At 67.9% G+C, this 43,316-nt stretch carries 34 protein-coding genes (1 of these 34 cut by a window edge); 12 read left to right on the forward strand and 22 right to left on the reverse strand.

What is annotated here, in order from left to right; genetic code table 11:
* Both KBW95_RS12060 and KBW95_RS12065 read right to left on the reverse strand, forming a co-directional pair.
* Positions 1 to 2,421: the 5' portion of a translocation/assembly module TamB domain-containing protein gene (locus KBW95_RS12060; RefSeq protein WP_211528351.1), read on the reverse strand. The gene continues 2,031 nt to the left of window position 1, outside the view; 2,421 of the gene's 4,452 nt are visible here — the first part of the coding sequence; its start codon is at positions 2,419 to 2,421; its stop codon lies off the left edge, out of view.
* Positions 2,421 to 4,259 (reverse strand): autotransporter assembly complex family protein, encoded by a 1,839-nt coding sequence (locus KBW95_RS12065; RefSeq protein ID WP_211524900.1) that lies wholly within the window; start codon positions 4,257 to 4,259, stop codon positions 2,421 to 2,423. Before KBW95_RS12065 ends, KBW95_RS12060 begins: the two co-directional genes overlap by 1 nt.
* A 162-nt stretch (positions 4,260 to 4,421) precedes the next feature.
* Here KBW95_RS12065 and queC point away from each other — a divergent pair, with 162 nt between their 5' ends.
* Both queC and KBW95_RS12075 read left to right on the forward strand, forming a co-directional pair.
* Complete coding sequence (gene queC / locus KBW95_RS12070; RefSeq protein WP_211524901.1) at positions 4,422 to 5,132, forward strand: 7-cyano-7-deazaguanine synthase QueC; 711 nt, start codon at positions 4,422 to 4,424, stop codon at positions 5,130 to 5,132.
* Positions 5,133 to 5,146: 14 nt separating this feature from the next.
* Complete coding sequence (locus tag KBW95_RS12075; protein ID WP_211524902.1) at positions 5,147 to 5,890, forward strand: metallophosphoesterase; 744 nt, start codon at positions 5,147 to 5,149, stop codon at positions 5,888 to 5,890.
* Here the strand turns inward: KBW95_RS12075 and KBW95_RS12080 are convergent.
* Positions 5,887 to 8,547, reverse strand: coding sequence for an EAL domain-containing protein (locus KBW95_RS12080; protein WP_211524903.1), 2,661 nt, complete (start codon positions 8,545 to 8,547; stop codon positions 5,887 to 5,889). The genes KBW95_RS12075 and KBW95_RS12080 overlap by 4 nt on opposite strands.
* Positions 8,548 to 8,714: 167 nt before the next feature.
* Complete coding sequence (locus KBW95_RS12085; RefSeq protein WP_211524904.1) at positions 8,715 to 9,086, reverse strand: hypothetical protein; 372 nt, start codon at positions 9,084 to 9,086, stop codon at positions 8,715 to 8,717.
* 576 nt (positions 9,087 to 9,662) lie between these two features.
* On the opposite strand from KBW95_RS12085, the gene KBW95_RS12090 reads away from it, so the two are divergent.
* Together KBW95_RS12090 and KBW95_RS12095 are read left to right on the forward strand one after the other, a co-directional pair.
* Positions 9,663 to 10,163, forward strand: coding sequence for a hypothetical protein (locus KBW95_RS12090; RefSeq protein WP_211524905.1), 501 nt, complete (start codon positions 9,663 to 9,665; stop codon positions 10,161 to 10,163).
* A gap of 108 nt (positions 10,164 to 10,271) precedes the next feature.
* Entirely contained in the window at positions 10,272 to 12,203 is a 1,932-nt protein-coding gene (locus tag KBW95_RS12095; RefSeq protein WP_211524906.1) for a GAF domain-containing sensor histidine kinase, read from the forward strand.
* 165 nt (positions 12,204 to 12,368) lie between these two features.
* Here KBW95_RS12095 and KBW95_RS12100 read toward each other — a convergent pair whose 3' ends face one another.
* Positions 12,369 to 13,880 (reverse strand): DUF3369 domain-containing protein, encoded by a 1,512-nt coding sequence (locus KBW95_RS12100; RefSeq protein WP_211524907.1) that lies wholly within the window; start codon positions 13,878 to 13,880, stop codon positions 12,369 to 12,371.
* A gap of 216 nt (positions 13,881 to 14,096) precedes the next feature.
* Entirely contained in the window at positions 14,097 to 14,858 is a 762-nt protein-coding gene (locus KBW95_RS12105; protein ID WP_229429704.1) for a DNA-formamidopyrimidine glycosylase family protein, read from the reverse strand.
* Between the two features lie 148 nt (positions 14,859 to 15,006).
* Between KBW95_RS12105 and KBW95_RS12110 the strand changes: the two genes are divergently transcribed.
* Positions 15,007 to 15,498 carry a DUF3016 domain-containing protein gene (locus KBW95_RS12110; protein WP_211524909.1) on the forward strand — a complete coding sequence of 164 codons (492 nt, stop codon included), beginning with the start codon at positions 15,007 to 15,009 and terminating at the stop codon, positions 15,496 to 15,498.
* A gap of 69 nt (positions 15,499 to 15,567) precedes the next feature.
* On the opposite strand, the gene KBW95_RS12115 is transcribed toward KBW95_RS12110, so the two are convergent.
* The 9 genes from KBW95_RS12115 to KBW95_RS12155 form a co-directional block, all read right to left on the reverse strand.
* Positions 15,568 to 16,668, reverse strand: a complete 1,101-nt coding sequence (locus KBW95_RS12115) for a hypothetical protein (protein WP_229429705.1) — start codon at positions 16,666 to 16,668, stop codon at positions 15,568 to 15,570.
* Between the two features lie 21 nt (positions 16,669 to 16,689).
* Positions 16,690 to 17,193, reverse strand: a complete 504-nt coding sequence (locus KBW95_RS12120; protein ID WP_229429706.1) for a hypothetical protein — start codon at positions 17,191 to 17,193, stop codon at positions 16,690 to 16,692.
* A 16-nt stretch (positions 17,194 to 17,209) separates the two neighbouring features.
* Positions 17,210 to 17,809 (reverse strand): RNA polymerase sigma factor, encoded by a 600-nt coding sequence (locus KBW95_RS12125; protein ID WP_229429707.1) that lies wholly within the window; start codon positions 17,807 to 17,809, stop codon positions 17,210 to 17,212.
* A gap of 162 nt (positions 17,810 to 17,971) precedes the next feature.
* The gene (locus tag KBW95_RS12130) at positions 17,972 to 18,415 is read right to left on the reverse strand and encodes a thioesterase family protein (protein WP_211524911.1); all 444 of its coding nucleotides are present in this window, start codon (positions 18,413 to 18,415) and stop codon (positions 17,972 to 17,974) included.
* Positions 18,416 to 18,430: 15 nt separating this feature from the next.
* On the reverse strand, positions 18,431 to 19,921 hold the full coding sequence (locus KBW95_RS12135) for a sorbosone dehydrogenase family protein (protein WP_211528353.1): 1,491 nt from the start codon (positions 19,919 to 19,921) through the stop codon (positions 18,431 to 18,433).
* Positions 19,922 to 20,082: 161 nt separating this feature from the next.
* On the reverse strand, positions 20,083 to 21,387 hold the full coding sequence (locus KBW95_RS12140) for a M20/M25/M40 family metallo-hydrolase (RefSeq protein ID WP_211528354.1): 1,305 nt from the start codon (positions 21,385 to 21,387) through the stop codon (positions 20,083 to 20,085).
* 57 nt (positions 21,388 to 21,444) lie between these two features.
* Positions 21,445 to 21,744 carry a hypothetical protein gene (locus KBW95_RS12145; protein ID WP_211528355.1) on the reverse strand — a complete coding sequence of 100 codons (300 nt, stop codon included), beginning with the start codon at positions 21,742 to 21,744 and terminating at the stop codon, positions 21,445 to 21,447.
* Positions 21,741 to 22,550 (reverse strand): hypothetical protein, encoded by an 810-nt coding sequence (locus KBW95_RS12150; RefSeq protein ID WP_211524915.1) that lies wholly within the window; start codon positions 22,548 to 22,550, stop codon positions 21,741 to 21,743. The genes KBW95_RS12145 and KBW95_RS12150 overlap by 4 nt, the downstream gene beginning before the upstream one ends.
* 5 nt (positions 22,551 to 22,555) lie before the next feature.
* Positions 22,556 to 23,098 carry a DUF882 domain-containing protein gene (locus tag KBW95_RS12155; RefSeq protein ID WP_211528356.1) on the reverse strand — a complete coding sequence of 181 codons (543 nt, stop codon included), beginning with the start codon at positions 23,096 to 23,098 and terminating at the stop codon, positions 22,556 to 22,558.
* Positions 23,099 to 23,234: 136 nt separating this feature from the next.
* On the opposite strand from KBW95_RS12155, the gene KBW95_RS12160 reads away from it, so the two are divergent.
* Positions 23,235 to 24,407: a PQQ-dependent sugar dehydrogenase gene (locus tag KBW95_RS12160; RefSeq protein ID WP_211528357.1), complete on the forward strand. Its 1,173-nt coding sequence runs from the start codon at positions 23,235 to 23,237 to the stop codon at positions 24,405 to 24,407.
* A gap of 146 nt (positions 24,408 to 24,553) precedes the next feature.
* On the forward strand, positions 24,554 to 27,331 hold the full coding sequence (locus tag KBW95_RS12165; protein ID WP_211528358.1) for a pitrilysin family protein: 2,778 nt from the start codon (positions 24,554 to 24,556) through the stop codon (positions 27,329 to 27,331).
* A gap of 12 nt (positions 27,332 to 27,343) precedes the next feature.
* On the opposite strand, the gene KBW95_RS12170 is transcribed toward KBW95_RS12165, so the two are convergent.
* A complete protein-coding gene (locus KBW95_RS12170; RefSeq protein WP_211528359.1) occupies positions 27,344 to 28,426 on the reverse strand; it encodes a serine hydrolase in 1,083 nt (360 codons plus the stop codon).
* A 105-nt stretch (positions 28,427 to 28,531) separates the two neighbouring features.
* Here KBW95_RS12170 and KBW95_RS12175 point away from each other — a divergent pair, with 105 nt between their 5' ends.
* Complete coding sequence (locus tag KBW95_RS12175; RefSeq protein ID WP_211528360.1) at positions 28,532 to 29,122, forward strand: isochorismatase family protein; 591 nt, start codon at positions 28,532 to 28,534, stop codon at positions 29,120 to 29,122.
* Here KBW95_RS12175 and KBW95_RS12180 read toward each other — a convergent pair.
* Positions 29,119 to 30,105 (reverse strand): LLM class flavin-dependent oxidoreductase, encoded by a 987-nt coding sequence (locus KBW95_RS12180; protein ID WP_211528361.1) that lies wholly within the window; start codon positions 30,103 to 30,105, stop codon positions 29,119 to 29,121. The two genes, KBW95_RS12175 and KBW95_RS12180, sit on opposite strands and share 4 nt — an antisense overlap.
* A gap of 166 nt (positions 30,106 to 30,271) precedes the next feature.
* On the opposite strand from KBW95_RS12180, the gene KBW95_RS12185 reads away from it, so the two are divergent.
* Together KBW95_RS12185 and KBW95_RS12190 are read left to right on the forward strand one after the other, a co-directional pair.
* Positions 30,272 to 31,495, forward strand: a complete 1,224-nt coding sequence (locus KBW95_RS12185; RefSeq protein WP_229429708.1) for a serine hydrolase — start codon at positions 30,272 to 30,274, stop codon at positions 31,493 to 31,495.
* Positions 31,496 to 31,623: 128 nt separating this feature from the next.
* Entirely contained in the window at positions 31,624 to 32,439 is an 816-nt protein-coding gene (locus KBW95_RS12190) for a hypothetical protein (RefSeq protein WP_211528362.1), read from the forward strand.
* An 88-nt stretch (positions 32,440 to 32,527) separates the two neighbouring features.
* Here KBW95_RS12190 and KBW95_RS24795 read toward each other — a convergent pair whose 3' ends face one another.
* Entirely contained in the window at positions 32,528 to 34,141 is a 1,614-nt protein-coding gene (locus tag KBW95_RS24795) for a methyl-accepting chemotaxis protein (protein ID WP_307727649.1), read from the reverse strand.
* 231 nt (positions 34,142 to 34,372) lie between these two features.
* On the reverse strand, positions 34,373 to 35,971 hold the full coding sequence (locus tag KBW95_RS12200; protein WP_211528363.1) for an FAD-dependent oxidoreductase: 1,599 nt from the start codon (positions 35,969 to 35,971) through the stop codon (positions 34,373 to 34,375).
* Positions 35,972 to 36,140: 169 nt separating this feature from the next.
* On the opposite strand from KBW95_RS12200, the gene KBW95_RS12205 reads away from it, so the two are divergent.
* Complete coding sequence (locus KBW95_RS12205) at positions 36,141 to 37,517, forward strand: HD-GYP domain-containing protein (protein ID WP_211524924.1); 1,377 nt, start codon at positions 36,141 to 36,143, stop codon at positions 37,515 to 37,517.
* 9 nt (positions 37,518 to 37,526) lie between these two features.
* Here KBW95_RS12205 and KBW95_RS24800 read toward each other — a convergent pair whose 3' ends face one another.
* The 3 genes from KBW95_RS24800 to KBW95_RS12220 are packed head-to-tail and all read right to left on the reverse strand — an operon-like array spanning position 37,527 to position 40,109.
* Positions 37,527 to 39,002, reverse strand: a complete 1,476-nt coding sequence (locus KBW95_RS24800) for a PA domain-containing protein (RefSeq protein WP_307727650.1) — start codon at positions 39,000 to 39,002, stop codon at positions 37,527 to 37,529.
* 2 nt (positions 39,003 to 39,004) lie between these two features.
* Positions 39,005 to 39,412, reverse strand: a complete 408-nt coding sequence (locus KBW95_RS12215) for a post-PEP-CTERM-1 domain-containing protein (RefSeq protein ID WP_211524925.1) — start codon at positions 39,410 to 39,412, stop codon at positions 39,005 to 39,007.
* Between the two features lie 58 nt (positions 39,413 to 39,470).
* On the reverse strand, positions 39,471 to 40,109 hold the full coding sequence (locus tag KBW95_RS12220) for a choice-of-anchor J family PEP-CTERM protein (protein WP_211524926.1): 639 nt from the start codon (positions 40,107 to 40,109) through the stop codon (positions 39,471 to 39,473).
* Between the two features lie 381 nt (positions 40,110 to 40,490).
* On the opposite strand from KBW95_RS12220, the gene KBW95_RS12225 reads away from it, so the two are divergent.
* Entirely contained in the window at positions 40,491 to 43,130 is a 2,640-nt protein-coding gene (locus KBW95_RS12225) for a TonB-dependent receptor (protein ID WP_229429709.1), read from the forward strand.
* Positions 43,131 to 43,316 lie beyond the last annotated feature (186 nt).

Consider the following 43,316-nt stretch of genomic DNA (forward strand, 5'->3'; position numbering starts at 1 on the left):
TTGCACGTCGGTGACGAAAGGATCGCGTGCGCCGCGGCCCGAACCCAGGTTGGCGCTGGCGCGCAGCGAGCGCACCGTGTGCTTGCCGAGCAGCTTGAGGTTCTCGCCGTTCAGGCTGGCGTTCAGCGAAGGCGTCTCCATGGTGCCGGAGACCGTGCCCGCGCCGCGCAGCGCGCCGCCGTAGTCGGGGCCGAGGGCGGCCAGCTGGGGCGCGTCGACACGCCAGTCGAGGCGGTCGCTCCCTGCGCCGAAGCTGCCCTTCGCCGCCACGATATTAGGACCGACATGCAGCTCGACGTCGGCGTTCGATACGTGGCGCCGGTCGGCGGCCAGCTTCGCATGGCCCCAGAAGGGCGACTTGGCCAGGGTCGAGTCCTGCACGCGCAGGTCGAGCGCGCCGCGCCAGTCCTTGCCGGCGCGGCCGCTGGCGTCGAATACGGCGTTGATGTCGCCCGCCAGCGGCGAGCCGAAGGCGGCCGGGTTGAAGCGCTGGGCCGTGCCGCTGGCCTTGACTTCGACCGCCTTGGCGCCTTCCGGCCCGGCCAGCCAGGCCTCGCCGGTGGCGCGCAGGCTGCCCGCATTGTTCTGGCGCTGCTTCGCCACCCAGCCCAGGCCCTGGGCATTCACTTCGAAAGTGGTACGCGGCGCCGCCATGGTGCCGGTGGCGACGCCGCTGGCCGTCACCGCGCCATACAGGTCGCTGCGCACGGCGGCCAGTTCGCGGCCGTCGACGCGCCATTGCAGGCGGTCGCCCTTGCCGCCGAAGGCGCCGTTCAGGGCGACCGTGTTCCGGCCCAGGGCCAGGTCGGCGTCGATGCCGCTGATGCGTTTGGCGTCCGCGTGCAGCTTGCCGCTGCCGGCGAGCGGCTGGCCGAACAGGCGGCTGCGGCGCACGGCGAAGTCGGCGTCCACGCGCCAGGCGGGCGCCAGGGCGCCGGCCGCGTTGACGCTGGCGTTGATGTCCGCTTCCGGATAGTCGCCCAGCGCGGACGGATCGAAGCGGCTGGCGTTCAGCACGCCCTTGAAAGCCTTGTTGCCGGTCAGGTCCAGGTTGCCGCTGGCATCGATGCTGCCGGCGCCGGCCGCCAGGCGCGCCTCGCGCAGGGTCAGCACATTGTTCTCCAGGGTCGCCAGGGCCGCCAGGCGCATGCCCTTGTCGGCCAGGTTGGCTTGCAGGGTCTGGCGCGTCGCCTCGTTGGTCACCTGGATGCCGCCGCGGATCGCGGTCGGCTTCATGCTGCCGTGGATGCCCTTCAGGTCGAAGCGGTCGGTATGCAGGGTGAAGCGGGCCGTGCCCAGGCCTTTCTCGTCCTTCCCGCGCTGCACGCCGCCCACGCCGGTGAAGCGGCCGGCGGCGCCGAAGTCCATCAGCACGTCGGATACTTGCAGCGCATCCAGGCTGCCGCCCAGCTGCCCGCGCATGGCGCGCAGCGGCAGGCGTTGCTGGTCGATGGTGCCGGCCGGGCCGTCATTGGTGAGATTCACGCTGCCGCCGATTGTATATTGTCCATTGCGCTTGTCGTCCAGCCGGCCATTGACGGCCAGGGTCAGGTCGGCGGTCGGCAGGGCCGGGTTGAAGAAACCCGGATCGATGTTGCGGGCGTTGATGCGCACGGCGCGCAAGGGGATGGGTGCGAAGGGCGAAAGCTCCAGGCGGCCGTCGCCGACGGCGCGCCCGGCCTGGCCGCTGGCGTCCACCAGCGTCGTATTCAGGTCGCCGCCGACCTTCAGCTTGAGCTGGGCGGCGCGCGCCCCCGCTTGCGCTTCCGACTGCGTCAGGCTGGCGGCGCCATCGAGCTTGAACGGACGCTGCGAGCCGATGCTGGCATTGGCCGCCACCAGGCCCCAGGGCGTGGAAGCGCTGGCGTCGCGCAGCACCCAGCTCTGCTTGTCGCCCTTGAGCTTGAGGCGGATGTTGTCGATGCGGGTCTCGGCGCCCTGGTTCACGAAGGTCGCCTGGGCCAGGCGCGCGTCGTTGACGGCGATCGGGAAGGGCGGGGCGAGCGAAGCCGGCATCGTCGTGGGCTCGTCGCTTTCCTTCAAGGTCTCCATGCGCAGGCTGGCGGCGTGCAGGCTGTCGACCAGCACGCCGCTGGAGACGATCTGGCGCGGCGACCATTGCAGGTCGATCTTGTTGGCGATTACCAGCTGCTCGTCGGTGCGCCACACCATGCGCTCGATGTGCATGGCGCCGTACAGCGAGCCGGACACGCCGCTCAGGGTCAGCTTGCCGCCGCTGGCCTTGGCCACGCGCTGGGCGATCATCTGCAGGGTGGTCTCGCGTCCGAGATACCACAGCGTGCCGCCGACCAGCACGCCGGTGACGGCGACGCCGATCGCCACGCGGCGCGGCCACTTGCGCTTGCGCGGCGCGGGAGCATGCGCCTGGGCCTGGTCAGGAGGAGTGTCCTTGGTATCCATCAGAACGTGAACCCGAGTGAGAAGTGCAGGCGCGCCTTGCGCAATGCGTGGCCATAGGCCAGGTCGACGTTGATCGGGCCGACCGGGCTGCGCCAGCGCGCGCCGACGCCGTAGCCCGACTTGGGCTTGAGGTCGCCGACCTTGTCGGCGGCGTTGCCGGCGTCGTAGAACACGGCCACGCCCCAGGGCGGGCGGAACCAGTACTGGTATTCGGCGCTGGCCGTGGCCAGGTATTTGCCGCCGACGATGGCGCCGTTCTCGCGCACGCCCAGCTCGCGGTAGCCGTAGCCGCGCACCGACTGGTCGCCGCCGGCGCGGAACAGGAAGACCGAGGGCACGCCCAGCTTTTCCTTGGCCGCCACCGCGCCGAACTCGCCGCGCAGCACCAGGGTGCCGCTTTCGCCCATGGGCTTGAACGCCTGGCCGCGCAGGTAGAGGCGCAGGAATTTTTCGTCGGTCAGGATCGGCAGCGCCGCGCCGCCCAGCTGGCCGCTGATCACATAGCCGTTGGTCGGCTGGATCAGGCTGTCGAGCTTGCGCTTGGTGATGGTGTAGGTGAGCGGTATGCTGCGCGTGCGGGTCTTGGGCTGTGGCGGCACCTGGCGTTCCTCGAACAGGGCTTCCAGGACCAGGCTGCGCTCCAGCAGCGGCGAGCCCCAGCTGCGGCGCGCCGCCACGGTGGCCGTGGTGGTGATCTCGCCGCGCACGTCGTTGCGCTCGATGCCGGCGCCGACACTGTCGTTGTAGCCCTTCGGCTTGGTGGGCCAGAAGAAGTCGACCCGCGCCGTCTGGCGCTTCTGCTCGTACAGCAGGTCGCTCTTCATGCGCTTGCCCAGCACGTTCAGGTCGTCGTAGCTGAGCTGGGCGCGGGCGCCGGTGTCGGTCGAGAAGCCGACGCCGACCTCGACGTTCTTGCGCTTGTTCTCGGTCACGCGCACCAGCACCGGCAGCACCGTGGGGCCGACCGGGGTCTGGGGGCTGGAGGCGCCGTCCTCGTCGCCGTCCTTGAGGTCTTCCAGCTCGGCGTTGAGCACGGCGCGCATGTCGGCGCTCACCTCGACGCTGCTGAAGTAGCCGGTGTCCTGCAGGCGCGACTGCAAGGCCTGCAGCGCGGCTTCGCTGTATTCGTCGCCCGGCTTGATCTGGTTCAGGTTGGTGATGACGTTGCGCGGATAACGCTTCAGGCCGCGGATGCGCAGCTCGCCGAAGCGCATCTCGGGACCGCTGTCGATCACCACGCGCAGCAGGGCGCGGCGCTCGTCCGGATCGACGGTGGCGCTGGTCTCGACCAGCTGGGCGCGCGGGAAGCGGGTCTGCGCCACCGCGCGCAGCAGGTCGCGCTTGGCGCCCTCCCAGTCGCCCTGGACGAAGCGCGCGCCCACCGGCAGGCTCCAGCGCTGGCGCAGGGCGTTCGCATCGAAAGGCGCCGCGCCCTTGTCGAAGGGGACGAAGCCGCGCAGCACCAGGTCGACGTCGCCCACCAGCACCGGCTCGCCCGGATCGACGATCACGCGCGCCACCGGGCGGCCGCCGCTGGTGTCGAGCCCGGCCGAGACCTTGGGCGAGTAATAGCCTTCGGTGGCGATCAGGGTCTTGACCTGCTCGGGCGCTTCCTTGACCAGGCGCTGCAGCTGCTCCAGGTCCACGCGCGCATTCCCGCGCCAGCGCACCAGGTCCAGGTTGTCTTCCAGCAGCTCTTCGAGCTGACGCGGCGCGTCGATGCGCACCGTGTAATCGATCCCCTGCGCCGCTGCGGCCGACGCGCATAATAGAGCGCCGACGCCGAGCACTAAGCGGGGCGCCGGGCATGGGCGGATGATCGATCTTTCGGGAAACATATTCCTCCAATGTGAATGCTTCTGCAATCTTAATGGATTGGCAAAATTGATGGCGAACGCTAAACGGTGCAGTGCGCCTGCCGGAGCACACGGTACGCCCGTTTTGTGCCAGAATCCGTGGTTTTCCGCGCCCGTTCGGGCTACTTTCTCCAGAGATCGATCATGCTTTCCCAAGACACCGCACTCGTCCTGTTCAGCGGCGGCCAGGACTCCACCACCTGCCTCGCCTGGGCCCTGCAACGCTATGCCCGCGTGGAAACGATCGGCTTCGACTATGGCCAGCGCCATGCGATCGAACTGGAGGTGCGCCCCGACCTGCTCACCAAGATGCGCGCCCTGGACCCGGCATGGGATGCGCGCCTGGGCGAGGACCACATGATCGACCTGTCCTTGATCTCGAAGATCTCGGACACCGCGCTCACCAGCAATGTGGCGATCGCGATGCAGGAAAACGGCTTGCCGAACACCTTCGTCCCTGGCCGCAACCTGCTGTTCATGACGGTGGCCGCCACGGTCGCCTACCGCCGCGGCCTGAACGTTCTGGTGGGCGGCATGTGCGAGACCGATTTCTCGGGCTACCCGGACTGCCGCGACGACACCATGAAGGCGCTGCAGGTGGCCCTGAACCTGGGCATGGCCACGCGCCTGAAGGTCGAGACGCCGCTGATGTGGATCGACAAGGCCCAGACCTGGGAGCTGGCCGAGCAGGAAGGCGGCGAAGCCCTGGTCGACCTGGTCCGCTTCGATACCCACACCTGCTACCTGGGCGAGCGCGGCGCCGCGCACGACTGGGGCCACGGCTGCGGCGCCTGCCCGGCCTGCGAACTGCGCGCGCGCGGCTACGCCCAGTACAAGGCGCGCAAAGCAGCCTGACACGGGGCCGCCCGATGCGCCTGGCCATCCTCACCGACCTGCACGCCAATCGCGAGGCGGTCGAGGCCTGCCTGGCGCACGCCCAGCGCCAGCGCGCCGACCAGTATGCCTTCCTGGGCGACCTGGTGGGCTACGGGGCCAATCCCGGCTGGGTGGTCGATACCGTGATGGACTACGTCGCGCGGGGCGCGCTGGCGATCCAGGGCAACCACGACTACGCCGCCACCCACAGCGAACGCCCCGGCATGCATCCGGAAGCGCTGCACGTGCTGGAATGGACGCGCGCCCAGCTCTCTCCCGAACAGGCCGGCTTCCTGGCCGGCCTGCCGCTGATGCAGCAGCATGGCCACGCGCTGTTCGTGCACGCCAGCGCCTGGCAGCCTGAAAAATGGGAATACGTGACCGGTTCCGCCCAGGCGATGCGCAGCCTGGGCGCGACGTCCTGCCGCCTGGTGTTCTCGGGCCACGTGCACGTGCCGGCCCTGTACCGGCTGGCCGACGACGGCCGCCTCGGCACCCTGGTGCCGGAAGCCGGCAGCTGCATCGCGCTGGATCCCCGCTACCGCTATCTGGCGATCGTCGGGGCCGCGGGGCAGCCGCGCGACGCCAACAATGCCGCCTGCTACGCCATCTACGACGACAGTACGCGCGAGCTGTGCTTCTTCCGGGTGCCCTACGACCACGGCGCGGCCGCGCGCCGCGTGATCGCGGCCGGCTTGCCGCTGGTGTTCGCGATGCGGCTGATCGAAGGTATCTAGCAGTAGCGCCGGACCAGCTCCGGCACCGCATCGCGCTCCACCGGAGGGCTGAACAGGAAGCCCTGGTATTCGTCGCAGGCCATGCCGCGCAGGATCGCCAGCTGCCCGGCCGTCTCCACGCCCTCGGCCACCACCTTGAGCTTGAGGCCGCGCGCCAGGTTGACGATCGACAGGGCGATGGCCGCGCTGTCGCCGTCGCGGTCGAGGTCGCGCACGAAGGCGCGGTCCACCTTCAGGCGCGCCACCGGGAAGCGCTTCAGGTAGGCCAGGCTCGAATAGCCGGTGCCGAAGTCGTCGATCGACAGCTCCACGCCCAGGGCGCGGATCTCGTGCATCAGCACGTCCACTTCTTCCTCGCGGCTCATGAGGGCGGTCTCGGTGATCTCCAGCTCCAGGCAGCCGCCGCCGACGCCGTACTCGGCGATGCAGCGGCGGATCGTGTCCAGCAGGGTTTTCTGGTACAGCTGGCGCGGCGACAGGTTCACCGCCACCTTCACCGGGCGTCCCAGCTGCGTGGCCCAGTCGCGCATCCGGCGGCAGGTTTCCTCCAGCGCCCAGGCGCCGATCGGGATGATCAGGCCGGTGCGCTCGGCGATCGGGATGAACTGGGCCGGCGACACCTCGCCCAGTTCGGCGCTGTTCCAGCGCATCAGGGCCTCGAAGCCGACGATCCGTTCGCCGTCGATGGTGACCTTGGGCTGAAACACCAGGCGCAGTTCGCGCCGCTCCAGCGCGCGCCGCAAATGCGCTTCCACGGTCAGGCGCTGGTCCAGGCTGCTGTGCATGCTGGCCGAGAAGAAGTGCACCGCCTCGCCGACCTCCACGCCATGGCCGCTGCAGGCGTTCTGGGCGGCGCGGTACAGTTCGTCGGCGCTGTGGCCGTCCTGGGGGAACATGGCCACGCCCAGCACCGGCTCCAGGTAGAAGTCGCGTCCGTCGAGGGAGAAGGGCGCGGACAGCAGGTCGTGCACCTGCATGGCGAAGCGCTCCACCGCGCCGCGGCTGGCGGCGGCGTCGAGCAGGAAGGCGAATTCGGCGCCGCGAATCCGGGCCACTATACCCGCAACCGCGCCGGCTTCGCCGCAGGCCGCGCGCAGCTGGTCGCCGATGCGGCGCAGCGCGCGGTCGCCGGCGTCGCGTCCCAGTAGGTCGACGATCTCGTGCAGGCGCTGGAACACCAGCACCATGGCGGCCAGGCTGCGTTCGCCCGTGGCCGCGGCGGGCAGGCGCGTCTCGAGCAGGCGCCAGAACTGGCTCTGGTTCGGCAGTCCGGTGAGCACGTCGAATTCGGCCAGGTAGGCCAGGCGCGCCTCGGCCCGTTCGCGCTCGGTGATGTCGGTCAGGACCGTGACCAGCTGCGCGTCGCCCCCTTCGCCAGTGAGGCGGGCGGTGAGCTCGATCACGGTGCGCGCTTCGCCGCCGCCGTCGCGCATGGTGCTGATCGACTCGGCGCTGCTGCCTTGTTCCAGCACCGCCTGGTAGCGCCGTTCGCGCTGCGCGTCCTCGCCGAGCACGGCGCGCTCCTCCATCTCCATCAGGTCTTCCGGGCGCCGTCCGACCAGGCGCCCGAAGGCTTCATTGGCCAGCACGATGCGGCGAGCGCTGTCCAGCACCCAGATCGGGGCGCCGACCGCGTTGATCAGGGAGGCCAGGTAATCGAAGCGGCGCGCCAGCCGCGATTCGCTGGCCGACAGCAGTTCGATCAGGCGGAACTGGCGGCGGGTGTCGCTGCCCACGCGCCAGGCCAGTACCGACAGCACGGCCGACAGCAGCAGGTAGAAGGCCAGCGCCGTCCACAGGCGGCCGTACCAGGATTCGAGCGCGGCCTCGCGGTTCAGGCCCGTGATGATCACCAGCGGGAAGCCTTCCACCGTATCGTAGCCGTACAGGCGGGGGATGCCGTCGAGCGGGCTGAGCGTCTCGATGCTGCCGCGCGGCGCCTGCGGCAAATAGCTCTTGAACAGCGGCGTATCCAGGAAGGAGCGGCCTATCCCTTCCGGAAAGCTCGGGCCCCGGATCAGCATGGTGCCGTCGCGGTGGAACAGGGTGACCGAGCCGCCCGGCCCCAGGTCGATCAGGCGGTAGATCCGTTCGAAGTGGGCGGAGTCCACCTGCGCCACCACGGTGCCAATGTGGCGGCTGGCGTTGTCGAACACATGGCGCGTGAAGTTGATGACCCCGCGGCCGCTCATGCGGTCGACCGCGTGGATGGCGATTTGCGGACTCGGTCCGCCCGGCGGCGGGGCGCTGAGCGCGGGCAGGGCGCGGGCGGCGCTGTGGTCCGCGCGCGAGCTGGCCAGCAGCTTGCCGGAGGCGTCGAAAGCGGCGATGCGCAGCAGGTAGGCATGGGCCGGGCCAGCGCTTTCCTCGGCCAGCAGGGGCGCCAGCGCAGCCGGGTCGCCGCGCCGCACGGCGCTCGCGGCGCGCTGCAGCGCGCTGTCGACGGCTTGCGCGACGCCGGTGGTCTGGGCGGCGAAGATGATGGCGATGTTGCGCAGGTTGGTCTTCTGGTCGCGCAGCGTGTCCTCGTAGCTGGCGTACAGCATCGAGGCCGTGACCATGCCCAGCGCTGCGATGAGCCCGGAGGCGATGATGACCAGCCTGGCCATCGGATAGGGGCGGGTTCGTGATCGTGCTGGATGGTCCGGTGTGTGCATGCCTGTCCGCCGAGTGGTCGATCGACCGGTGTGTCGATTTTACATCGGCGCTTGCTTTGGAGGCACGCGGGATGCCTGGCGGCAGGGGGCGAAAAAAACGGCCGGGATGAACCCGGCCGTGAAGGAGGAGGTAAGCGAGGAAATCGGTGAAGCGATCAGTAAGTCGGTCAGGCGGCGACAGGCTTGGCCAGGCGCGCCTTGCGCGAGCGGCTGGCCAGGTACCAGACCAGGGCGACCGGCAGCAGCAGGGGCAGCAGCAGCGGCGAGATCAGGACCGCCAGCGAGACCGCGCCCAGGCCCAGCGCGCCCAGCAGGATCACGCCGACGCCGGCGAACACCACTGCCAGCACTACGCCGACCACCGTCATCACCAGCAGGCCGAGGAGGGTGCCGCCGCCCGCCAGCAGCATGCCGAGCAGCGCGCCGAAAGGACCGTCGAATTCTTCGCCATCGAGATGGAAGTGCATGCCGGTGTCGAACATGTCCCACAGCAGTACGGCAAACAGGGCGATCAGGATATACGGGGCATACTTTTTCATGGCGGTCCTCTTGAGGTTAGGGCATCGCAGCGGTTTCGGACAGTGCGCTTTGCATGGTTCTACTGTAGGCCCGGGCGCCGCGGCGAACCATCGGTATGCGACAAAATGCATTTTTTGCGGGGCGAGCGGCCAGCCCGCGCGACAGGCCGAGCAGGCGCCGATTTTTCCTTGTAATGCGCAGATTGTTTCCTATACTGACAGCCTGCTCTGTGACAGGGGGATCCTATGTACGCTGAGTTTCATGGAATCCGGGACCACCTGGCTGAACCGCATCCGGTGCTGGCCAACAGCGGTCCCAAAGGCCCGCCATCGGCGCCGCCTACGATACCGCCGATCATCATCAATCCCTTCAATCGGCACACACCGCCACCGGCCGTCGATCCGCGCCCGGTGCCGCCGGGCCCGCCGCTGCGCCCGCCGCGGGGGCCGGACTGGCGTTGCCCGCGCGTTGCACACTAGTTAATATTGTCCGCACGAAAAGGTAGCGAAGCGGGCTAGCGAAGCGGGCTTCTTCATGTGCCCGGTTTCCTCTATGATCTCTGCTTTGGGCTGCGGCCCGCGGAAGGAAACCGAAACATGAACGACGACATCCACGATCACCAATCCGACGACGACGCGCCGGTCCAGGAAGCCCGCCTGTGGCAGGGCAATGGCTGGACCGCGCGCGTCATCAAGAACGAAGACGACGAGGGCTGGGCCGTGGCGATGTACAAGGACGGCGAGCCGGAGCCGGCCCTGGTCGGGCCCTGGACCATGGGGCGCGACAAGAAGAACCCCAAGCCGCTCGATGTGAACGCATTCAACACCCTGATCAAGACGGCCTCGGAAGTCATCCGCCGCCACGAACAGCACCTGCACGCGATCCTGCACAAGAGCACCGTGGTCTCGACCGAACAGGGCGAGCTCAAGGTGACCTTGGACATCGTGCCGGACGACGACGATCCCTACGGCATGCTCGCGGCCACCGACGAGATGGGCGAGCAGGTGGCGAAGGTGCGCGTGCCGGCCAGCTTCAAGCTGACGCCCTCCTCGGCCGAGGCCTGGATCGAGAGCGGCTTCCGCGCCCCGCGCGCATGACTCAATAAATAAGTAAGCAATCCGCCACATCGGCCACGCCGGACCTCCTCCGGCGCGGTGCAAGCTGGTACTATTTCCCCTGGGAATCAACTATTACATGGGGAAGCAATGGAACGTCTTGACCGGCTGGAAGCGGTCCAGTCGATGCTGCTCGAGATCGGGCAACTGTCGACCAGCTGCAGCGACATCGTCGAATTCATCGCCGCGGTGCACCGCGCGCTGGGCCGCATCATGTATGCGGCCAACTTCTACGTGGCCTTGTCGGATCAGGAAGACGGTTCGGTGCGCTTCGTCTATTTCGTCGACGAAGAGGACGAGACGCCGGACGCCTTCGAGCGCATCACCCTGGCCGCGCCCGACGAGTCGCCCACCGCCTGGGTGCTGGTCAACCGCCAGCGCCTGATGATCACGGCCGACGACTTCGCGGCTGCCGAGGCCAAGGGCATCAAGTGGGGACAGGGCAGCGCCGCCGAGCACTGGATGGGTGCGCCCTTGCTGGACCAGCACCACCAGGCGCTGGGCGCCATGGTGATCCAGAGCTACACCGAGGGCATCCGCTACAGCGAGGAAGACCAGGCGCTGTTCACCCAGATCGCCAACCATGTGTCGAACGCCCTCCAGGGCCTGCAGAGCATGGACCGGCTGGAGCGCGCGGTGCAGGAGCGCACCACCGCGCTTGCCGTCGAAGTGGCCGAGCGCCGCCGCGCCGAGCAGGTGCAGCACGCGCTGTACCAGATCGCCAACCTGTCGGCCCAGGCGCTCGACACCGAAATCCTGAGCGCCAGCCTGCACCGCATCATCGGCGAGCTGATGGTGGCGGAAAATTTCCTGATCGGCCTGTATCACCCGGAGACCCAGGAAATCAGCATTCCCTATTTCGTCGACCAGAAGGACGACGAGGCGCCGCTCAAGCGCTTCCCCTTCGGCAAGGCGATGTGTTCCTATGTACTGTCGAGCAAGCAGGCCCAGCTGCACGACACCGGCAGTTTCCGCCGCCTGGTGGCGAGCGGCCTGGTCAAGGAACCGCTGGGCAATACCGACATCGCCAGCTGGATGGGCGCGCCGATGCTGGTCCACGAGCAGCCCTACGGCGTGCTGGTGGTGCAGAGCTACGACCCGTCCATCGTCTATACGAAAGCCGACCTCGACCTGCTGGCCTTCATGGCCAGCCACGTGGCGGTGGCGATCGCGCGCATGCAGGCCGACCGCGCGATCCGCAAGGCCAAGGAGCGCCTGGAAGAGCAGAACGCTGTCCTGGTCGAGGCCCAGGCCGAGCTGGTGCGCCAGGAAAAGCTGGCCTCGCTGGGCCGCCTGGTGGCGGGCGTGGCGCACGAGATCAACACGCCGCTGGGCATCTGCGTGACGGCGACCAGCCACCTGGTGCAGGAGCTCAAGCTCACGCGCGAGGAGCTGGCGGCGGGCGAGATGACCGAGGACAGCCTGAACGCCTTCCTCGACATCGTCGACCAGTCGCTGCGCATCATGACCACCAACACCCAGCGCGCGGCGGCCCTGGTGCGCAGCTTCAAGCAGGTGGCGGTGGACCAGTCCTCGGACGACATCCGCAGCTTCAACCTGAACACCTACCTGAACGAAGTGCTGCTGTCGCTGCAGCCCAAGCTCAAGGGACGGCCGGTCAAGGTCGAGCTGGACTGCCCGAAGGACCTGGTGCTGGACAGCTTCCCGGGCGCGGTGTCGCAGATCCTCACCAACATGGTGGTCAATTCGCTGGTGCACGGCTTCGAGCGCGAGCAGGCGGGAACGATTGCGATCCGCGCGGTGGTGGAGGACGACATGGTGGCCTTCGACTACGCGGACGACGGGATGGGGATGGACCAGGACACGCTGGACAAGCTGTTCGATCCCTTCTTCACCACCAAGCGCGGCGCGGGCGGCAGCGGGCTGGGGGCGCATATTTTGTACAACCTGGTGACGGGGGCGCTCGGTGGCACCGTGCGTGTGGAGAGCGCGCCGGGGAAGGGCTTGCAGTACCACCTGAAGTTCCCGCGTTCGCAGCGCAAGGAAAAGGCTGCGGCCTAAACGTCAGCCCGCTCCTTGTAAACGTCATCCCGGCGAAGGCCGGGACCCAAGTCCGTAGCGCAGCCACTTAGTCAAACGCAGTGGGTCTGCGGGCAAACTTGGGTCCCGGCCTTCGCCGGGATGACGGTTTTGAAGCTGGTGGTGAAAGGTGACGCAGGCGGTTGATTAATCCGCGTCAGGCCAGTTCTTGTTGATCGCGATCGCCTTGTCCATGTTCTTGATGAGCAGGTCGACGTAATACGGATCGAGATGATGCCCCGCCACCTCGCGCAGGTGCTCGGTGACCTTCTCGGCCGGCCAGGCGTCCTTGTAGCAGCGCTTGTGGCTCAGCGCGTCGAACACATCGGCCACGGCCACGATGCGCGCGTACGGGTGGATGTCCGCGCCCTTCAGCCCCTGCGGATAGCCGGTGCCGTCGAATTTCTCGTGGTGCTGGTGCGCGATCACCGCCGCCGCCTTCAGGATCGGACGCGAGGAGCCGTCCAGGATCTGCAGGCCGACCGTCGGGTGCTGGCGCATGATTTCCCATTCTCCCTCGGTCAGGCGGCCCGGCTTGAGCAGCACCGCGTCCGGGGTCGCGATCTTGCCGACGTCGTGCATCGGCGCGGCGTGCATCAGCACCGCCGTCTCTTCGTCCGGCATGCCCGAGGCCTGGGCCAGCAGGTGGCAGACCTGGGACATGCGGCGCACGTGGTTGCCGGCTTCGTTCGAGCGCGATTCGACCACGTCGCCCAGGCGCAGGATCAGCTCGGCCTGGGTATCGGTGATTTCCTGGTTCAGCAGGATGTTGTCGAAGGCGATCGTCACGCCCGAGCAGAATACTTCGAGCAGCTGGGCGTCGATTTCGGAGATCTCTTCCACGCCCTTGAGCACCAGCAGCGACGCCTTGCCGCTGTTGTTCGGGAAGTAGCCGACATAGGTGTCGCCGTGCAGGCGCGAGATGCGGTTGTGGCGTGCGTCGTCGAGCTGGGCCACCAGTTCCGGGCCGATCTCGTCGCCGCCCAGGTCCCCGATCTGGGCCAGCACTTCGTACTGGCTCTCGCCCGTGATCACGCTGGCGCCCTTCAGGCGCAGCAGCATGCTCTGTTCAAGGCGCAGCAGCGCCACCACCTGCTGCAGCAGGCCGTTGGCGAAGTCTTTCAGGCTGCGCTGCTTGAACAGGTGGCTCGAGGCCGCGATCACGCGCTCCAGGCCTTCGCGGTAGCTGTGCTGCACGCGGCGCGCTTCCTCGACCTTCATGATGTCGCGGTAGGCGCGCAGGGCGGCGAAGGTGGTCGTGAACAGCTTGGTGCGATCGAGCTCGGTCTTTTCCTTGTAGTCGTTGATGTCGTAGTCGACGATCACGCGCTCTTCCGGCGCCTGGCCCGGCTGGCCGGTGCGCAGCACGATGCGGGTAAACTGGTTATCCAGCTCCTGGCGCATCCAGCGCGCCACTTCCAGGCCGCTGTCCTCGCGCTCCATCACCACGTCCAGGAACACCAGGGCAATGTCCTTCTCGCGCGCCAGCACCTGCTTCGCCTCTTCCCCGCTGTAGGCATGCACGAAGGACAACGCACGGCCGTCCAGGCGGAAGCGCGACAGGGTCAGCTTGGTGATGTCATGGATATCGGGTTCATCGTCGACCAACAACACTTTCCATGGTGCCAGCTTGGGCGCGGCGGAGGACAGGAAGGACATAAACGTGTTCCGATACCGTGATGATGGAGTTAACGGGGCGCGTGCCTGGGAAAAAGATAGCCGCGAGTCAAGTTGATTGTAGTATGGCTCATGATCATTAACAACAGGCAATATTAAAAGTGTTGGCGAAAGATGTCACATCCGGCATGCATACGAAATAACGGATTCAGCCGCGGCAGGAAAATGCGCCGTCGTAGTGCGCCTTGATGGCAGATGCTAGGCGCCGTAGCGTTTCTGGCAACGCTCGCACCAGAAGCTGCGGCGCTTGGTCTGACCCAGGTTCGCCTTGTGGAAAGGGATCTTGCACCGTGGGCAGGTGCGCTGGGCATGGGCCTGCCAGTGCTGCTTGAGCACGAACTGGCGTTTCCATTCCAGGAAGTCGAAGCTGTATTGACGCGCCTCGTCGACCAGCTGGCGCAGCTTGGCCGGCGGCAGGGCGCCGATGGTGGAGAGGGGATGCAGGCGGATGCGGAACAAGACTTCGTTCTTGATGATGTTGCCCACGCCGGAAAAGATGTCCTGGTCGAGCAGGGCGTCGCAGGCCAGCAGTCCGGGCTGGGCGCGCAGCTTCTTGCGCGCCTTCTTCGGGTCCCACTGGTCGGACATCACGTCCGCGCTGAAATCGTAGGCGGCGTAGGTGTCGCGGTCGATCTCCTTGACCGAGCAGGCATAGAAGTTCAGCTCGCCGCCGTCGCCGGTCGCCAGCGACAGGCGCGCCTGCTTGTCGCGCCGCTCGTCGATGCGGTAGGTGCCGAACAGGAGGAAGTGGATGCGCAAGACCATGGCCGGCGTCTCGATCAGGAGATGCTTGCCCCAGGTGTGGATGGCCAGGATGGGCTGGCCCACCAGGCGCGCCTTGTCGATGGCCCAGGTGTTGCCCTCGGCGCGCACGATCTCCTGCCCGACGAAGCGCGCGGTTTGTTCTTTCAGCAAGTAAAGCGATGGACCTTCCGGCACGGCTGACCTCCCTTGTGCCATCGTATCCGGGCGCGGGAAAATGCCGTGTTCGGAGCCTAACATTTCGATACAAAACTCCGACGAAGACAGACAAGCACAGCCAGGTAAAGGGGCGTATATTTAGTCGTAACATGATCGACACGATCAGTTTCTCAATGAGGTAAATACCATGGATACCCTGATTCGCAACCTGGCCCTGGCGGGCCTGCTCGCGCTGAGTGCGGGCGCCGCATCGGCAGGGGTCACGGTGAAGTACATCGAGCCGGACAAGTTTTCCGACCTGCCGTTCGCGCCCTGGGAGCGCGAGGAAGTGCTGAAGGACCTGAGCGAGCATTTCACCGAGCTGGGCAAGGCCTTGCCGCCCGGCCAGGACCTGCTCCTGGAAGTGACCGACATCGACATGGCCGGCCGCGAGTACCCGAGCTCGCGCGCCGCGCGCGACCTGCGCATCCTGCGCGGCATGGCCGACTGGCCGGTCGTCAAGCTGCGCTACACCCTGAGCGAGAACGGCCAGGTGCTGAAGACGGGCGACGCCAAGATCGCGGACATGAACTACCTGCAGCGCATCAACCGGTGGTCGGACGGCGACCGCCTGCGCTACGAAAAGCGCATGATCGACGAATGGTTCGCCAAGAACATCGCGCCGAAGCGGCGCGGCTGAAGACCGCCGCATCAAAAACAACGGCGCCCCGCGGGGCGCCGTTTTTCATGGAGCGTCCTTGCTCGTCTTTCACTCGCCTTTTTTGACCGCCGTGCGCTTGGGACGCGCCGCTTCGGTGACCGTATAGTCGGCCGGCACCGCGAACAGGCTGGCCGCCGGCTCCTCGCGCTTCAGCTCTTCCAGGCGATACACCATCTCGCCGCTGCGCGGATCGCTGCGCTTGTGGTAGACCAGCATCTGCAGGTCGGGCGAGGTCCAGGTCTCGCTCGAGACCGTGATCGGATTGCGGTTGCCGATCTCGCCGGCCGGGATCTCGTAGCTGCGCTGCTGGCCTTGCGCCTTCACGCCCGAGAAATCGCGCGTACCCAGGTCGCGGCTGGCGGCCTTGGCCGACCACCTGGCGTCGCCGATCGCGCCGGCGATGATCGGACCCAGCTGCACCGACATCTCGCGCGTGGCGCGGGCGGCCTCAAGGCCGGGCTGGGCGATGCGGATGCGCACGTCCTTGTGCTCGCCGTCGCGCTCCACTTCCTTGACGATGAAGCGTCCGCCTTCAGGCAGCTTGCCTTCCTTGCGCAGCTGTTCGATGCGCTCGCGCGCCCGCTCGCCCGCGATCCGGGCGTGCTCGCCCGAGGCGCGGGCCTGGGCGGCGGCGGCGCGCGCCTGCTCCGCCGCGGCGCGGGCGATGTCGCCCGGCGCGCCGACCTTGGTCGCGGTCTTGTTCTTGGGGCGCAGGATGTAGCGCACGCCCTCGACCGGATCGTGGATGGTCACGACGCGCACCTCGCCATTGTCGTCGCGCACTTCGGTGCGGGTGCGGCCGGCGCTGTCGCGGTAATTCATGGTGCTGTTCTTGCGCACGATCTGGTTGCCGTCGGCCAGCTGCTGGACACGCTCGGACACCGCCAGCGCGCTGTAAGGTGCGTTCTTGACCACCCGGCCGCCGTGCAGCGGCAGGATCGCGCCGTGCAGCATCGGCATGGTGTCGAGCACGTGCAGGTCTTCCATGCCGTCCAGGCGGGTGACGATGCGGCGCTCCACGCGCTCCGCGCGCTCGCCGCGTTCGGCATTGGCAGCCTGGTCGAGTTCGGCCTCGCCCATGCCGGCGGCCAGGGCGGGAGCGAACGCGCAGGCCAGCAGTGCTGCAATCAGGATCTTCTTGGTCATCATGGCTTCCTTCGGGTGGGGTGGTTATTCGATATCGGTATCGCTCAGGCGCACCGCCAGCGGGTGGCCGTCGGCCGCCACCAGCATTTCGGCGCGCACCGTGTCGGCGGCATTGGCCGGGTCGACCGGCATGCCCAGCGGCGCCAGGGCGGTGCGGGGCAGCTCGGCTTCGACCACGCGGGCGCCGGGTTCCTGCTCGATCCGTTCGAGCGTATCGAGGGCGATGAAGGCGGCGCCGTTGTCGATCCCGACCAGCGGCGGCGCGCCCACGGTGACGGCGCGGTGCGGCGACAGGGCCAGCAGCATCGCCACCGCGCTCAGGGAGCACAGCGCGCCGGCCGCGCCCCACTGGGGCAGCGACAGCCGCTGGTACCAGTGGCGCTTCTTCGGGAACTGGCGGGCGAAGGCCTGCATCAGTTCCTTCTCGACGCAGCGCGGCGCATCGCGGCCGGCCAGCTCGCCGCGCAGGGCCTCGAAGTGGGGCGCCAGCAGCGGTTCCAGCATGTCCTTGTCGTCGTTCATGTTCATCTCGTGTTCCTTCCTTTCAGGCCGCCGCGTGGGCGGCCGGGTGCAGGGCCTTCAGGCGCCTGGCCAGCGCCGCCCGGCCGCGCGCCAGGCGCGAGCGCACCGTGCCGATGTCGACCTGGCAGATCGCGGCGATCTCCTGGTAGGACAGCTCGTGCAGTTCGTACAGGATGACCGGGTCGCGGTAGTGCGGCGGCAGCAGGGCCAGCGCGCGGCGCACTTGCTCCGCCATTTCGTTGTCCAGCAGGCGCCCGAGCGGCTCCGCCTCCTCGCTGGCCAGTTCCAGCTCGCCTTCGTCCGCACCGTCCTCGCCGGGCTCTGGCAGCGCGCTGTGGCGCCGGCGCGGCGCTTCCCACTTCAGCACCAGGTTGCGCACGACGCCGAACAGGAAGTGCTGCAGCTGCCCGCGCAGCGGGTCGTAGCCGAAGCGCCCCGTCAGCAGGCCCATGAAGGTGTCCTGGACGATATCGGCGGCGGCGTCGCCCGAACCGCAGCGCAGCAGCGCGAAGCGGTACAGCGGGCCCTGGTGCCGCCGGTACAGCGCCGCGAACGCGCTCGCCGCGCCGGCGTGCATCTGGCGCAGCAATTCAGCATCGGAATGGTCGGTGTGCGTGGTCATGGCGGTCATCTTTACCCGTATTCCGCCGGGGTGGCGGAAAAGTTCCAACTTTTTTCCAAAGAATGAAAAAAATGGAAGGAGAGTAAAGAAGCAGCCCGGGATGCGGGGTGGGACGCCGGAGCACTCCGGCGTCCCAGGAGGAAGGTGTGCGGTCGATCGAGCTCAGTCGATCCAGTTCACCCGGTCGAATTTCGCGCGGAATTCTTCCGGCATGGCCATGACCTCGCTGCTCTTGTAGTTGAAGAACACGAAGCCGGACTTGGCCATGGCGATCAGCTTGCGGTCGCGCGGGCGGGTGATGCGGAAGGTGATGTCGCCGCCGTATTTATTGAAGTCCATGACGCCGACTTCGAACAGCAGCTCGTCGCGGGCATGGGCTTCGGCGCGGTAGGTGGTGGCGAGGTCGGTGACGATGATGCCGGTTCCGTCGCGTTCGGTCTCGGGTACGCCGAATTCGAACAGGAAGCGCGCCCGGGCCTCGGAGATCATCGAGATCATCGAGTCGTTGCCGAGGTGGTTGGCGGCGTTGATGTCGGTGACCCTCACGGTCAGCGGCGTCGAATAATAGAACTGGTCTTCGGGGAAGTTGAGTTGTAAGCGTGCCATTTCTTCATTCTAACCTTACGGGGTGGCATTTCGTCCAATTTTATGGATGGTCCCGGACGCCGCCACCAGGTAGAGTTCGCCTTCCGCGTCCTGGCCGAAGGAGACGACCCGTCCGATATCGGGAAGATTCCAGTCGCGCTGCTCGACGATGCCGGCGCCGGTCGCGCTAAAGCTCTTCAGGAAGCCGGTGCAGAAATCGGAATAGAAATAGCGTCCGGCCAGCTCGGGCAGGGCGCGTCCGCGGTAGACGAAGCCGCCGGTGATCGAGCAGCCGTTGGCGTCGTTGCTGCCGTGGTCGTATTCGAAGGCGGGCAGGGTGAGGCCGGCCTGGTTGCAGCTGGCCGTGTTGTAGCACAGCGTGCCCTCCATGACGTTCCAGCCATAGTTCTGTCCGCCCTGGCGGTTGTCGGCGATATTGACTTCCTCGCGCCGGTCCTGGCCCACATCGCTCAGGTAGAGCTGGTTGCCGTCGAATGCGTAGCGCCAGGGATTGCGCAGGCCGTAGGCCCAGATCTCGGGGCGCCGGCCGCTCATGTTGACAAAGGGATTGCTGCCCGGGATCGCATAGCTTTCTGCGGGAACCGAAAGGGAGACATCGATGCGCAGCAGCTTGCCCAGCAGCGAGTTCAGGTTCTGGGCATTGCCCTGCGGGTCGCCCGCGCCGCCGCCGTCGCCTGTTCCCACATACAGGTAGCCATCCGGGCCGAAGCTCACCAGGCCGCCGAAATGATTGGTGAAGGTGGGATGCGGAATGCTGATGATCTCCAGGCCGGAAGTGGGATCGGCGATGTTGGCGCTGGATCCGGTGGTGAAACGCTCGACGACGATATTGCGCTGCGGGTCGGTGTAATACAGGTAGACATAGCCATTGCGCGCGTACTGCGGGTCGAAGGCCAGCGACAGCAGGCCGCCTTCGCCCTCGGTGAGCACGCGTGCGCTGATGTCGAGGAGGGGCGTGCTCAGCACCGCGCCGTTCTGGATGATGCGCACCCGCCCCGCACGCTCGGTAACGAACAGGCGCGTGTCGCCCGGCGGCGCGCTCAGCCAGGTGGGGTTGTCGAGGTTGGTGGCGACGGTGGACAGGGCGAGCGTGAGCGCGGGACTGCCGTAGGCCACCGTCGCATTGGCGGTCGCGCCCGCGCTCACCACCGCGCTCTGCGATGCGGGCGAAGGCGTGTAGGTGGTGTTGCCGCTGGTGACTGCCGTGGCGGCCACGTTGTAGCTGCCGGGCGCCAGTCCGGTCAGGGTTTGAGTCTGGGTCAGGTCTTGGAGGTAATTATTGGGACCGGTGACGCGCATGGCGGCATTCACCCCGGATGGCAGCCCGGTCGCCGTGACCGTCAGCGAGCCCGTGGTGGCGGAGGGCGGCGTCACCGGCCCGGGCGTGCCCGCACTGCCGCCGCCACCGCCGCAGGCGCCCAGCGTCGCCAGGCACAGGACGAGGAAGGGCGCCGACAGGCGCGGCAACAACAGCAGCATCCACTTGCGCATGTGTTCGAGCAGCATGTCCGCCTCCGTTGCCGAAGAATTCGCTGACACCATTGTGCCAGCGAACGCCGGCCGCCGCGCGCACACGGCGAAGCGTGCGGACAGTGTAGCGGGAGTGGCCTGGCCTTCCGTTTGACGCAGGTCGAGCCGGCAGCCGGCACTAAACACTGGCTGCGCGCTCAGCGGGTCAGGCGGTAGATCAGCAGGGCGGTGCGGATCGCGGCGCGCTCGATCGAGGCCAGCTCGACCCGCTCGGCCGGCGAGTGGGCGCCGGCGCCGCTCGCGCCCAGGCCGTCCAGGCTGTCCACATAGGGCGCGACGAACTGGATGTCGCCCGCGCCGCGCGCGGTGGCGGGCAGGGCGGTGATCGTGCCCAAGCCGGCATCGCTGCTGGCTTGCGAATAGATGTCCAGCAGCTTCAGGTTGCCCGGCGTGACGGCCATCGGCGGATAGGAATCGCGGAAGCTGATGCTGGCGCTGGCGCCCGGCAGGCTTTGCGCGACGATCTCGCGCATCCTGGCTTGCGCGCGGTCGCGCTGGGCGTAGTCGAGGTAGCGCAGGTCGCTCTTCACGGTGACGGTGTTGGCGATCACATTGGTCTTGCCGGCCGCCATGCCGCCGGCCTTGCCTTCGTCGTACGCGACATCCGTGCCGCCCAGGATCACGCCCGGATTGAAAGTCAGGCCCGGTTCCACCACCTGCCGGCGGAAGCCGTCCAGGATGCGCGCCGCCTCGTACACGGCGCCGTAGCCGCCGGGGCCGAACACGCCCTGCGAGTGCCCCTGGCGCGCCTTGACCTCGAGGTCGAAGGAGGCGGTGGCGCGGCGCCCGACGGTGGCGGTGGCCTGGCCCTGGTCGATGACCGCGCCTTCGAAGGCGAGGGCGATGTCGCTGCGCTTGGCCAGTTCGATCATGTCGCGGCGCGACACCGAGCGCGGCTCGCCCGCGTCTTCCTCGTCGCCAGTGAACATCACGGTGATGCGGGTGTTGCGGAGCACGCCCGCGCGGTGCAGGGCGCGCAGGGCCGCCACCACCACCACGTTGCCGCCCTTCATGTCGCCGACGCCCTGGCCGCGCGCATATTCTCCACCCGCGCCATCGCGTTCCCACAGCGGACCGGGCGCATCCGGTTCGAACACGGTGTCCAGGTGGCCGAGCAAGAGCAGGCGCTTGCCCTGCTTGCCTTCGCTGAGCGCCACCAGGTGGCCGGCGCGCCGCATGCCGGCCGGCATGTCGAGCCAGGCGGTGCGCATGCCGATCTGTTCGAACTCCTTCGCGAACACCTCGCCCACGGCGCGCACGCCGGCCACGTTCATGGTGCCGCTGTTGATGCGCGCGCTGCGTTCGAGCAGATCGATCGCGTCGCCGGACCAGGCGCGCACTTCGGCGACGATGCGCTGTTCGGTGGGATTCAGTTCCGCCGCATGGACGGGTGCGGCGAAGGCGGCGGCCAGCGCCAGCGTCAATACGAGCTTGCCTTGCATATCGCTTCCTGGTGAGATAAGGATATGCAACTTTACTACGAACAAGTCGTGCCGAGGCTAGGGCAAGGCGGGCGGGCGCGTGCGGGTTTTGCTCACCACGCCGGAGGGATCGAGCAGGATCACGAATTCGGCGTAGCGTCCGCCGCCGGCGGGCGACTGGTAGACCCAGGCCTCGTAGCCGCTGTCGAAGCGCACGCTCCGGGTGGCGCCGAAAGTGGCGATCAGTTCGGCCTTGGTGGTGCGCCCCGGCACCACGCCCTGGCTCAGGCGTTCGAGCGGCGCCTGGGTGCCGGGCGGCACGGGCTGGCTGGCGCAGGCGGTCAGCAGCAGTGCACACAGCAAGGGAAGGGCCTTCATGGCGCCTCCTGCGGCGGGGCGGTCATGTACTCGAACTCGACCAGGGTGTCGTCGGGCCAGGAACGGTCCCAGATCGGCACGTAATAAGTGCGGTCGAGCATCACCTGGCAATCGCAGTATTCGAGCTCGGCCGGCGTCTGTTCGCCGCCGGCGTAGAGCATGCGGAAGGGCAGGGTTTCCACGCGCTCGCCGGCGCGCAGGGTCACGGCGAATACAGGCCGCTCGGTGAAGAACAGGTAGTTGCCGTCCGGGCTGTTGCACACCCCTTCGGGCGTGTCGAGGACATTCGAGATCCAGCCGAACAGGGGGGAACTGTTCGAGACCAGGCCCGCTTCCTTGCCGACCAGGCATTCGAGGCGCAGGTCGCCCAGGCGGCGCTTGCCCGCCGGGACGCCGGGCGACTGGATCAGGGCGCGCCAGGTCATGCTGGTGGTCTTGCGGTTGGCGAGCACGGCCGCGTCTTCGCGCAGGGCGGTGTCGTTGCGCGGCAAGACGAAGCTATTGTCTTCGCCCACCGGCACCGGGATGCTGACGCTGTCACCGGCGATGCGCAGGGTGATGCCGCGCATGTCCACGGTACGCGAGCGCGGCAGCAGCTGGAAACGCAGGCTGGCGCCAGGCGCCAGCGCATGCTCGCGCTCGAAGCGCTCCATGCCGCGGATCATTTTTTTATAAGATTTGTCGACCGGATCGCGGGTCGACCTGACGGTGACGGTGCTGGGCTGTTGCGCCGCAAGCGCAAAGCCGACGGGCCCGGCCAGGACGGCCAGTCCCAGGAGAACGACGCGGAGCAGGTTCCGCGCCATGCTGCTTACCAGTAGCGGACCCGGCCAGTGTCCATGTGGACGAACTGGGAGTCGGGATAGTAGCCGACGCCGCCGCCCTTCAGGGACATCGCGGCCTTGTGCACCATCTTGAGGTCCTTGCCCGGCAGGCGGATATCGATCGCCTTGCCGTCCATGTGCATGCTGTGCTTGGCCACGCCGTTGCTGTTGGCGTGCAGCTTGGCGTTCGATTCCGGCGAGCGGTAGCCCGAAATGATGTGCAGCTCCTTGTTGTTGTTGCCGAGCTTGCCATTCACTTCATCGAGCAGCAGCAGCAACTGCGGATCCATCTCGGCGATCTTGTTGTTGCGGTGGTCGCGCAAGACCTTGTTGAGGTCCTTCAGCCCGTCCGGAATGAACTGGCCTTCGGCCCAGAACACGGTGCGCACCGATTCGCCGGTGTGCGTGTTATACAGGCGCAGTGTACGTTCGCCGGGGGCGGCTTGTGCCGTTTTGGCAAGTGCTGGGATGCTGAGGGTGGGCGCTGCGAGGAGGATGGAACTTTTGAGGAAGGCTCGGCGTTGCATCATCGGAGTCGGTCCTTGTGGTGGTTCGCTGAAGAAGTCCATCATACGCCGGTTGTGCTGAACGTGCAGATAAAATGAAGCAAAATGCGGCAAATAGGCTACGATATTAATGCTTTTAACAACTTTTCGGGAGATCCGCATGCCGAGTATTGAACGATTCCCAACATGGCGGGCCGTGCTGGCCGCTACCTTGCTGGCGGGCAGTACACACAGCGCCCTCGCCCAGGTCGAACCGGTCGACCAGCCGCCTGCCGCCAAGGGGTGGAAGATGGAGACCGTGGCCGAGGATCTCCCGCAACCCTGGGGCATGGCTTGGCTGCCCGACGGCCGCATCCTGGTCACCGGCAAGCAGGGCACGCTGCACCTGCTGAGCGGCAAGCAGCGCCAGGCGATCCCCATCGAAGGCCTGCCGCAGTTGTTCACGGGCGGCCAGGGCGGCCTGCTCGACATCGCGCTGCATCCCGCCGACAAGGCCAACCAGCGCGTCTACCTGACCATGGCCAGCGGCACCGCCGATGAGAACCGGACCGTGCTGGTGCAGGGCATCTTCGACGGCAAGCGCGTGCACGGCGTAAGGACCCTGTTCAGCGTGACGCCCGCCAAGAGCGGCGGCCAGCACTTCGGCTCGCGCCTGGCCTGGATGAAGGACGGCAGCCTGTTGATGAGCATCGGCGACGGCGGCAATCCGCCCCAGCGCGTGGGCAACATGCTGGCGCGCGAGCAGGCCCAGAACCTGGGCAGCCACCACGGTTCCATCCTGCGCCTGACCGCCGAGGGCAAGCCGGCGCCCGGCAATCCACTCGCCAGCAAGCAGGGCGCGCTGCCCGAGATCTGGAGCTATGGCCACCGCAATATCCAGGGCCTGGCGGTCGATCCGGTCTCGGGCCGGGTCTGGGCCAGCGAGCACGGCCCGCGCGGCGGCGACGAGATCAACCTGGTCGAAGGCGGCAAGAACTACGGCTGGCCGCTGCAGAGCTATGGCGCGGACTACAAGACGCGCGAACCGGTCGGCATGAAGGTGGTGCCGGGCATGGTGCAGCCGCTGGTGGTCTGGGTGCCGTCGCCCGCGCCCTCGGGCCTGGTGGTGTATACCGGCAAGGCCTTCCCGCAATGGCAGGGCAGCCTGTTCAGCGGCAGCCTGGCGGGCGAGGACATCCGCCGCGTGGCGCTCGATGCGGATGGCAAGCTGATCCGGCAGGAAAAGCTGGATATCGGCAAGCGCGTGCGCGACGTGCGCCAGGGGCCGGACGGTTACCTGTACGCGCTGACCGACGAAGCCAGCGGCAAGCTGCTGCGCATCGTTCCCCGATAAACGTCCTGCCGGTGGATGCCGGGCGCATGGAGTTCCGCTCCATGCGCTTTTTTCTTTGTTGCCAGACTGAAAACTGCCTAGAATGCGGAAGCCGCGCGTGAAGCGCAGGTCTTCCCTTTCTCGTCCTTCCCATTTGGAGGAGCAGCATGGCAGTCACCGTTCGTCGCAGTATCCGCCTGGCCGCAGCGCTCGCGCTGGCTCTGGGCGGCAGCGCCCTGCAGGCCGCGCCGGCCAAGCCGGCCCCGGCTCCAGACATCCCGATCCCGAACATCCCCTACACCAAGTTCACGCTCAAGAACGGGCTGACGGTGCTGGTGCACGAAGACCACAAGACCCCGGTGGTGGCGATCAACACCTGGTACCACGTGGGCTCGAAGAACGAGAAGCCCGGCAAGACCGGCTTCGCGCACCTGTTCGAGCACCTGATGTTCAGCGGCAGCGACAACTTCAACAAGACCTACCTGAACGCGATGGAGCGCATCGGGGCGACCGACCTGAACGGCACCACCAACACCGACCGCACCAACTACTTCCAGAACGTGCCGACCTCGATGCTGGACTATGCGTTGTTCGCCGAGAGCGACCGCATGGGCCACCTGCTGGGCACCGTGGACCAGAAGAAGCTCGACCTGCAGCGCGGCGTGGTGCAGAACGAGAAGCGCCAGCGCGAGAACCAGCCCTACGGCATCGCCTACGAGCTGCTGGTGACGAACACCTACCCGGCCGGCCACCCGTATTCCTGGACCGTGATCGGCAAGATGGAAGACCTGGACGCGGCCTCGATGACGGACGTGCGCGACTGGTTCAAGACCAACTACGGCCCCAACAACACCGTGCTGGTGCTGTCGGGCGACATCACGCCCGAGGAGGCGCGCCGCAAGGTGGAGCAGTACTACGGCGCCATTCCGCCGGGTCCGCCGCTGGCCAAGCATGAGAGCTGGGTGGCCAAGCGCACCGGCACCCACCGCACGGTGGCCCAGGACCGCGTGCCGCAGTCGCGCATCTACCGCACCTGGAACGTGCCGGCCGCGCACACCCCGGAAGAAGTCCAGCTCGACCTGGGCGCCCACATCCTGGGCGGCGGCAAGACCTCGCGCCTGTACAAGCGCCTGGTCTACAAGGACCAGCTGGCCACCAGCGCCAGCGCCAGCGACTCCACCTCCGAGATCGGCGGCCAGTTCGACGTGACGCTCACCGCCAGGCCGGGCGCCGACGTCAAGAAGATGGAGCAGGCGGCCGACGAGGAACTGCGCGCGCTGCTGAAGAACGGCCCCACGGCGGAAGAACTGCGCCTGGCCAAGACTTCGATCCTGGCCCAGTACACGCGCATGATCGAGCGCGTCGGCGGCTTCGGCGGCAAGAGCGACCTGCTGGCCTCGTGCCAGACCTATACCGGCAATCCGGACTGCTACAAGGTCTACCTGCAGCGCATCAAGGACGCCACCCCGGCCTCGGTCAAGAAGGCCATGAACGACTGGCTGAGCGACGGCGACTTCGTCCTGCAGATCGACCCTTACCCGACCACCCTGGCGGCCACGCCGTCGACCCTGGACCGCAGCAAGGAGCCGGCGCTGGGCAAGCCGATGTCGCTCAAGCTGCCCGCCATGCAGAAGACCACCCTGTCGAATGGCCTGAAAGTGGTGCTGGCCGAGCGCCATGAGGCGCCGGTGGTGAACCTGCAGCTGCTGGTCGACAGCGGCTACGCCTCGGACGCCAAGGACATGCCGGGCGTGGCCAGCCTGGCCCTGCGCATGCTGGAAGAAGGCACCCCGACCCGCCAGTCGCTGAAGATCAGCGAGGAGCTGGAAAGCCTGGGCGCCACCTTCAATACCGGCACCAACCTGGACGGCGCCACCGTCAGCATGAACACGCTCAAGGCCACCATGCCGCGGGCGCTGGACCTGTACGCCGACCTGGTCCTGCATCCGGCCTTCCCGCAGAACGAGTTCGCACGCCTGCAGCAGGACCGCCTGGCCGCGATCGCGCGCGAGAAATCGGTGCCCCAGCTGACCGCGATGCGGGTGCTGCCTGGCCTCTTGTACGGCAAGGACCACGTCTACGCCCACCCGCTCACCGGCAGCGGCACCGAGGCAGCGGTCAAGCGCATGACCCGCTCCGACCTGGCGAAGTACCACGCCACCTGGTTCAAGCCGAACAACGCCACCCTGCTGGTGGTGGGCGACACCAACCTGGCCGAGATCAAGCCGCTGCTCGAGAAGGCCTTCGCTTCATGGAAGCCGGGCGAGGTGCCGAAGAAGGTCATCGCGCCGGTCCAGGCGCCGGCCAGGAGCCTGGTCTACCTGGTCGACCGCCCGGGCGCGCTGCAGAGCGTGATCGTCGGCGCCCAGCTGGCTCCGCCGCGCAACAGCCCCGAGGCGATTCCGCTGGAGATGGTCAACGACGTGTTCGGCGGCACCTTCAGCTCGCGCATCAACATGAACCTGCGCGAAGACAAGCACTGGTCGTATGGCGTGCGCAGCTCGCTGCATCCGGCCATCGGCCAGCGTCCCTTCATGAGCGTCTCGCCGGTGCAGACCGACAAGACCCAGGACGCGCTGAAGGAGCTGGTGCGCGAGTACCGCGACATCGCCGGCGGCAAGCCGATCGGCGCCGCGGAACTGAAGGATGCGCTGGACAACAACACGCTGGGCCTGCCGGGCCGCTTCGAGACCGCGGGCCAGCTGGCCGGCGCCTACTCGACCATCCTGCAGTACGGCTTGCCGGAGGACTACTACAACACCTTCACCGAGAAGGCGCTGTCCCTGACCCCGGCCCAGGCCAATACCCTGGCCGCGCGCAGCTTCACGCCGGAGCGCCTGGTGTGGGTGGTGGTCGGCGACATGAGCAAGGTCGAATCCGGCATCCGCGCCCTGAACCTGGGTGAAGTGCGCAAGATCGATGCGGACGGCAACCCGGTGCAGTAAAGCGAACCGCCCTTACCGGTCGAGCGACTGGAACAGGGCGGTGGCCACGGCGGCCATGTCGTCCTGCGCCATGTCCGCGTTGTTCAGCAAGACCACGGCCCGGCCATCCGCCGGGTCGTAGGCGACCAGGCTCTTGTAGCCGCCGAAGGCGCCCGCTTCCCATGCCAGGGAACGGGCGCCTTTGTCCGTCGCGAGCGGACGCACCCGGCCGCCCAGGGCGTAGTGTTCCGCCGCATCGTGCACCGTCGACAGGGCGCGCAGGCTGCTCTCCGACAGCAGCTTGTTGCGGTAGACGGCGTCCATCAGGTCGACCAGGTCGCGCGCGGTGCTGTAGACGGTGCCGTTGGCGGCCAGCATGGGCGCGGCGGGCGGCGACTTGCGCTTGCCGTCGGCGCCGTAGCCGACCGCCATGCCGACGCTGTCCTCGTAGCCGGTCGCGGCGAAGCTGGTGTCGCGCACGCCGGCAGGGGCGAATACCTGTTCCTCCACCACTTCCGTGAACGGTTTCTTCATCGCGCGCTCGACCACCGCCGCCGCCAGCAGGTAATTGGTGCCCGAGTACTCGAAGCGCTCGCCCGGCGCGAAGCTTGGCGCGCCCGCGCCGAAACGCAGCGCGGCCTGCACCGGGCCGATCTCCAGGCCTTCGACCTTGCTGTCCTTGCGCATCGCCTCGGACAAGCCGTTCGGGATGCCGCTGCGGTGCGAGAGCAGCTGGCGCAGCGTCACCGCGCCGTTCGGCGCCGGCAGTTCGGGCAGGTGGCGGGCGATCGGCGCATCCAGCTCCAGCTTGCCCAGCTCGGCCAGGCGCAGCACGGTGACGGCGGTGATCCACTTGGTGGAGGAGCCGATCATGAAGCGCGTGTCCCTGGTGTTGGCCTGCGATTCTTCGCGCAGGGCCTGGCCGCGCGCGCTGACGACCAGGGGCGAGGCCGCGTCCTTGCGCACGGCGGCCACGCCGCTGTAGTTGGCGGGCAGGTGCCGGTCGATCAGGGGCTGCGTGGTGGCGGTGGCGAGCAGGGTGCAGCCGGACAGCAGGCCGAGCGTGGCGGAGAGCAGCAGGGAGGCAAACAGGCGAGGATGGAAAACGCGCATCATGGCTCCAGGTCGGTAGGCAAAACCGCATTGTAGGACGGCGCGCGCAAATCCGGCGCGTGCGCCCCCGGCATCCGGATTGGTGAATACTGCCGCCAGGAGGCTACCATGGACGAACACGCATTCGACCCGGCGCACACGGCGCTGGTCCTGATCGACCTGCAAAACAGCAACGTCAGCCGCCAGCTGGCGCCCTACAGCGCCGAGCAGACGGTCGGCAACTGCGTCCTGCTGGCCCAGGAAATGCGCGGGCGCGGCGCAATGGTCATTTACGTGCACGTGCTGGTCAACGAGCTGCCGGCGCCGCTCGCCGACATGCCGATGCGCCCGCCGGGGGCGCCGGCGGCCCCGCCGGACGCCTCGCGCCTGGCGCCCACGTCCGGGATCGAGGCCCAGGACACCGTGATCACCAAGCGCCAGTGGGGCGCCTTCTACGGCACCGAACTCGACCAGCTGCTGCGGCGGCGCGGCATCACCACCCTGGTGCTGGGCGGCATCGCGACGAATTTCGGTGTGGAATCCACGGCGCGCGCGGCCTTCGACCGCGGCTATGCACTGGTGTTCGCGGAGGATGCGATGAGCAGCTTCGAGGCCGAGGCCCACAGCTTCGCCTGCCGCACGATCTTCCCGCGCATGGGCAGGGTGCGCTCGACGCGCACCCTGATCGACATGCTGCAGGCGGGAACGGGAGACGCCTAGCCGGCGCGCTGGAGCTCGGCCGTGATCTCGTAGGAGCGCAGGCGCGCCGCGTGGTCGAAGATCTGGGAGGTGATCATCAGCTCGTCCGGGCGGGTGCGCGCGATGAAGGCCTGCAGCTGTTCCTTCACCGAGGCCGGCGAACCGATGGCCGAGCAGGACAGCACGCTGTCGAGCATCATGCGTTCCGGCAAGTCCAGGCTCTCGTAGTAGCCGGCCTTGGGCGGCTTGAGCCGGCCCGGACGGCCGCTGCGCAGGTTCACGAAGGCCTGCTGCATCGAGGTCGCCAGCAGCTGGGCTTCGGCATCGCTGTCGGCGGCGAACACGTTGAAGCCGAGCATCACATAGGGCTGGGCCAGCTTGGCCGAGGGGCGGAAGTTGGCCCGGTACAGCTCGATCGCCTGCATCATCATTTGCGGGGCGAAATGCGAGGCGAAGGCGTAGGGCAGGCCGAGCTGGGCGGCGAGCTGGGCGCCGAACAGGCTCGAACCCAGGATCCACAGCGGCACGTCCAGGCCTTCGCCGGGCACCGCGCGTACCGGACGGCGGGTCGAGCCGGCGAAATAATCCATCAGCTCCACCACGTCTTGCGGGAACTCGTCGGCATCCGAGGCCAGGTTGCGGCGCAGGGCGCGCGCGGTCACGTGGTCCGAGCCGGGCGCGCGGCCCAGGCCCAGGTCGATGCGTCCCGGGAACAGCGCCTCGAGCGTGCCGAACTGCTCGGCGATCACCAGCGGCGAATGGTTGGGCAGCATGATGCCGCCCGCGCCGACCCGGATGCGTTCGGTGCCGGCCGCCACATGGCCGATCAGCACCGCGGTGGCGGCGCTGGCGATGCCGGGCATGCCATGATGTTCCGCCAGCCAGAAGCGCTGGTAGCCCCAGCGTTCGCCATGCCGGGCGAGGTCGAGGGAGCGGTGGAAGGAGGTGGCCGCATCGCTGCCTTCGGCGATGGGCGACAGGTCGAGGATCGAGAAAGGAATCATGGGGGCATGATACGCCGATGCACATTTTCGCGTGCGCGCCGGTCCGTTTTCGCGCGCCGGCCTTGCCGCGGCGTAAAGATTGACCTTCGCCAGGCCCATCCTTATGATGGCTGGGTAATGACGCCGGGCAATCCACGCCCGTCCTGGACCTGCCCGCGAGCCTGCCATGTTCCGAATTCCGCGCCCATCCCTTCCCGCCGCGCTGTTCGCTGCGCTCTGCGCCGCAGGCTGCGCCGCCACACCGCCGAGGGACCCGTCCGCCATGCTGGCCGAACAGCGTTTTGACGGGGCCCGCCTGGCGGCCATCGACCGCGCCGTGAGCGAGGCGGTGGCGGCGCGCAAGCTGCCGGGCGCGGTGTTCCGCCTCGAGCGCGAGGGGGCCGTCTACGAACGCGGCTATGGCAAGACCAGCTACGAGGCGGACGCCGTGCCGGTCACGCCCGGCACCATCTTCGACGCCGCTTCGCTGACCAAGGTGCTCGTCACGGCGCCCGCGGTGCTGATGCTGGCCGAGGAGGGCCGCATCGCGCTCGACGCACCCCTGGTGCGCTATTTCCCGGAGTGCGCCGGCGGCGGCAAGGATGCGATCACCGTGCGCCACTTGCTGAGCCACACCTCGGGCCTGGCCTCGGGACTGCCGGCCAGGCCCGACTGGCGCGGCGACGACAGCGCCCACGCGCTCGCCTGCGCCCAGCAGACCACCCATCCGCCGGGAAGCTTCTTCCGCTACTCGGACATCAATTACGTGCTGCTGGGCCAGCTGGTGCGGCGCGTGTCCGGCATGCCGCTGCACGAGTTCGCGCAGCGCCGCATCTTCACGCCCTTGGGCATGAGCGACACCGGCTATTTGCCGCTGGCGCGCGTGTCCGCGGCGGCGATCGCGCCGACCCAGAAGGGCGGTCCCGAGGGCCTGCATGGCGACCTCGCGCCGGGGCAGCTGCTGCAGGGCGTGGTGCACGACCCGACCGTGCGCCGCATGGGCGGCGTGGCCGGCTCGGCCGGGGTGTTCTCGACCGCGCGCGACGTCGCGCGCTTCGCCCGCATGCTGCTGAACGGCGGCGAGCTGGACGGCGTGCGCGTGCTCGGCAAGGACAGCGTGCGCCTGCTGACCACGGTGCAGACGCCGCCCGGCATCGACGCGCTGCGCGGGCTGGGCATGGACATCGATTCGCCCTACGCCAAGCGTCCGCGCGGCAATGTATATCCGGTCGGCAGCTACGGCCACACCGGCTTCACCGGCTGCATCCTGTGGATCGATCCGGTATCGCACAGCTTCTACGTGTTCCTGTCGAACCGCGTCTACCCTGACGACAAGAGCAATATCCTGCACCTGTACACCGAGCTCGGCACGCTGGCGGCGCAGGCGTCCGCCGGCCCCGCTATGCGGTAACAGACAGTCGTTGCCATTCGGCTACCGTGCGCTCCTTTTGAGTCGGCCTCACTAAACTCGGCCCCACTGCGATATCTCATTGATATTGCTGAGATTTTTTGAGCCCCGGAAAATATTAGGAGATCGACATGAAAATGAATAAGCTTCTGAAAGGCCTGCTGGGCGCATCCGTCGCCGCCGCCATGTTCGGCGCCACCGCCGTCCAGGCGCAATCGACCGCCACGACCGGCCAGACCACGGCGACCGGCTCCCAGAGCACGGGTTCCCAAAGCGGCAGCAGCATGAACGACCAGAGCAGCGGCAGCTCGTCCGCGAGCGCCACCGGCAGCTCGCAGGGCCAGGACCGGATGGACAAGAAAGACAAGAAGCACAAGAAGCACATGAAGAACGGCGCCCACAGCGGCCATGACACCAGCGGCTCGTCCAGCACCTCGGGCACCACCAGCGGCGCCAGCGACATGGGCAGCACCAGCGGTTCCAGCAGCACCGGCACGACCAGCGGCTACAGCGGTTCGAGCGGCATGAGCGGCAGCAGCTCGGGCGTCGAGGCCGGCCGTACCGCGACCGGCAATTCCAGCGAGCCGGAAACCCGTTCCAGCGGTTCGATGGGGACCAGCGGTTCCAGCGGATCGAGCGGCTCCAGCGGCTCGATGGGTACCGGCACGGGCACCTCCAGCGGTTCGATGGGCACCGGCACGGGCACCTCCAGCGGTTCGATGGGGACGGGTACCAGCGGCTCGAGCGGCACCGGCGCGACCGGCACCAGCAGCGGCTCGATGGGCACCGGCGCAACCGGCACTGGCTCTAGCGGCACCGGTACTGGCACCACCGGCACCGGTACTGGCACCACCGGCACCGGTACTGGCACCACCGGCACCGGTACTGGCACCACCGGCACCGGTACCACCACCCCAACCACCGGCACCACCGGCCGCGGCTACTGATTCAGGCGCGTTCCCAGGCAGGACCACGGCGGCTGCGGCCGCCGTCGTGACACCGGGCCCCAGCCCGGCGTCGTCGCTTACGGCAGGTTCAGGCGGCGACCTCGCGGACCAGCAGCCGCGCAGGCTGGGTGCGTAGCGTCGCGCCCGCGTCCTGTGTTTCGAGACGGAAGCCCCCGACCAAGCTGGCGAGGGCTTGGGCCTGCTCGTGCAAGGCATCCGATGCGGCTGCCGCTTCCTCCACTAGCGCAGCGTTCTGCTGGGTCGCCTGGTCCATCTGCGCCACAGCCTGGCTGACCTGCCCGATGCCGGCGGATTGTTCGCTGCTGGCGGCGGCGATCTCGGCCATGATGCCGGCCACGCGCCCGATGCTGCCGACGATCTCGTCCATCGTGGTTCCGGCTTCGCGCACCAGGCGGCTGCCTTCCTCGACCCTGCCGGCCGAATCGCCGATCAGGATCTTGATCTCCTTGGCGGCACCCGCCGAGCGCTGGGCCAGCGCGCGCACTTCCGAAGCGACGACGGCGAAGCCGCGTCCCTGTTCGCCGGCGCGCGCCGCCTCGACGGCGGCGTTCAGCGCCAGGATATTGGTTTGGAAGGCAATGCCGTCGATAACCGAGACGATGTCGTTGATGCGCTGCGAGGCGGCGCTGATATCGTCCATGGTGGCGACCACTTTCTCCACGGTGGAGCCGCCGCGTGCGGCAATGGCCGAGGCGTCCAGCGCCAGCGTGTTGGCGCGGTTGGCATGCTCGGCGTTCTGCTTCACGGTCGCGGTCAGTTCTTCCATCGAGGACGCGGTTTCTTCCAGCGCGCTGGCCTGCTGTTCGGTGCGCGCAGACAATTCGAGGTTGCCGCCGGCAATCTGGTGCGCGGCGCTGGCGATGGTATCCGTGCCGTGGCGCACCTGGCCGACGATGCCGCGCAAGTGAGCGTTCATGTCTTTGAGCGCCTGCATCAGCCGCCCGGTCTCGTTGTCCGAGGACACAGCGATTTCGCTGCCCAGGTCGCCTTGCGCGACGGTCCTGGCGACACGCAGCGCTTCCCGCAGCGGCACGGTGATGGCGCGTGCGATCAGCCAGGCGAAGGCGGCGCCGGTGCACAGCGCCGCCGCCGTCAGCGCCAACTGCACCTGGCGGCTGGTCGCGAAGCCGTCGTCGATGGCGGCGGCCTGCGCGGCCACTACCCGTTTCTGGTGCTCGACGAGCGCGTCGAGGCTGCCGACGTACTCGTTCACGCGCGGCAGCATGTCGGTCTCGAAGAAGCGCGCTGCTGCTTCCAGCTCGCCGCCGGCCTTCTGCTTGAAGGCTTGCTGTCGCGCGTTGCGGTAGGCCTCGCGCGCCGCGACCACGCGCTCGAACAGGCGCATGCCTTCCGGATCGCCGTCCAGGGATTCCTTGATCGCTTTCTGGAACGCGTCGGCGCGCTTCGAGGACGCGGCGACGGCGTCGAGGAAGAATTTGTCGGCGGCCGGGTCGGTGGACTTGGCCACGGCGATGGTGCGCGCCGCGTTGACTTCGATGACGCCTTTCCACTCCTGCAGCATGCTGGCCTTGCGCACACCGTCGCCAGTAAGTTCGCGGGTCATGCCGCCGATCGCGTGCATTTTCGCCAGGCCGACGCCGACCAGTAGCAGCATCAGTGTCAACACTGCTCCGAAACCCAGCGAGAGCAGGGGACCGATCTTCATCTTGTGGAGTGTCATCGCGGATTCCTCTGTTGCATCGGGCGCGCAACTGAGCGCGACCTCATGTGCGAGTATCCGCATTTAGAAGAAACTGTCTATTTCTTCCTGTCTATTTTGCGCACAAACAACGTTTCTTTATAGAAGAGATAACGTCAAGCGGGGCCAGCTTCGCAGCGACGCGAGGGGGCGATGCAAAGAAGGAAACAGCACAGTACGGGACGTGGCCGCCGGCGCGGCCACGTCCGTCGCTCAGCGCAGCGGGCGGCGCACCCCGCCGCGCGGCGCATCCGGCCGCGGCGCCGGTTCGACCGCCAGCTCCACCTTCTCGAGCGGCGTCGGCGCCGGGCCGTGCAGCACATTGCCTTCGGTGTCGAAGCGCGAGGCGTGGCAGGGGCAGTCCCAGGAGCGCTCGGCCGAATTCCAGTGCACCGCGCAGCCCAGGTGGGTGCACTTGGCCGAGACCGCGTGCAGGGCGCCGCCCGGATCGCGGTAGACGGCGATGCGGCGCAGGCCGTCGCGCACTACCGCGCCCTCGCCGGCCGGGATCTCCTGCACCGAGTCGACGTCGCCGCCGGTCAGCCAGTCGCCGTAGCGGGCCATGACATTAGCCTGCTCGGAAGCGAAGTCGCCCAGGCCATGCACCGGCTTGCGCGCCGGGTCGTAGAGCGCGCTCCAGGGATTGGGGCGGCCCATGATCAGGTCCGTCACCAGCATGGCGCCGATGGTGCAGTGGGTCATGCCGTTGCCGGAGTCGCCGGTGATCACGTAGACGTTGTCGTCGTCCATCGGATTGCGTCCCAGGTAGGCCATCCCGTCCGAGGGCTCCATCACCTCGCCCGACCAGCGGTACAGCGTTTCCTGGGCCATCGGGAAGCGTTCGCGCGCCCAGCGCTCGATCTCGTCGTAGCGGTGTTCGGGATGGTCGTCCTGGCCCACCTTGTGGTCGGCGCCGCCGACGATCAGCACGTCGTGCCCGCGCGCGCTGTCCGGCGTTTCCAGGCGGATGTAGTAGTAGGGATCGCCCGTATCCCACAGCAGGATGCGCGGCACCGTCCCGCGCGGCACGCGCAGGCCCACCACATAGGTGCGGTAGCCGGCCTGCTTGGTGTGCATCACGACCCGGTCGTTGAACGGGGTGTGGGTGGCCACCACCACCGCCTGGGCGCGGATCTCGCCGCCGGCGGTCGAGACGGCCTGGCGCTGGTGGTCGCCGCGGATGCGGTGCGCATGGGTGCCGCCGTAGATCCTGCCGCCCCTGGCGGCGAAGGCGCGCGCCAGCCCATCGAGGTATTTCAGCGGATGGAACTGGGCCTGGTTGGCGTAGCGCACGCAGGGCCCGGTGTCGAAAGGCAGTCCCGGCACGCGCGCCAGGAGTTCGGCCTGGACGCCGGCGCGGGCCGCGCAGGCCTGTTCCTTGCCGAGGTCGTGGGTGCCTTTCATCCCGTTTGCCGGCAGGGCGTACAGGTAGCCGTCGACGCGCTCGAACTCGCAGCCGATGCCCTCGTCGCGCACGATGGATTCCACCATGTCGATGGAGCGCGCATAGCTGTCGGCCACCAGGCGCGCCTGGGCCGCGCCGAACTTGTCCTCGATGAAGCCATACCATTCGTCGGGCGGAAACAGGTGGGCGGTGGTGCGCCCGGTCTCGCCGGCGCCGATACCGAGGGCGTCGATCAGCACTACCTCGCGTCCCTCGCGCGCGAGCAGGTAGGCCGTGGTCAGTCCGGCGATGCCGGCGCCGATGACGCATACCTGGGTGTCGATGTCCCCTTGCAGGGGCGGGAAGACGGGCACCGAAGCGGTGTCCATCCATACCGAAGTGGAACTGCCATTGGTCGCTCCGATCATGCTGGCCTCCGTATCGTCATGGTGGAGCCAAGTCTACTGCGATGGCGGATGGGCTGGAGCACGATGGCGTGGCGTACATGCCGCGCCAGGAAATTCCTCCCGGCGCCCATGGTCCGCCGGGCGCATTTGTGGCGTAGAATCAATTTATATTGCATATTGGAACTAAATCATGGACCTGGTCGCCGCCCCACCCGATGCGCTGTCGCCCAGCGCCATGAAGCTGTCCGAACTGATCGGCGCGCTCAGCTACGCGCTCGACATCACCGAGGGGCAGCCGGCCGGACATTGCGTGCGCTGCTGCTGGATCGGCATGCACATCGGGCGCGCTGCCGGCCTGCCGCAGGAACAGCTATGGGAGCTTTACTACACGCTCCTGCTCAAGGACCTGGGCTGCAGCAGCAACGCCGCCCGCATCTGCGAACTCTATCTGACCGACGACCTGGGCTTCAAGCGCGACTTCAAGACTGTTGGCGACAGCCTGCCGCAGGTCCTGTCCTTCGTGCTCACCCACACCGGGCTGAAGGCGGGCCTGACGGAGCGCTTCCGCAGCGTGATGACCATCCTCAGGGACGGTCCCGCCATCGCCCAGGACCTGATCGCCACCCGCTGCCAGCGCGGCGCCGAGATCGCCCGCCTGCTGCGCTTCCCGGATGGCGTGGCCGAAGGCGTCTATTCGCTCGACGAGCATTTCGACGGGCATGGCAAGCCGGCGCGCCTGGCGGGCGAGGCGATTCCCGTCTACGCGCGCATCGCGCTGCTGGCCCAGGTGATCGACGTCTTCCATACCGCCGGCGGGCGCGACGCGGCCCTGCGGGAGGCAAGGAAGCGCGCCGGGAGCTGGTTCGATCCGCGCCTGGTCGCGGCCTTCGACGAGGTGGCGCGCCACGATGGATTCTGGACCACCCTGGCCGCGCCGGACATCGACGCCGCCGTGTTCGCGCTGGAGCCGCCCGGGCGCGAAGTGGCGCTCGACGAGGACTACCTGGACGACATCGCCGCCGCCTTCGGCCAGGTGGTGGACGCCAAGAGTCCCTACACCAGCGGCCACAGCGCGCGCGTGGCGCTGTATACCGACATGATCGGCGAAGCGCTCGGGCTGCCGGCGCAGCGGCGCCGCTGGCTCAAGCGCGGCGCGTTGCTGCACGACGTGGGCAAGCTGGGCGTGAGCAACAGTGTGCTGGACAAGGCGGGTTCGCTCGACCGCGACGAGTGGCAGGCGGTGCGGCTGCATGCGGAGTACACCGAGACCATCCTGGGCCGCATCGGGGCCTTTGCCGAACTGGCGGCCATCGCCGGCAGCCACCACGAGCGCCTGGACGGCGGCGGCTATCCGCGCGGATTGCGTGGCGAGGATATCCGGCTGGAGACACGCATCATCACGACCGCCGACATCTTCGACGCCATCACGGCAGCCCGGCCCTACCGCGGGGCGATCCCGATTCCCCAGGCCCTGGCGATGATGGAAAAGACGGTCGGGACGGCGCTCGACCCGGCCTGCTTCGATGCGCTGAAGCAGGCCGTGGCGCGGGTGCCGTTCCCGGCCTGAGCCGCGGGCTTACCAGCCGAGGTCCTTCAGCAGCGGCACGGTGAGGTCGTACGGCGGCTTCAGGTTGATGGTGAGGTCGCCGTTGATGCTCGGCTCCATCAGCAGGTTCGGCGTGGCGGTCACGTCCCAGTGCGAGACCGAGGACCCGGATGCCAGCGTGCTCGGCGTGTACAGCAGCGGACGGCGGGCGCCGTCGGCGCCGGACAGGCGCACCGGATCCTGGCCCAGGGTGACGGTCACCGCGCCCGGCTTGTTGCGGCTGCCGTAGGGGATCGCCGCCGCCACCGCCGCCTTGAAGGCGTCGCCGTCGTCCTTGGAGATGCCGATGGTCGTGATCTTGATCGACGGATCGGAACCGCCCACGGTGAAGGCCCCGGCCACGTTGTTGGCCACGATCACCCCCACTGCGCCCGCGTCCTGGGCGTTCTTGGCCTTGATCGCGAAGGTGCAGCCGCCGCGGCTGATCAGGGCGACCTTGTTCTTGACCGCCGCCGTGTTGGCGCTGTCGAAGAGGCTGCAGCCGGGGCCGGCTTCGCCGGACTGCGGCGCGACCAGGGCCAGGGCGCCCATGGTGGCGCTCGGCTTGGGCGCAGGGCCGAAGCTGGCCGGGATGTAGTCGGCGGTGCGGCTGGTGCCCGGCGCCGGCGAAATGGCCTTGGCCACGCCGATCGGCTTGAGCAGGGTGGGGGCGGCGCCGGCGGCATTGGGGCCGATCCAGGCCAGCTGGAGCGGATTGATGGCCGAGGCGGCGCGCTCGGCGCTGTTCATGGCCAGCCAGGTCTTGCCGGCCGTGTTGTCGTACATGTGGCGTTCCCAGATGCTGGGCAGGCCGTTGTCGGTGAAGGCGGTGCCTTGCGCATTCAGGCGCCGCCCGTTGCCGGTGGTGACCGTCATGACCGAGAAGCCCAGGCCGTGGCCCAGTTCGTGCAGCAGGGTCGCCACGAAGTTGACCTTGGTCCCGGCATTGCCGTCCAGCCCGAGGTAGAAGGGGCTGCCGGCCAGGCAGTCGGGATTGCCGAGATTGATGTTGAACTGGGTCTTGATGTCGGCGTTGCCGAAGCCGCTGCCGTCGTCCGGCGTGCCGGCGCTGAGGTTGGTCCCGGCCAGCTTGTTGGCCAGGGCTTGCGGGTACCAGGTGCCCGGCACGCCGTTCGGGAAGTCGCGCCAGATGTTCCAGGCGCCGGCGCTGCCCAGCACGGCGCTGCTGGCGGTGCAACTCAGCGGTTCCCAGCCGGCGCTGACGACGATGTCGATGTCGCTGGCGAGGTTCTTTTCCCAGATGTCGGCCACGTAGCGGTACACGTTCATGCGCTGCTGGCCGAGCGTGGTGCCCATGTTGCCGCCGACCGGCGCCGCCGGGGTCGGGTCGTTGAAGCCGATGCCGGCCGGGTCGCGGCTGGTGATGGTGATCTTGGCCGCCTGGGCGGCGAAGCAGGTGAACGCGCAGGCGAGGGCGACCAGGGTATGAGCAGGTTTGACGGTCATGATCACTCCAGATCCAGGTTGGGCGCGTGGCTGTGGGGAGCCGCCTTGGCGTCGCTGCCATGGGTCTCGACGCATTGCGTCTCGAGCTTGCCGTCCGGCTTGCGCGCGGCCATCGCGGCGCTCATGAAGTCGTCGGTCAGGCGCGCTCCCTGGGCGCCGCTGGCGTGGTACTTCTGCAGCACCGGCTGGGGCGCGGCGCGCAGGGTGCGGCGCACGCCCGACGCCTGCAGCGCGGCGCGCTCGGCGGGGGTGGCGTCGCGCAGCTTGCCGGTTTCGGCGTCGCGCACCACGGTGATGTTGTCGGCCGCCGGGGCGGACTGTTCTTGCTGGGCCAGCGCCTGGCCGCTCAGGGCGAGCAGGGCCAGGCCGGCGCCCAGCAGGCGTCGGCAGGATTGCACTTTCAGTGACATCACATTCTCCTGGTTGGACTACGGACAAGTTGTTGCCGTGTGCGCGACGGGCCCCTGATCAGATGCGGCGGCGCCGCACGAGCGCCGCGCCCGCCAGTCCGATCCCGAGGATCATCAGGGTGGTCGGCTCGGGCACCGAATTGATCCTCAGCGTGTCCAGGCCGACGTAGTTGGAGTCGTCGGCGTTGCCCGTGTGCACGAAGGCGAAGCGGCCGGTGGTGCCGGCGCCCTGGGCGCTCAGCTGGACGGTGAAGCGGGTCCAGCCATCGGTCGGCACCACGATCGGATCGGCCAGGGTGAAGGCGTCGAGGTCGGCGCTGCCCGAGCTGAAGCCGAAGGCCAGCTGGTCGAAGAAGTTTTCGAAGGCTTCGGCGCGCAGGTAGAACGAGACCTCGACGTTCATCTCGGTCGAGAACTCCGGCGTGATCAGCCAGTTCTCGATGATGCCGCCGGGCGCGGCGACGTTGAAGTTGGAGGCGATGTAGGCCTCGGGTGCGCCCATGTGGGCCGGGAAGATTTCCGGCGTGCCCTGGAACCAGGTGGCGACAGGGCCGGGTGGATCGCTCTGGTTGTCGAATACCCAGCCTTGGCCGGGCAAGGCCGCGACATTATTGAAGTCTTCGCTCAGCAACACGTCCGCCTGCGCGGTGCCCATGAGCCCGGCAAACGCCAGGCCAACCAGAACTGATCTATTCATGTAGTACGCCTCCGAAAGAGTTGGACTGCGGGGCGACGCGGGACTTCGGGAACCGGATCACCCCGAACATGTTGCCGAGCGGGATTTCCGCTGCGGACAATCCAATAGTTAAGCATCAAACATGCCAGATTTTTAGCGCCTTGATTTTGTTGTAAAAATTTTTTCGACAGCCGTGCGAATTCGTGAGGCTGTAAAGAAAGATGACACCTGACAGCGATGATGTCCGCTGTGTAAAACGCCCGGCGTGATAGCAAGATTTGACAAACATCGGCCGGCAACTGCCGCCACAATGCGCCTCACCATGAGAAAAGAAGGCCGACCGTCCGCGCTGCCGCGCACGGAGGGCGGAACAAAAACACATATCGACGTTTTGGAGAGCACATGAACCAAGGGATGGCACGGCAGTACAAGCGCACCGCGATCGCGGGCGCGGTGGCGGTTTGCGCGATGACTTCAGGCCAGGGCTGGGCCCAGGAACAGGCTGGCGCCGCGCCGCAGACGGTGGTGGTGACGGGCGTGCGCGCCGCGCTGGAGCAGTCGCTGCGCCAGAAGCGCAACGCCGACGCCGTGGTCGAGGTGGTGACGGCCGAGGACATCGGCAAGATGCCCGACAAGAACGTGGCCGACGCCATCCAGCGCCTGCCGGGCGTGAACACCCAGTCCTCGGCCGGCGGCGAAGGCGGCTTCGGCGAGAACGACCGCGTCAGCCTGCGCGGCACCAGCCCCAGCCTGCAGCAGACCCTGTTCAACGGCCACGCGATCAGCACCGGCGACTGGTTCCTGCTGAACCAGATCGGCGGCAACGTGGGACGCTCCAGCAGCTTCTCGCTGCTGCCTTCCGAACTGGTGGGCTCGATCGTGGTGCAGAAGAGCCCCACCGCCGACCTGGTCGAAGGCGGCGTGTCCGGCGCCATCAACGTGATCACCCGCCGTCCGCTCGACTTCCGCCAGCCGCTGACGGTGGAGGGCTCGGTGCAGGCCAACTACAACGACTTGTCCGATCAGGCCGAGCCGCACCTGTCCGGCCTGGTGAGCTGGAAGAACGCGGCCAGCACCTTCGGCGTGCTGGTGCAGGCCTTCTCGGAGAAGGCTACCGTGCGCCGCGACGGCCAGGAGATCCTCGGCTACACCCCGATCAGCGCCACCAGCGCGGCGGCGGTGGCCGATCCCTCGCTGCGCGGGGTGGTGGTGCCGACCTTCATCGGCGCCAGCCTGTTCGAGCAGACCAAGAAGCGCCGGGGCGGCGCCTTCGACATCGAGGCGCGTCCCGCGCCCGGCATGAGCGTGGACCTGAACGGCTTCTATTCCAAGCTCGAAGCGCCGCACCTGAACACCAACTGGCTGGCCGCGCCGGCCAACTCGATCAACAGCATGAACCTGATCCCGGCCAACCCGGTCGTGCGCAACGGCACCCTGGTGGCGGCGGGCTTCGATCGCAACGCGGGCGAGGTCGACAACATCTACCGCCCGGACGCCGGCGGCGAATCCTGGTACCTGGACCTGAACGGCAAGTGGAAGGTCAGCGACCGCCTGACCCTGTCCGGCAAGGTCGGCAAGACCCACGGCGTAGGCTGGGACCGCGACGACGTCTTCTACCAGAACAACGTCGACGGCGGCATGGTCTACGCGCTGAACGGTTTGTCCCCGGCCTCGGTCAGCTACCCGGGCGGGAACACCACCTCGCCGGGCAGCACCGCCTGGGCCGGCGGCGGCGAGGCGCAGTCGGTCGACCAGGAAAAGTACGCCCAGGTCGACGGCCAGTGGCGCCTGGATCATCCGCTGATGCAGGCTTTCCGCTTCGGCGCGCGCTGGACCGACCACCACCGCACTGCCGAACACCCGCTGGAAACCCGTCCGGGCCCGCTGGGCTTCACCAACCCGGGCCCGGTGTGGAACGGCGAGATGTACCCGACCGACTTCGCCAACGACCTGGGCGGCAATCTCTCGTCCAACTACTTCAAATATAACGGCGCGGCGCTGGGCGTGTGGGGCGCGATCCCGGGCAACCGCCTGCTCGACTACGTGGTGCGCCACAACTGGATGGACGAATTCCAGGTGGGCGAGAAGACCGCGGCGCTGTACGGCATGCTGGACTTCGGCGGCGCCGACTGGAGCGGCAACCTCGGCCTGCGCGCCGTCGAGACGCGCCAGACCACGGTGGTCAACCTGCCGGGCGGCCCGGCCCCGATCACCGGCTCGGCCTTCGGTCCCTACACCCCGACCACCTTCAAGCGCACCTACCGCGACTACCTGCCGAGCGTGAACCTCAAGTACGAAGCGACGCCGGAACTGACCCTGCGCAGCGCGCTCGCCAAGACCATCGCGCGTCCGGACTACAGCGCCCTGGGCGGCTCGGTCTCGCTCAACGACGACGCCCTGAGCGGCAGCGGCGGCAACGTCAACCTGGACCCGGTGCGTTCGACCAACTTCGACATCGGCGCCGAGTGGTACTACGCGCCCAAGGCGCTGCTGTCGGCCGGCCTGTTCTACATGGACCTGCGCTCGATCGTGGCCCAGGGCACCTCGACCGGCACCTATTACAACAACAAGCGCTCGGCCATGACCGAGTACCAGATCACGTCGCCGTTCAACACCACCGGCAGCAACAAGGGCCTGGAGCTGAGCTGGCAGCAGCCTTTCATGAACAACTTCGGCACCCTGGTGAACTACACCCACGCCGACGGCGAACTGGATGACGGCGGCGAGCTGCTCAACTCATCGAAGAACACCTGGAACGTCACCGGCTACTACGAGAACGAGCGCTTCTCGGCGCGCCTGGCCTACAACTACCGCTCGCGCTACAAGGCGGGCGTGGACCGCGGCGCCAGCCAGCACGTGGCCGGCATGAAGAACGTGGCGGCCTCGGTCAACCTGAAGCTGACGGAGCGCCTGACCCTGACCTTCGATGCGCTCAACCTCACCAACGAGACGATCCGCATGTACGCCGAGAACGAGGACCGTCCGCGCGCCTTCTACTCGAACGGCCGCACCTTCTACCTCGGCCTGCGCGGCAAGCTGTAACACCCTCCAGGCGCGGGGGCCCGCCCCCCCCCCCCCCGCCGGGGGGGGGCCCCCCCCCCCCCCAACCCCCCCCCCCCCCCCGGGGGCGGGGGGGGGGGGGGGGGGGGGGGGGGGGGGGGGTCGGGGGCGGGGGGGCCCGGGGGGGGGGGGGGCCCCCCCCCCCCGGCCGTGCGCGGCCAGCCGGTG

Source organism: Massilia sp. ZL223, from assembly GCF_018119395.1.
Lineage (GTDB): Bacteria > Pseudomonadota > Gammaproteobacteria > Burkholderiales > Burkholderiaceae_D > Telluria.

Bases quoted from the DNA above. Each gene is read 5' to 3' on its own strand.
- KBW95_RS12140 (WP_211528354.1), bottom strand. From the start codon at position 21,387: ATGCAAGGCAAGCTCGTATTGACGCTGGCGCTGGCCGCCGCCTTCGCC.
- KBW95_RS24795 (WP_307727649.1), bottom strand. From the start codon at position 34,141: ATGACACTCCACAAGATGAAGATCGGTCCCCTGCTCTCGCTGGGTTTC.
- queC (WP_211524901.1), top strand. From the start codon at position 4,422: ATGCTTTCCCAAGACACCGCACTCGTCCTGTTCAGCGGCGGCCAGGAC.
- KBW95_RS24800 (WP_307727650.1), bottom strand. From the start codon at position 39,002: ATGACCGTCAAACCTGCTCATACCCTGGTCGCCCTCGCCTGCGCGTTC.
- KBW95_RS12150 (WP_211524915.1), bottom strand. From the start codon at position 22,550: ATGGCGCGGAACCTGCTCCGCGTCGTTCTCCTGGGACTGGCCGTCCTG.
- KBW95_RS12130 (WP_211524911.1), bottom strand. From the start codon at position 18,415: ATGGCACGCTTACAACTCAACTTCCCCGAAGACCAGTTCTATTATTCG.
- KBW95_RS12180 (WP_211528361.1), bottom strand. From the start codon at position 30,105: ATGATTCCTTTCTCGATCCTCGACCTGTCGCCCATCGCCGAAGGCAGC.
- KBW95_RS12190 (WP_211528362.1), top strand. From the start codon at position 31,624: ATGAAAATGAATAAGCTTCTGAAAGGCCTGCTGGGCGCATCCGTCGCC.
- KBW95_RS12095 (WP_211524906.1), top strand. From the start codon at position 10,272: ATGGAACGTCTTGACCGGCTGGAAGCGGTCCAGTCGATGCTGCTCGAG.
- KBW95_RS12075 (WP_211524902.1), top strand. From the start codon at position 5,147: ATGCGCCTGGCCATCCTCACCGACCTGCACGCCAATCGCGAGGCGGTC.
- KBW95_RS12090 (WP_211524905.1), top strand. From the start codon at position 9,663: ATGAACGACGACATCCACGATCACCAATCCGACGACGACGCGCCGGTC.
- KBW95_RS12155 (WP_211528356.1), bottom strand. From the start codon at position 23,098: ATGATGCAACGCCGAGCCTTCCTCAAAAGTTCCATCCTCCTCGCAGCG.
- KBW95_RS12110 (WP_211524909.1), top strand. From the start codon at position 15,007: ATGGATACCCTGATTCGCAACCTGGCCCTGGCGGGCCTGCTCGCGCTG.
- KBW95_RS12205 (WP_211524924.1), top strand. From the start codon at position 36,141: ATGGACCTGGTCGCCGCCCCACCCGATGCGCTGTCGCCCAGCGCCATG.
- KBW95_RS12170 (WP_211528359.1), bottom strand. From the start codon at position 28,426: ATGATGCGCGTTTTCCATCCTCGCCTGTTTGCCTCCCTGCTGCTCTCC.
- KBW95_RS12065 (WP_211524900.1), bottom strand. From the start codon at position 4,259: ATGTTTCCCGAAAGATCGATCATCCGCCCATGCCCGGCGCCCCGCTTA.
- KBW95_RS12135 (WP_211528353.1), bottom strand. From the start codon at position 19,921: ATGCTGCTCGAACACATGCGCAAGTGGATGCTGCTGTTGTTGCCGCGC.
- KBW95_RS12115 (WP_229429705.1), bottom strand. From the start codon at position 16,668: ATGATGACCAAGAAGATCCTGATTGCAGCACTGCTGGCCTGCGCGTTC.
- KBW95_RS12200 (WP_211528363.1), bottom strand. From the start codon at position 35,971: ATGATCGGAGCGACCAATGGCAGTTCCACTTCGGTATGGATGGACACC.
- KBW95_RS12080 (WP_211524903.1), bottom strand. From the start codon at position 8,547: ATGCACACACCGGACCATCCAGCACGATCACGAACCCGCCCCTATCCG.
- KBW95_RS12175 (WP_211528360.1), top strand. From the start codon at position 28,532: ATGGACGAACACGCATTCGACCCGGCGCACACGGCGCTGGTCCTGATC.
- KBW95_RS12160 (WP_211528357.1), top strand. From the start codon at position 23,235: ATGCCGAGTATTGAACGATTCCCAACATGGCGGGCCGTGCTGGCCGCT.
- KBW95_RS12225 (WP_229429709.1), top strand. From the start codon at position 40,491: ATGAACCAAGGGATGGCACGGCAGTACAAGCGCACCGCGATCGCGGGC.
- KBW95_RS12185 (WP_229429708.1), top strand. From the start codon at position 30,272: ATGTTCCGAATTCCGCGCCCATCCCTTCCCGCCGCGCTGTTCGCTGCG.
- KBW95_RS12120 (WP_229429706.1), bottom strand. From the start codon at position 17,193: ATGAACATGAACGACGACAAGGACATGCTGGAACCGCTGCTGGCGCCC.
- KBW95_RS12220 (WP_211524926.1), bottom strand. From the start codon at position 40,109: ATGAATAGATCAGTTCTGGTTGGCCTGGCGTTTGCCGGGCTCATGGGC.
- KBW95_RS12125 (WP_229429707.1), bottom strand. From the start codon at position 17,809: ATGACCACGCACACCGACCATTCCGATGCTGAATTGCTGCGCCAGATG.
- KBW95_RS12145 (WP_211528355.1), bottom strand. From the start codon at position 21,744: ATGAAGGCCCTTCCCTTGCTGTGTGCACTGCTGCTGACCGCCTGCGCC.
- KBW95_RS12100 (WP_211524907.1), bottom strand. From the start codon at position 13,880: ATGTCCTTCCTGTCCTCCGCCGCGCCCAAGCTGGCACCATGGAAAGTG.
- KBW95_RS12215 (WP_211524925.1), bottom strand. From the start codon at position 39,412: ATGTCACTGAAAGTGCAATCCTGCCGACGCCTGCTGGGCGCCGGCCTG.
- KBW95_RS12105 (WP_229429704.1), bottom strand. From the start codon at position 14,858: ATGGCACAAGGGAGGTCAGCCGTGCCGGAAGGTCCATCGCTTTACTTG.
- KBW95_RS12165 (WP_211528358.1), top strand. From the start codon at position 24,554: ATGGCAGTCACCGTTCGTCGCAGTATCCGCCTGGCCGCAGCGCTCGCG.
- KBW95_RS12085 (WP_211524904.1), bottom strand. From the start codon at position 9,086: ATGAAAAAGTATGCCCCGTATATCCTGATCGCCCTGTTTGCCGTACTG.